We start from the raw sequence: 44,737 nt of genomic DNA, 5'->3' as shown, positions 1-44,737 counted from the left end.
ACTACCTCGTTTCCCAGGCCTCTCGCTCAGCCTTGCGGCTCAGCTCCTCGGCTCCGGGTCGGTGTCCGTGTCGCTCTGACTTGAATAAAGTTACGTGTCCGCGTGCATCATGTCAAATCGCCTGGTCAAGAAGCATTTTCGAGGTTAACGCTTCATTCCGCCGCACCGACTCGGGTCACTTCCCCGCCCAGAGCCTGTAGCTGCTCAACGAATTTGGGGTAACCGCGGTCGATGTGGAAGACGTCGTGCACCTCTGTGGTGCCCTCGGCAACCAGACCGGCGAGTACCAATCCGGCGCCGGCCCGAATGTCGGAGGACCACACCGGCGCGCTCGACAGGCGCGGAATACCGCGCACCACAGCGTGATGCCCGTCGGTGCGCGCGTCGGCGCCCAACCGGATCATCTCCTCCACGAAACGGAAACGCGCTTCGAAGACGTTCTCGGTGATCATCGACGTGCCGTCGGCGATCGCAGCCAGCCCGATCGCCATCGGCTGCAGGTCGGTGGGGAAGCCGGGGAACGGCAGCGTCGAGAAGTTGACCGCGCGCGGCCGCTCAGCCTGCACGACGCGGAAGCCGTCCTGCTCGAACGAGATCCGCGCGCCCGCGGAACGCAGCTTGTCCAGCACCAGCGACAGATGCTTGGGGTTCACGCCCGTCACCCGGACGTCGCCCATGGTCATGGCGGCGGCGATACCCCAGGTGGCGGCGACGATCCGGTCGCCGATCACCCGGTGCGTGGTCGGCGAGAGTCGCTTGACCCCCTGCACGGTGAGCACCGAGGTACCGGCACCGGTGATCCGGGCGCCCATCTGCACCAGCATGTTGCAGAGGTCGACGATGTCGGGTTCGCGTGCGGCGTTGTCGATCACGGTCTCGCCCTCGGCGAGGACCGCGGCCATCAGGATGTTCTCGGTGGCGCCCACCGACGGGAAGTCGAGCCGGATCTTGGCGCCCTGCAGCTCGTCGGCGCGCGCCACGACGCAACCGTGCTCGATCTCGCTGGTCGCGCCGAGCAACCGCAGGCCGGCCTGGTGCATGTCGAGCGGCCGCGAACCGATCGCGTCACCGCCCGGCAGCGCGACCACCGCACGCTTGCAGCGCGCCATCAGCGGGCCGAGCACACACACCGACGCGCGGAACTGCGTCACCGCGGGGAAGTCCGCGTGGTACTTCGGCTCCGCCGGGGTGTTGATGGTGACCGTTCCCGCGTCGATCGCGACGTCGCAGCCGAGGCCGCGCAGCACGTCGCCCATCAGCGGCACGTCGAGAATGTCCGGGCAGTTCGTGATCGTGGTGGTGCCTTCGGCCAGCAGGGCAGCGGCCATCAGCTTGAGGACGCTGTTCTTGGCGCCTCCCACCGCGACTTCACCGACGAGTCGATTCCCGCCGGTAACCAAAAACCGTTCCATGCCGCCTCTCCGCGTATTCGGCGCACTGTTGGGTGCAAGGATAGTTGCGGCACTGGCCCGCCACTCCAGGTATCCAGCTCCGCCACTCCGGGTATTCAGCGCACTGGTGGGTGCCACGGTAGTTCGGTTGCGGGCCGGCGGTCCGACGCCGGGCTGAGTTCTGGGTATACCCGGGGTGTTTACCCATGTATCCGAGACAAGTGTCCTCGTGTCTCGAGCATTATCAGGTGCTCGACCTGGTTCCGCCGGGCTTCCACAGGATATCGCCGCCGGGATTCGCCACGCGGCTCAGGATGAACAGCAGGTCCGAGAGGCGATTCAGATATTTGGCCGGAAGCACATTCGTGTCCTCCGGGTGTGTCTCGATGGCGGCCCAGGCCGCGCGTTCGGCGCGCCGCGCCACCGTGCGTGCCGTGTGCAGCAGCGCCGCCAGCGGCGTGCCGCCCGGCAGGATGAACGAATTCAGTGCCGGCAGTTCGGCATTGAACTCGTCGCACCAGCCCTCCAGCCGATCGATGTAGGGCTGGGTGATGCGCAGCGGCGGGTACTTCGGCTCCGCGACCACCGGGGTGGACAGGTCGGCGCCGGCGTCGAACAGATCGTTCTGTATCTGCAGGAGTACCGCGCGCAACTCCTCGGCGGGCTGCCCGAGCGCGATCGCCACCCCGATGGCGGCGTTCGTCTCGTCGCAGTCGGCGTAGGCGACCAAGCGCGGATCGGTCTTCGCGACCCGCGAGAAATCGCTGAGACCGGTGGTCCCATCGTCGCCGGTTCGCGTGTAGATCCGCGTCAGGTGCACACTCACGAGCCTCAGCCTATCCGTTGTCGCGTGTTATCCGGGCGGGTGCGCCGGCTAGCGCATCCGGCGGGTGCGATCGGAGGGGCGCGACTCCACCCAGGACAGAAATGCGGTGCGCGAGGCGCGATCCAGAGCCAACTCGTAGCTGCCGTCGCGATCGGTCACCGCGATCACCGCGATGTCGTCGGTCATGATGTCGTATTCGTCGCCGACCGGGGCGCGGCGGTCGCCGATCTCGATGCCCTGACGGTGAATCGTGCAGTCGGGCCCGAGTTTCAGACTCGTCAGCTTGAAAAAGACCAATCGGTCCTCGTCGTAGCGGATCAGTCCGTGCCGCCAGCCCTGACCACCGCGCGCAGGCAATACCCGCAGGATCGCGGCGGTTCCGCCGCGCCGCAACATGATCAGGCGATAGGTCGAGGCCAGGGCGAGGAACACGAGCGTCAGCACCAGAATGATCAGGAGAACCATCCCGGTCTGCAATGCAGTTCGTCCCTTCGCTCTGTCGCCGTGTCGTCGACACCCTATTCAATTGGCGGTGCTCGCAAGCCCTCCGAGGATCCGGCTCCGGGCCCATCGCGATCACCGCCGTGCGGTCATTCAACCACGACCTCGAGTTTACAAACGGGCCACCCGTGTATTGAAACGACTGTCGGCGGCGAAGAAGCCTTCGCCGCCGACAGTCTGCTACTCGATTTTCGGTTGTCGCCTACGCGTTCGCGATCTGCTCCACCGCGCGCACCTGGGCCTGCGCCGCCAGCTGGTCCTCTTCGCTGGCCGCGGAGTCGGCCAGCACGCGACGTGCCGCCTCGACATCCACCTCGTCCGCGAACTCCGCGGATTCGGCCAGGACCCGGACCGTGGTAGCGGTCACCGAGAAGAAGCCGCCGTGCACCGCCGCGACGATCCGCTGACCGTCGGTGTCGACAATGGACACGATGCCACCCTCGACCAGCTGGCCGAGCAGCGGCTCGTGGCCCGGCATGATGCCGATCTGGCCCTCGGTCGTCTGCGCGCTGACGAACGTCGCCTGGCCGGACCAGAGCAGGCGTTCGACCGCGACGAGATCAACTGACATTTCCGACATCGGGGACTACTTTCCGGCGATCTTCTTCGCGGCCGCCTCGACGTCGTCGAGGCCACCGCAGGAGTTGAACGCCTGCTCCGGGAAGTGGTCGAACTCGCCCTTGCAGACCCGGTCGAAGTCGTCGATGGTCTGCTCCAGCGGAACCACCGAACCGACCTGGCCGGTGAACTTCTCGGCCACGATGAAGTTCTGGCCGAGGAACTTCTCCAGGCGACGGGCGCGGCCGACGAGGACCTTGTCCTCTTCGGAGAGCTCGTCCATGCCGAGGATGGCGATGATGTCCTGCAGTTCCTTGTACTTCTGCAGGATCCGCTTCACCTCGTTGGCCACGGCGAAGTGCCGCTCGCCGACGATCGAGGCCTCCAGGATGCGGGAGGTCGAGGTCAGCGGGTCGACGGCCGGGTAGATGCCCTTCTGCGAGATCGGGCGGGAGAGCTCGGTCGTCGCGTCGAGGTGGGCGAAGGTGGTCGCCGGGGCCGGGTCGGTGTAGTCGTCGGCGGGCACGTAGATGGCCTGCAGCGAGGTGATCGACCGACCACGGGTCGAGGTGATGCGCTCCTGCAGCTCACCCATCTCGTCGGCCAGCGTGGGCTGGTAACCGACGGCCGAGGGCATACGACCGAGCAGGGTCGAGACCTCGGAACCTGCCTGGGTGAACCGGAAGATGTTGTCGATGAACAGCAGCACGTCCTGGTGCTGCACGTCGCGGAAGTACTCGGCCATGGTGAGGGCCGAGAGGGCGACGCGCATACGGGTGCCCGGCGGCTCGTCCATCTGGCCGAAGACCAGGGCGGTGTCCGGGAGGACGCCCATCTCTTCCATTTCCAGGCGCAGGTCGGTGCCCTCACGGGTGCGCTCGCCGACACCGGCGAACACGGAGGTACCGGAGAACTCCCGCGCGATACGGGTGATCATCTCCTGGATGAGCACGGTCTTGCCGACGCCGGCGCCACCGAACAGGCCGATCTTGCCACCCTTCACGTACGGGGTGAGCAGGTCGATAACCTTGATGCCCGTTTCCAGGATCTCGGTCTTGCCCTCGAGCTGATCGAATGACGGGGGCTTGCGGTGGATGCCCCACTGCTCACCGTCGCGGCCGAGGCCGGGGGTGTCGAGGCAGTCGCCGAGCGCGTTGAAGACGTGGCCCTTGACGACGTCGCCGACCGGCACCGAGATCGGCTTGCCGGTGTCGGTGACCGGGGCGCTACGGACCAGGCCGTCGGTCGGCTGCATCGAGATGCAGCGGACGATGCCGTCGCCGAGGTGCTGGGCGACCTCGAGGGTCAGGGTCTTGGCCACCGAGGTCAGCGTGATCTCGGCGTGCAAGGCGTTGAACAGGTCGGGGATCGAGCCACGCGGGAACTCGACGTCCACGACGGGGCCGATGACTCGGACGACGCGACCTGTGTTTGCGCCGGTCCGACTCGTGTTGTCTTGGGTGACAGCTGCGGTCATTTGGTTTGGATTCTCTCTGTGTCAGATTGCGGCCTTCGGGGGCCCCTGCGTGGTCACGCTCCGCTACCTCCTCCGGGGCCCGTCCCTCAGGCCGCGGCGCTAGTCGCGGTCCGAGCTCGCAGCCAGCGCGTTCACGCCGCCCACGATTTCACTGATTTCCTGGGTGATCTGGGCCTGCCGCACCGAGTTCGCCTGCCGGGAAAGATCAGTGGCCAGTTCGTTGGCGTTGTCGGTGGCTGCCTTCATTGCGGTGCGCCGAGCCGCGGACTCGGATGCCGCTGCCTCGAGCAACGATGAGTAGATACGCGTGTTGATGTACTTCGGCAGCAGGGCCGCCAGCAGCACACTCGCGTCGGGCTCGAATTCGTACTGCGCGTGCACGTCCGCCGTCGGCGAATCGGACACGAAATCCTCACCCATGTCGAAGTTCTCGTCGACGTAGCTCACCTGGATCGGCGCCAGGCGGCGCACCTCCGGGGTCTGCGTCAGCATCGACACGAACCGCGTGTACACGATGTGGAGCTCATCGACGCCCGCGATATCGCCGGTCCCGTTCGGCGCGGGGACCGTGCCGTCGGAGCCGGCCATGAAGGCCTCGACCAGGTGGTTGCAGGCGGCCGAAGCATCGGTGTACTTCGGCTGCTGCGAGAACCCGGTCCACGACGCGACCGGCGTGCGGTTGCGGAAGGTGTAGTACGTGAGGCCCTTGTTGCCCATCACGTAGATCACCGGTTCCTTGCCCTCGCCACGCAGCGTGTGCATCAACTCCTCGGCGCGCTTGAGCACGTTGGAGTTGTAACCACCGGCCATGCCGCTGTCACTGGTGATCACCAGCACGGCGGCCCGGCGCGGGTCGGCGCGCTCGGTCAGCAGCGGGTGGGTGAGGTTCTGCGACGCGCTCGCCAGCTCGCTGAGGACCTTGGTGATCTCCTCGGCGTAGGGCTTCGCGGCCGCGACCCTGGCCTGCGCCTTGGAGATGCGCGAGGTCGCGATCAGCTCCTGGGCCTTGGTGATCTTCTTGATCGAATTCACACCACGAATGCGGGAGCGCAATTCACGCAAGCTTGCCATCAGCGGTTCACACTCCCTTCATTCGCTTGCATTGGGTAACCCTTGGCTCGCATCAGTCTCGAACCTGGGTCACTTCTCGACGTGCTTGCGAGTGACCGAGAGGGTCTCGACCTCTTCGTGCTCGAGGTCGCCCGCCTCGGCCTCGTTCACGACGCGGCTGCCGTCGGAAGCGAGGAAGCCCTGCTTGAACTTGTCGGTCTCGGCCTTGATCTGGTCGGCGGCCTCGTCCGCGAGCACCTTGCCGCCCTCGATGGTCTTGAAGGCATCGGCCGCGGCCCGGTGCAGGTGCTCGAGCACCTCACGGTTGAAGCGACGGATGTCGGCGACCGGAACCGAGTCGTAGTAGCCCGCGTCGACCAGGTAGATCGAGACGATCTGGTCCTCGACCGCGACCGGCGAGTACTGGTCCTGCTTGAGCAGCTCGACCCAGCGGGCGCCACGCTCGAGCTGAGCGAGCGAGGCGGCGTCGAGGTCGGAGGCGAAGGCGGAGAACGCCTCCAGCTCACGGAACTGGGCCATTTCCAGACGCAGCGAACCGGCGACCTTCTTCATGCCCTTGGTCTGCGCGGCGCCACCGACACGGGAGACCGAGGTACCGACGTTGATCGCCGGGCGGACACCCTTGTTGAACAGGTCGGACTCGAGGAAGACCTGGCCGTCGGTGATGGAGATGACGTTGGTCGGGATGAACGCCGAGATGTCGTTGGCCTTGGTCTCGATGATCGGCAGACCGGTCATCGAGCCGGCGCCCATCTCGTCGGACAGCTTGGCGCAACGCTCCAGCAGACGGGAGTGCAGGTAGAAGACGTCACCCGGGTACGCCTCGCGGCCCGGCGGGCGACGCAGCAGCAGCGAGATGGCGCGGTAGGCCTCGGCCTGCTTGGTCAGGTCGTCGAACACGATGAGAACGTGCTTGCCCTGGTACATCCAGTGCTGGCCGATGGCCGAACCGGTGTACGGCGCAAGCCATTTGAAGCCGGCGGAGTCCGAAGCAGGGGCCGCGACGATGGTGGTGTACTCCAGCGCACCGTGCTCTTCCAGCGCGGTCTTGACGCCCGCGATGGTGGAACCCTTCTGACCGATGGCGACGTAGATGCAGCGCACCTGCTTGGCCGGGTCACCGGAATCCCAGTTGGCCTTCTGCGCCAGGATGGCGTCGATGCAGACCGCGGTCTTGCCGGTCTTGCGGTCACCGATGACCAGCTGACGCTGGCCGCGGCCGATCGCGGTGAGGGCGTCGATGGCGGTGATACCGGTCGCCAGCGGCTCCTCGACGGGCTGACGCTCCAGCACGGTCGCGGCCTGCAGCTCGAGCACGCGCTGCTCTTCGGACTCGATCTCACCGAGACCGTCGATCGGGTGACCGAGCGGGTCGACCACGCGGCCGAGGAACTTGTCACCGACGGGCACCGAGAGCACGTCGCCGGTGCGGCGGACCTGCTGGCCCTCTTCGAGGTTGGCGTACTCGCCGAGGATGACCGCACCGATCTCGCGGTCCTCGAGGTTCAGCGCCACGCCCAGCACCCCGCCCGGGAACTCGAGCAGCTCGTTGGCCATCGCCGAGGGCAGACCGCTCACGTGCGCGATGCCGTCTGCGGTGTCGGTGACAACACCGACTTCCTCGATGGAGGTTTCCGGGGTGTAGCTCTGGGTGTAGCTCTCGATCGCGCTACGGATCTCGTCGGAGGAGATCGTCAGCTCCGCCATGTTCTTCCTGCTCTCGCTGTGTCGAATGTCGGGAGGGGGTCGGCAGCCGGCGAAGCCGGCGGGGTGGGTGAACCCGGGCGTGCGTCAGGCCAGGGACCGACGCAGCCGTTCCAGTCGGCCGATGGCGCTGCCGTCGATCACGTCGTCGCCGACGTGTACGACCAGCCCGCTCAGCAGACTCGGGTCGACCTGCACGTGCACCTGAATCGGCTTGCCGTAGATACGGTGCAACGATGCGGCGAGCCGCTCCCGCTGCTGTGCCGAGAGTGCGATGGCCGCGCGGACATGCGCGACGATCTGGTCACGACGAGCCGCTGCCAGGTCGGAAAGCTCGTCGAACGCCGCGGCGCCGACTGCTGCCTTCTGCCTGGCCACCACCTGTTCTGCCAGGGTGAGGGTGATGGTTTCGGTCTTGCCGTTGAGCAGCCGCTCGATCAGTGCCCGCTTGGCCTCGGCCGGCTTCGTCCGATCGGAAAGGGCCTGCTCCAGCTCGGGGTTGTCGCTGACGATCCGGCCGAGCCGGAACAGTTCGTCCTCGACCGCGTCGAGCCGGCCGGTGTCCGCGGCCGACTCGAGCAATGCCTCCTGTCCGAGCAACACCAGGGTGTCGACCAGGTCGGCGGTCCGAGACCAGTCCTGGGCCACGGCGGTGGTCAGCACCGCCTGCGTGGCCGGGCTGACCTTTCCACCGAAGACCCGTTCGCTGAGCTCGGCCCGCGCCGAACCCGGCACCGACACGTCCGCGAGCGCAACACGCAGCGAACGCTGGTCGTCCAGCACGGCGACAACGGCGAACAATTCGGAACCCGTTGTGGCCGCGACACTGTCGCTTCCGGCCAGAGCGGCCCTGAGCGCCTCCCGAGACCGGGCGCAGGCCTCGCGGCTCGCTGCGTACATGCTTCTCACTTTCGCGTCGCTACCTTCCGACCCCGATGCCGGCTTTCGACTCGTCATCGAGTTCGGTCAGGAACCGCTCGATGGACGCAGCCTGCTTAGCTTCGTCCGAAACCGACTGTCCGATAATCTTTTCGGCCAAATCTACGGCGGTCTGGCCGAGTTCGGTGCGCAGTTCGGTCAGGATGTGCTGGCGCTGCGCCTCCAGCTGGTGCTGACCAGCGGCGACGATGCGGTCGCTTTCGGCCTGGGCCTCCGCGCGCATCTGCGCGAGGATCTGCTGGCCCTGGGTGCGCGCTTCCTCGCGGATCCGGGCTGCCTCCAGCCGGGCGTCGGCCAGCTGCTGCTGGTACTGCTGCAGCGTGAGCTGGGCCTCTTCCTGCGCGACCTCGGCGCGCTTGATGCCGCCCTCGATCTTGTCGGCGCGCTCGTCGAGCACCTTCATCAGACGTGGGATCACGTACTTGTAGAAGAGAACCGCGATGATCGCGACGCAGACCACGGACCAGACGATGTCGTATGTCTCGGGGAGAAGAGGATTCACATCCTCTCCGCTTCCCGCTGCGAGAACAGAGAACTCGTTCATCGGAATCAGAAGATGAAGCCGGCGACGAGGCCGATCAGGGCAAGCGCCTCAGTGAACGCGATGCCGAGGAACATGTTGGTCCGGATGGTGCCCTGCAGCTCGGGCTGACGGGCGATACCTTCGATGGCCTTACCGACGACGATGCCGACGCCGATGCCCGGGCCGATGGCCGCCAGACCGTAGCCGATGGCGCCGTAGCCCTTGATCTTCTCAGAGGTGGTTGCGGCTTCCTGGGCCAGGTACGCGAGGCTCATGAGTCTTCCATTCCCTTTCTGTTGCACACCCGCCGGTCGACGAGGTGTAGCAGGTTTAACGTTCGGTCAGGCAGGTCAGTGTGAATCTGCGTGTTGTGCGAGTCCGATGTAAACGGCGGTCAGCAGCGCAAACACATAGGCCTGCAGGAAGATGACCAACAGCTCGAAGAGAGTGAACGCGAATCCCGCGAGGAGCGAGAAGGGCGAGAACACTTTCATCCACGCGACGGCGTCGAACAAGAAGAACCAGGTAGCACTGAAGAACAGCACCAACATGATATGTCCGGCCAGCATGTTCGCCATGAGTCGGACGGTCAGCGTGAACGGACGCAGGATGAAGGTCGAGACGAACTCGATCGGAATCAGCAGTACGTGGAGCGCAGGGGGCACATTCGGTACCACGATGCTGCTACGCAGGTACGTAAAGAATCCGTACTTTTTGATGCCGACGTAGTTGAAGGCGACGTACGCGATGACGGCCAGGACCAGCGGCATGCCGATTCGAGCGTTCGACGAGATGTTCAATCCGGGAATGACACCGGAGAAGTTCAAGAACAGGACCGCGAAGAAGATGGTCGCGATGAGCGGGAAGAACTTACGTCCGGATTCCTTGCCCAAAACTTCGTCGCAAATCTGTTCCTTCACGAAGACCAGACCGGTTTCCGCGACGTTCTGCAGCCCGCGCGGGATGAGGCGCGGATTGCGAAAAGCGAGCATCATCACGACAATCAGGACACCGGTCATCAGAAGCCGGATCGCCATCAAACGATCGAGTTCGAACGGCGTACCCTCGAACAGCAGCGCTGGAGGGAAGAAGTCGGTTAGCGATGGCGCGTGGAACTCGCCCGCCAAAGTGGTGACGCTCAGCGTTCTCTCCCGTGTTCGGGCCGTGGGTTCGGTTGATCCCGCGGTTCGATCGGACATTGACGATCAATTTGGGTCGACTCAGGTCGGCTCGAAATTCGTCAGCAGCTGTGCGGCGGGTTGGGATTCCACCTGGCGTCTGTACGTGTGTCGGCGACATCGTCGACATGCAGAACCGGAACCCCTCGGAGCCCGGCACGGCAGTAAGCATAGCGTCACTCGGGGCGGTCGGGGTGACCACCCTTCGCTTGGCAGCTTGCTTACCAACACTTTACCAAGTTATCTACGACAGCGTGTAGGGGGGTGGCGGTTATTACTCGCCGGTAGCTGTGTCGCTCGGCACATCGGGCACCGTCACATACGGAACCTTCTGTCGCAGAACGCCGTACGTCTCCGCGCCGAGCACGATTACCAGCGCTCCGACAACGGTCAGGAACAGTGCGATCCGGTCATAAAAGGCGAATTGATTCAAGATCGCTATAACGATCAGGGCAACCAGCATTTTGCCGACCCAGCTGGCCAGCATCACCATGCCCGCGGTGGTCGGCGGCAATTTTGCGCCGAACAACACCACAGCGGCCGTGGTCAGGATGAAGCCGCCGCCGATGGCCGCGCCGAGCAGCGCACCCCACAGGCCGGGCACGCCCGCGACCGCCGTGGCGATCGCGACGGCGAGCACGACCAGCACGCCCAGCCCGATCAAGCCGTAGCGCAGCGCCGCTTTCAGCGGGGCGTCCGGACCGGGAACAGGGGTAGGAACAAAGCTCACGCCTGCAAACCTTACCCGGAGGGCGGATGGTGCTCGGTTTGCTCCCCGCGGCGCAGGCCAGGGATCGCGGTCACCACCAGGGCGAACACCAGTCCGCCCGCCATCAGCAGGATCACCAGACGGCGGTCCATCAACGCGGTACCGACGGCGCCGAACGCGAGGATGCCGACCCACAAATAGATGAGCAACACCACGCGGCGATGCGAATGCCCGATCTGCAGCAGCCGGTGGTGCAGGTGCATCTTGTCCGGAGTGGAGAAACTCACACCCGCGCGCACCCGGCGCACGATGGCCAGCACCAGATCCAGCACCGGAATGAACATCACCGCGCCGACCAGCAGCAGCGGCGACAGCAGGCCGACGATGTCGCGCGGACCGAAACCCTGCAGCGGGATGCGCCCGGACGCGCTGGTCGAGACCGCGGCCAGCACCAGCCCGATCAGCATCGAGCCCGAGTCACCCATGAAGATCCGGGCGGGCTGGAAATTGTGCGGCAGGAAACCCAGGCAGGCGCCCGCCAGCGCGGCGGCCAGCAGGGCAGGCGGGTAGGTGTCTACCGAACCGCCTTGCTCGTTCATCAGGCCGAGCGAGAACACGAACACCGCGATTGCGGCGATCAGGCCGAGCCCGGCCGCCAGGCCGTCCAGGCCGTCGACGAAGTTCATCGCGTTCACCAGGGTGACGGTCACCGCGACGGTGACCAGGCCGCCCTGCAACGCGTCCAGAAACACCGTGGTGTTGTTGAACGGGTTGTAGATGCTGTACCAGCTCAGTCCCATCACGGCCATGACACCGGCGGCGGTCACCTGCCCGGCGAACTTGGTGAGCGCGTCCAGGCCCCAGCGGTCGTCTACGATGCCGACCGCGACGATGATCGTCGCGGCCACCAGCACCGCCGCCGGGATGTTCGGGCTGTAGTCGAAACCCCTTCGCAGCGCGGGCAATTGATGCGCGAACAGCATCGCGCCGACCACTCCGACGTAGATGCCGACGCCGCCCATCCGCGGGATCGGCTTGACGTGCACGTCACGTTCCCGCGGCACCGCCACGGCGCCGAAACCGATGGCGAGCGTGCGGATTCCGCCGGTGGCGAGGAAGGTGATCACCGCGGAGATGAGCAGGACGAGCAGCAGCTCCCGCAGCGGGACCACCGCACCGGAACCGGTCATCCGCGGCACCGCCCGAGCATCGGGTCACTCATTCGCGCCGGCGCCTGATCGATCATCGGATGGAGGCGCTGGACAGCGCCTCCGGCGACATGCCGAGGACTTCGGCGATATCGCCGATCGATACGGCACCCTCGCGCAGCACGCGCGGTTGATCGGCGGTCAGGTCGACGATGGTGGAGGCGACAGCGTGCGCGGCGGGCCCGCCGTCGAGGTAGGTGCCGACGAGATCGCCGAGTTGCTCGCGGGCCTCCGCGGCGGTCTTGGCGGGCGGCTGCCCGGACACGTTGGCGCTGGAGACGGCGAGCGGGCCGACCTCGCGCAGCAGGTCGAGGGCGACCGGGTGCAGCGGCATCCGCAGCATCACCGTGCCGCGGGTGTCCCCGAGATCCCAGGAGAGCGAAGGGGCTTGCTGCACAACGAGACTCAGGCCGCCGGGCCAGAACGCCCGGATCAGCTCCCGCGCCTGCGGGCGCACCGAGAAGACCAGGCCGTCGATGGTGTGCCAGGAACCGACCAGGACCGGCACCGGCATGTCTCTGCCGCGGCGCTTGGCCGCGAGCAGCGAACTCACCGCGGTGGCATCGAAGGCGTCCGCGGCCAGACCGTAGAGCGTGTCGGTCGGCAGCACGACCAGCCGGCCGGATTTCAGCGCGCTGGTGGCTGCGGTCAGTCCGGCGGCGCGCAGGTCGGGATCCGCGCAGTCGTAGACGGTACTCACCGGACCATCCTGTCACGCGGGCTCGCCCCGACCACCTTTCAGGGGCGATTTGCGGCGACGAAGCGCGGTTTGCCCGCTAAGTCCGGATGCTCGACGATGTCGGCGAAATCGGCGGCGGCGAGCAACGCGGCCAGGTCGGAACCGTTCGCGTCGTCGTGTTCGATGGCGGTGCTGCCGCCGGGGCGCAGCAGGCGAACGATGGTGGGCAGCATGCCGCGGATGACGTCCAAGCCGTCCGGACCGCCGAACAGGGCCAGGTGTGGGTCGTGGTCGGCCACTTCCGGGTCGAGCTCGGCGCCCTCGGGTATGTAGGGCGGGTTGGACACCACGACATCGACGCGGCCGTCCAGCTCGCGCAGCAGGTCCGGGTCCGTGACGTCGGCGGCGTGCAGGACGATCGGGGTGTCCCCCTCGGCGCCGCGCCGATCGGCGTTGCGCCGGACCCAGCGCAGCGCGGCGGGGTCGAGTTCGACGGCATGAACCACGGCATCGGGCCGGGCATGCGCGATGGCCAACGCGAGCGCGCCGGAACCGGTGCACAGATCGACGACGATCGGCGCGTGATCGTGCGGCAGCGCCGCCAGTTGCGCCAGCGCCCAGGCGAACAGCAGTTCGGTCTCGGGCCGCGGTACGAAGACACCGGGCCCGACGGCCAGGTCGACATCGCCCATCGCCGCGGTTCCGGTCAAGTGTTGCAACGGAATTCGCTCCGCGCGGCGCGCGACCAGCGCGCGATACTCGGCCAACTCCGCCGGGGTGATGAGCGGCGTCATCAGCAACCGGCTGCGCTGCACGCCGAGCACATGCGCGGCAAGGTGTTCCGCGTCGGCTTGCGGGCTGTGCACCCCCGCCGCCCGCAACGCCGCGACGGCATCGTTGATGGCGGGGCGCAACGCCACTCTGGTCGTGGACATCTCGCAGACTCTGCCCGAAAGCTCGTTACTCCGCGGCCATTCGGGCCTCGCGGTCCGCCTTGCCGAGCGCGTCCAACAGTGCGTCCAGGTCGCCGTCCAGCACCGAGTCCAGGTTGTGTGCCTTGAAGCCGATGCGATGGTCGGTGATCCGGTTCTCCGGGAAGTTGTAGGTGCGGATGCGCTCGGAACGGTCGACCGTGCGGATCTGGCTGGCCCGGCCCGCCGCTGCCTCCTGATCGGCCTGCTCCTCGGCGAGCGCCTGCAACCGGGCGGCCAGCACCTGCATGGCGCGAGCCTTGTTCTGCAGCTGCGACCGCTCGTTCTGGCAGGTCACCACGATGCCGGTGGGCAGGTGGGTGAGCCGGACCGCGGAGTCGGTGGTGTTGACGCCCTGGCCGCCCTTGCCGGAGGACCGGTAGACATCGACGCGCAGATCGCTCTCGTCGATCTGCACCTCCTCCACCTCGTCGGGTTCGGGGTAGATGAGCACGCCCGCGGCGGAAGTATGGATCCGGCCCTGCGACTCGGTCACCGGCACCCGCTGCACGCGATGCACGCCGCCTTCGAACTTGAACCGCGACCACACGCCGTCGCGCGCGGCATCGCGGCTCTTGATCGAGAGCGTCGCGTCCTTGTAGCCGCCGAGATCGGACACGGTGACGTCGAGGATCTCGACCTTCCAGCCGTGTCGCTCCGCGTAGCGGACGTACATGCGGGCCAGATCGGAGGCGAACAGCGCCGATTCCTCGCCGCCCTCACCGGATTTCACCTCGAGCACCACATCGTCGCCGTCGTGCGGGTCACGCGGCGCGAGCAGATCGGCCAGAGCCTGCTCCAGCTCGCCGACCTGACGTTCCAGGTCCGGGACCTCGGCGGCGAACGCCGCGTCGTCGGCGGCGAGTTCCTGCGCGGCGGCCAGATCCTCACGCGCGGACTTCAGCTTGGTATAGGTCGCCATGATCGGCGCGAGCTCGGCGAACCGCTTGCCGACCCGGCGCGCGGCGCCCGGATCGTTGTGCAGCGCCGGATCGGACAGCTGCGTTTCCAGGCCGGCGTGTTCGGCCAGAATGTCGTCGATCGCGGACGGTTGCGTCACAGCTTCGCTTCCTTCTCTAGTTTCCCTGTCCCCCTGACAAAGCACCGACGCCCGGCCTGCAGCGCAGGACCGGGCGTCGGCGAGGAAGCTATTTGGCGTCGGAGTCGGCCTTCTTGCCTGCCCGCTTGCCGTAGCGCGCCTCGAAGCGGGCCACGCGGCCACCGGTGTCGAGGATCTTCTGCTTGCCGGTGTAGAACGGGTGGCACTGCGAGCAGACCTCGACGGTGATGTGTCCCGACTCCTTGGTGCTGCGAGTCTGGAAGGTGTTGCCGCAACCACAGACGACCGTGGTGTCGACATACGTCGGGTGGATTCCTGCCTTCATGGGTGTCCTCTCGATATTGGCCGCCGGGTCGCTCACGCGCGGAATCGCGGGAACGTGAACCGGAGCCGACTTAGGCGGGAGGTCTGCTCGAGTGAGCAGACGCAACGACCGTTCAGTATGCCAGAACTGTCGCTACGCTCCCAAAACACCCCGGGCGGGTGGTTTGTTCCCGTCCTAGGTAGACCCCCCGCCGCTGTCGCCCCAGGAAGTTCGGGCACGCGGATCGACGCTGTCTCAGGAACCCTGAAGTCGGGTAGTCCGCTACTCACGAACACGAACAGCGACGTTCATAGAGTTGAGACCCTCGGGCCGGTTCGCGGCGTGAGCACAGCCCTCGAAAGCGTGAAAGCCATCTCGAGTGTCGAGCGCACATCGGCGTGCCGTGACAGAAGGGAGAACTTGTGAACATCCGAGTCGCGTCCGCGATCTTCGGTCTGCTGCTTCTCGCTGTCGCGGTCGGCTGGTGTGCGTTGCCGGACATTCCGACCACCGCCGCCCCGACAACCACCGTCTACGTCGACACTCTGCACACCGCTCCGGAGGGGAGCGCGGTGAGTACCTCGGCGATCATCATCGGCGGATTGGTCAGCGGCGCGGCCATGATCGGGCTGATCTTCTTCAGCCCCAGCACGCCGAAAGGGCCCCGCGGTGGCGAGGCCCTTTCGGCAGTACAACTCAGGAACTCATTCGTCGAGTGCGCCCGGCGCGGTCTTGCTGACCTGCATCAGGAACTCGAGGTTGTTCTTGGACTTCTTCAGACGGTCGATCAGCAGATCGATCGCCTGGTGCGAGTCCAGGCCGGACAGTACGCGGCGCAGCTTGTGCAGCACCGCCGCCTCGTCGGGGCTGAGCAGTAGCTCGTCCTTACGAGTGCCGGAGGGGTTGACGTCCACCGCGGGGAACACGCGCCGTTCCGCGATCTTGCGGTCCAGCTTGAGCTCCGCGTTACCGGTGCCCTTGAACTCCTCGAAGATGACCGTGTCACCGGTGGATCCGGTCTCCACCATCGCGGTCGCGATGATGGTGAGCGAGCCGCCGTTCTCGATGTTTCGCGCCGCGCCGAGGAACCGCTTGGGCGGGTACAGCGCGGTGGAATCGACACCACCGGAAAGGATTCGGCCGGACGCGGGCGAGGAGTTGTTGTACGCGCGGCCGAGTCGAGTGATCGAGTCGAGCAGCACCACAACGTCTTTGCCCATTTCCACCAGTCGCTTGGCGCGCTCGATGGCGAGCTCGGCGACCGAGGTGTGGTCTGACGGCGGCCGGTCGAAGGTCGAGGCGATGACCTCGCCCTTCACCGAACGCTGCATGTCGGTGACCTCTTCGGGACGCTCGTCGACCAACACCACCATGAGGTAGACCTCGGGGTTGTTGATCGCGATGGCATTCGCGATGTCCTGCATGATCGTCGTCTTACCGGCCTTCGGCGGCGAGACGATCAGGGCGCGCTGGCCCTTACCGATCGGCATGATCAGGTCGATGACGCGGGTGGTCAGCTTGTTCGGCTGGGTCTCCAGGCGCAGGCGCTGGTTCGGATACAGCGGGGTGAGCTTGCTGAACTCGGGGCGCCGCTTGGCCGCCTCGACCTCACCACCGTTGACCGTGTCCAGGCGTACCAGCGGATCGAACTTCTGCCGCTGGTTGCTCTGCTCGCCGTCCCGCGGGGCGCGCACCGCACCGGTGATCGCGTCACCGCGGCGCAGGCCGTTCTTGCGGACCAGGTTCATCGAGACGTAGACGTCGTTCGGCCCGGCCAGGTAGCCCGAGGTCCGGACGAAGGCGTAGTTGTCCAGCACGTCGAGGATGCCCGCGACCGGCTGCAACACGTCGTCTTCGCGGATCTCCAGCTCGCGGGCCTCGCCGCCACCGCCACCGGTTTCGCGGTCGCGCCCACGGCGACGCTCACGGAACCGCCGGCCCCGCCGGCCGCGTCCGCCCTCTTCGTCGTCGTCGTTGCGCGCGTTGTTGCGGTCGTTGTTGCGGCCGCCGTTCGCGTTGCCGCCGTTGCCGTTCTGGTTGTTGCGGTCACCGGACTGGTTGCGCTCACCCGACTGGTTGCGCTCACCGGACTGGTTGCGCTCGCGGCGCCGCTCGCCCTGCTCGGAATCCTGCTTCGGCTCGTCACCACGCGCATCGGCCGCGGCCTCGCCACCGCCGGATCGCGCCTGGTCACGGCCGCGCCGCTGCCGACCACGACCACGCTGACCACCCTCGCGGCCCGAGTCGTCGGACTCGTTCGAGGTGGGTTGCGCGTTCTCGGCCGGAGCCTGGTTCGCGGGAGCTTCCTTTTCCTTCGCCGGTGCGGCGGCCTCGGCAGCGGGCGCCTCTTTTTTCACCGGGGCGGTGCCGACATCGAGGGTGCCCTGTTCGGCCCGGGCGGGCGCGGCGGCGGGAGCTTCGGTATTACCGGACGTTTCGGCCTTGGCGGAAACCGCGGACTTGGCCTGTCCCCCTTCGGGCTTTTCACCCTTCGCCGGTTTTCCGGCCTGATTTTCCTTGATGGCGGCGATCAAATCACCTTTGCGCATTCCGGAGGTGCCTCGGATACCGAGCTCCCCCGCGAGCGCGCGCAACTGCGGCAACAACATTCCAGTCAGCCCCGATCGTGCGACGTCGGTTTGTTCGCTCATCTTCGAAATCTGTCCGGAGTCACTTTCGCGGTCGCCCGAGGCTGGGTTGGATTCCACCCCTGGTGTCGCGAGCAGGTCCGTATCTGTCACGGAAATCCTTTCCTTCCCTCGATTGCCGTGTGCTGTTTCGAGGGTTCGTCCCGCAGTCCGGGCATTCTGCCGGACTCGGATGCGTCCGTCCGCTTCGCCACCGGTGGTGAGAGGTGGGAGAGATCATTCCAGTTGCGCAGCTACGCAGCACCCCCATGGCCTGGAGGCTCGAGCCTGGAGCCTGCTGGAGCGATTGCCCTGATGAAGCACCGGCGTCTGATGCGCACGATGTACGGACTCGCTCAGGATAGCTGCACACTGCGAATATCGGCAAGGCAGACGCGCCGTCAGTCGATCCGGACTCCGTCGGCCAGTCCCGGCTCGACCACCCGCAGGCCGTCCAGGGCCGCGAGTTCGCGGAGTTCGGCAGGGAATTCACTGGTCCCGAGGGCCAGGACGGTCGGTCCGGCACCGGACACGGTGGCCGCGATACCGGCCGCTCGCAGCCGGGAAATCCAGGTGGTGGTCAGCGGTAATGCGGGCGCACGCTGGGCCTGGTGCAGCCGGTCGGCCGTCGCAGGCATCAGCAGGTCGGGGCGCTGGGTGAGCGCCACCACGGCCAGGGCGGCCCGGCTGACGTTGAACGCGGCATCGCCGTGCGGCACCACCTCGGGCAACAAGCCCCTGGTGTGCGCGGTCGCCGAGCGTTCCTCGGGGATGAGCACGACCGGACGCAGCGCGGGGTGCGCGTCCAGCCGAACGGCGCGGTACACCCGGCCGTGATGTTCGGCCACCGGCACGCCGTCCCGGCCGATATCGGCCGCACGGTCGGTCTCGGTCCAGGACACCACGATGCCGCCGAGGACACTGGCCGCCGCGTTGTCCGGATGTCCCTCGAATTCCGATGCGAGCTGCACCAATTGGTCGTCCGAGGTGGCCAGCGCCGAATCGAACTCCGCCGCGATGGCGCACCCCGCGGCCAGCCCGCCGACCACCGCGGAGGCGGACGAGCCGAGCCCGCGCGAATGCGGAATCACGTTGCGGCACACCACATCGAGGCCGTCGGCCCAGACGCCCGCGGCCTCCAGGCCGCGTTCGATCGCCCGCACCACGAGATGCGAAGGGCCCCACGGCACATCGTCGGCGCCCTCACCCTCGACCCGGATGCTGAGCCCCGAATCGGTAGTGCGCACGTCGATCTCGTCGAACATGCCGAGCGCCATCCCGAGCGAGTCGAATCCGGGACCGAGGTTCGCGGTGGACGCGGGCACCCGCGCGGTCACCGAAATACCCGCGGGCAGCGTCCGGCTCATCGCCGAACCGCGTCGCCGCTCGGCCAGCTGACTATCCTTCGAATTCAATTCAGGCCAGCTCTAGCTCGGCGGCGACCGCGACCGGGTCCACCGGAATCGCCTGCACCTGCGGCATTCCCAGCAGGGCGGTGTCGGGATCCTTGAGTCCGTTACCGGTCACGGTGCACACGACGGTGAGGCCGGAATCCAGCCAACCCTCGGTGCGCGCGGCGAGCAGACCCGCGACGCTGGCGGCCGACGCGGGCTCGACGAACACGCCCTCGGACGCCGCGACCAGTCGGTACGCCGCGAGGATCTCCTCGTCGGTGGCGGCACGGAAGGCCCCACCGGACTCCTCCTTGGCCGCGACCGCGGCGTTCCAGGACGCCGGCGCGCCGATCCGGATGGCTGTCGCGATGGTCTCCGGGTCGCTCACCGGGGCGCCGTGCACCAGCGGTGCGGCCCCCGCGGCCTGCACGCCGAGCATGCGCGGCAGCTGCGTGGTGATGCCGTCGGCGTAGTACTCGCGATAGCCGCGCCAGTAGGCGGTGATATTGCCCGCATTTCCGACCGGCAGCGCGTGCACGTCGGGCGCGCGTCCCAGCACATCGCAGATCTCGAACGAGGCGGTCTTCTGCCCCTCGATGCGTGCCGGGTTCACCGAGTTCACCAGGCCGATGCTCGGGAAATCGGAGGTCACCTTGCGCGCCAGCTCGAGGCAGTCGTCGAAGTTGCCGTCCACCTGGATGATCTTCGCGCCCAGCATGACCGCCTGGGCCAGCTTGCCCATCGCGATCTTGCCCTGCGGGATGAGCACCGCGCAGGTCATGTCCGCGCGGGTGGCGTAGGCCGCGGCAGATGCCGAGGTGTTGCCGGTGGAGGCGCAGAGCACCGCCTTCTGGCCCTGGTACTTCGCGTCGGTGATCGCCACGGTCATGCCGCGGTCCTTGAACGAGCCGGTCGGGTTCAGCCCTTCGACCTTGAGATATACCTCACACCCGGTCAGCTCGGACAGGTGCGGGGCGGGCACCAGCGGCGTACCGCCCTCGAGCAGGGTCACCGGCTCCCAGTCCCGCGCACCGGCGATCCGGTCGCGATAGGCCGCGATCAAACCCGGCCAGCGCGAGTGCACTCCGGCCTGCGGTGCCACACCTGTACTTACCCACCCCGCGGTCTGCCGACCCCTGGAGGTATTCATTCTTCGGTGCCTTCCAATCTGAGAACGCTGGTGATGGATGTGACGGATTCCATCTCCGCCAGGGCGGCGACGGTGTCCGCGAGCGCCGATTCCAGCGCGTGGTGGGTGACCACGACCAGGCGGGCTCCCGTGCCGTGCCCCTCTTGGCGGACGGTCGAGATGCTCACCCCGTGCTTGGCGAATTCGCCCGCCACCGCGGCCAGGACCCCGGGACGGTCTTCCACCTGCAGGTTCACGTGGTAGCGGGTGGGTGTATCGCCGATCGGTGCGATCGGTAGCTCAGCATAAACCGATTCGCCCGGTGCACGGCCACCGTAGAACTTGTTGCGCGCGGCCATCACCAGATCTCCCAGCACGGCGGAGGCCGTGGGCGCGCCGCCCGCACCCTGGCCGTAGAACATCAACCTGCCCGCGTTCTCCGCCTCGACGACCACCGCATTGAAGGCCCCGCTCACGGCTGCTAACGGATGTTTGCGCGGAACCAGCGCCGGGTAGACGCGCACGGAGACCCGCTCCTTGCCGCCCTCCTCGGGGCTCGGCTCGCCCGGACCGGCGGCGACGCGCTCGCAGATGGCGAGCAGCTTCACCGTGCAGTTCAGCGCGGACGCGGTCTCCAGATCCTCGGAACTGATCTTGGAGATGCCCTCGCGGTACACGTCGGCGGCGGTGACCCGGGTGTGGAAGGCGAGCGAGGCGAGGATCGCGGCCTTGGCCGCGGCGTCGAAGCCCTCCACGTCGGCGGTCGGGTCCGCCTCCGCGTAACCGAGGCGGGTGGCCTCGGCCAGCGTGTCGGTGTAATCCGCGCCGGTCTCGTCCATCGCGGAGAGGATGAAGTTGGTGGTGCCGTTGACGATGCCGACGACCCGGTTCACCCGGTCACCGGCCAGCGACTGGATGAGCGGGCGGACCACCGGAATGGCGCCCGCGACCGCGGCCTCGAAATACAGGTCGGCGCGGTTGCGCTCGGCGGCGGCGGCGAGTTCGCCGGTGTAGTCGGCCAGCAGCGCCTTGTTCGCGGTCACCACGGATTTGCCCGCGTTCAAGGCCGCCAGGATCAGCCGGCGCGGCGGGTCGATACCGCCGATGACCTCGACGACCAGGTCGACGTCGTCGCGCGCGACGAGCGCGTCGGCGTCGGTGGTCAACAGAGTCGCCGGGATGCCGCGATCGGTCGCCAGATCACGGACCGCGACGCCGCGCAGCACGACGGGCGCGCCGACCCGGGAACGCAGATCCTCGGAATGCTCCCGCAGAATCCGCACCACCTCGGTGCCGACATTGCCCATGCCGAGCACCGCGACACCGATGGGCTGGTCTCTGCCCCACACCAATTGAGCCGAATTCGGCCCGCCCGCCGCCCGGCCACCGCCGCTGATCGAATCGCCTTGCGATACTGCGTTCATCACACCTCCAAGCTGAGCAAGTCCGCCACCGTTTCCCGGCGCAGAATGAGTCGCGGTTGTCCGTCACGCACCGCGACCACGGCGGGCCGGGTCAGCTGGTTGTATCGGCTGGACATCGAATAGCAGTACGCACCCGTCGCGGCGACGGCGACCAGATCGCCGGGGCCCACATCCTCCGGCATCCAGGTATCCCGGATGACGATATCGCCACTCTCACAATGCTTTCCGACCACGCGCGCGACCACCGCCGCGGCTTCGGAAGTGCGCGAGACCAGGCGGCAGTCGTAATCCGCCTGGTACAGCGCGGGGCGGATGTTGTCGCTCATGCCGCCGTCGACGCTGATGTAGCGCCGACGCAGGCCACCGTCGAGCGACACGTCCTTGGTGGTGCCGACCTCGTACAGCGTGACGGTGCCCGGCCCGGCGATGGCCCGACCCGGTTCCACCGCGATCTTCGGCTCCGGCAGACCGATACTCGCGGCCTCGGCGGCGACCAGGTCGCGCACCTTCGCGGCGAAATCGTCCAGCGGCGGCGGATCGTCGTTCGGCAGGTACGAAATACCAAGGCCGCCACCGAGATCCAGCGTAGAAATCTGCGCGGTCCGTTCCACGCCGAACTTCTCGATGGCGTCGTGCAGCAGGCGCAGCATGCGGCGCGCGGCGATCTCGAAACCGTCGATCTCGAAGATCTGCGATCCGATATGGCTGTGCAGGCCGACCAGGCGCAGGTTGTCCGCCTCGAAGACGCGCGCCAGCGCCTCCATCGCGTCGCCCCCGGCGATCGAGAAGCCGAACTTCTGATCCTCGTGCGCGGTCGAAATGTATTCGTGGGTATGGGCTTCCACGCCGACGGTGACCCGGACGAGCACGTCCTGCACCACGCCGGCGCGGCCCGCGATCGCCTCGAGGCGTTCGATCTCGATCAGCGAGTCCACCACCACGTGGCCGACCCCGGCGGTCACCGCGGCCTCCAGTTCGGTGGCCGATTTGTTGTTGCCGTGCAAGGCGATTCGCTCAGCCGGGAACCCTGCGTGCAAGGCGATCGCGAGTTCGCCGCCGGAACACACGTCCAGCGAGAGACCCTCGTCCCGAATCCAACGCGCGATCTCACCGCAGAGGAAAGCCTTGGAGGCGTAATGCACCCGGGCATTCGGGCCGAAAGCGCGCACCATATCGCGGCAGCGCGAACGGAAATCGTCCTCGTCGACCACGAACAGCGGCGTGCCGAACTCGGCGGCCAATTCGTGCACCGGCACCCCGGCCAGTCGCACCACACCGTCGGAATCACGGCTCGCGTTGCGCGGCCACACATTCGCGGGCAGATCGATCATCTGCTGCGGATCGCGCGGCCGCTCCGGCAAACTCGGTGCGTGCGGAATCTCAGCATGCCGGGGCCCGGCCGGATGCGCGCTCATATTTTGCCCTTCCTAGCGCTCGTCAAGGCCATCTGCCCCTTTACAACTCTGCCCACCCTTGCAAATGTTTTTCGGGTGGCGGCGTACTCGCGTAACCCGTTCACATCCGCTCCGGTGCGCTCACGCCCAGCAGCGCCAGGCCGTTCGCCAGCACCTGGCGGGTCGCGTTGACCAGCACCAGGCGGGCGGCGTTGGTCGGGCTCACCGGCTCGTCGCCGAGCGGGAGCACGCGCAGGTTCTTGTTGGTCTGGAAGCGGTGGTAGGTACCGGCCAGCTCCTCCAGATAGCGGGCGACCCGGTGCGGCTCGCGCAGGCTCGCCGCGCTGCTCACCACGCGTGGGTATTCGCCGAGGGTGCGAATGAGTTCGCCCTCTTCGTCCGCGGTCAGCAACGCGAGATCCGCGGTGACCTTGCCGTAGTCGAATTCGGCGGCATTGCGCGCGATGGAGGCGGTCCGCGCGTGCGCGTATTGCACGTAGTAGACCGGGTTTTCGCTGCTCTGGCTGGTCCAGAGGGTCAGGTCGATATCGATGCTGGAATTCACCGAGGAACGTACAAGGACATACCGCGCCGCGTCGACCCCGATCGCCTCGACCAGATCTTCCAGCGTGACCACGGTGCCCGCGCGCTTGCTCATCTTCACCGCGACACCGTCTTTGAGCAGATTCACCATCTGCCCGATCAGCACCTCGACGGTCGCCGGGTCATCACCGAAGGCGGCCGCGGCGGCCTTCAACCGTCCGATATATCCGTGGTGGTCGGCGCCGAGCATATAAATGCACAGATCGAATCCGCGCGACCGTTTGTTCTGGAAGTACGCGATATCACCCGCGATATAGGCCGGATTACCGTCGCTCTTGATGACGACGCGATCCTGATCGTCGCCGTATTCCGTACTCGCGATCCACCAGGCGCCGTCCTTCTCGTACAGGTCGCCGGAATTCTTCAGCGTCGCGACGGCCTGCTCGACCGCGCCGGAGGCGAACAGCGAACTCTCGTTGAAGTACACGTCGAAGTCGGTGCCGAACTCGTGCAGCGACTGCCTGATCTGCGCGAACATCAACTCGACGCCCTCGGCGCGGAACAGTTCGAGCCGCTCGGCCTCGGGCAGCGCGACGGCGTCCGGGTGCGCGGCGACGATCGTGCCCGCGATCTCGCCGATGTAGGCGCCCGCGTAACCGTCCGCCGGGGTCGGCTCGCCGGTGGCCGCCGCGACCAGCGACCGGGCGAACCGGTCGATCTGCGCGCCGTGATCGTTGAAGTAGTACTCGCGCACCACCTCCGCGCCCTGCGCCGCCAGGATCCGGCCGAGCGCGTCGCCGACCGACGCCCACCGGGTGCCGCCGAGATGCACGGGCCCGGTCGGGTTGGCCGAGACGAACTCGAGGTTGATCCGGGTGCCCTGCAACGTCTGGGCGGTGCCGTACGCCGCGCCCGCGGCCAGCACCTGCTCGACGATCGCGCCCTGCGCCGACGCGGCCAGCCGGATGTTGAGGAAGCCGGGCCCGGCGACCTCGGCCACCTCGACACCGTCCGTGGCGGTCAACGCCTCGGCCAGCCAGGTCGCCAGATCTCGCGGATTCGTGCCCGCCTTCTTTGCCACCTTCATCGCCACATTCGTGGCATAGTCACCGTGTTCCGGGTTGCGGGGACGCTCGACAGTGACCTCGTCGGGCAGGACCGCGGGATCGAGCCCACGTTCGACGAGCACCTTCGCCGCGGTGGTGCGAAGGAGATCTGCAAGGTCAGCTGGAGTCACGAGTCTCTATCCTATGGTCTTGGCGGGTGTGCACCTCGAGTGGGCATCGCGCCGGAACCGTCCGCAACCTGTAGCAGCACGCGGATCCGTCACGTCGAGAGAGCACAACGAGCGATGCCGAGCAGTCCCAGCGCCAAATCGGCCAAGGCCACCAAAGCCGGCGCGAAGTTGTCGGCCTCCCGTAAAGGGGGCGGCCGGGGTCAACTTCCCAAGAACAATCGTCAGATTCCCTGGTTGGCCATCGGCGCGGCCGTAGTCATCATCGCATTGATCGGTGCCCTCGCCTACAGCCTGGTACCCAAGTACCAGGAGAAGGCCGCACTGGACAAGTACACGCCCAGCGCCGACCGGAAGGACCCGTCCGAGTCGATCTCCGGCGTGGTCAAGAAGGAGTACCCGGCCGGACTGCACATCGGCCCGACCCAGCGCGTCGCCTACGACCAGAGCCCCGCGTTCGGCGGACCGCACGACGCGTCCTGGGCGACCTGCACCGGCATCGTGTACGACAAGCCGATCCGGATGGAGAACGCCGTGCACTCGCTCGAGCACGGCGCGGTCTGGATCACCTACAACCCCGACAAGGTGGACGCAGCAGGTCGTGACCTGCTGGCGAGCAAGGTCAAGGGCAAGCCGTACTCGCTCATGTCGCCGTATCCCGGTCTGGACACCCCGATCTCGTTGCAGTCCTGGGGCCATCAGCTGAAGCTGGACAAGGCCGACGATCAGCGTGTCGGCCAGTTCATCACCGCCCTGCGGCTCAACGCCTACACCTATCCCGAGGTCGGCGCGGACTGCTCCACCATCGCCTTCGACACCGATAATCCGCCGCCGTTCGACCCGACCCCGCCCGGACCGGACGCGGTGCCGATGGACGGTAAGGGGCTGCAGCCGGATCCGTCCGAGATGCCCGGCGGCATCCCCGGCGTGCCCGGTCTGCCGGGCGTGCCCGGGCTGCCCGGTGCGCCGCTGCCCGGCCAGCCCGGCCGGCCGCAGCCCGCGCCGGTCCCCGGACAGCAGGCGCCGGTGCAACAGTGACGCCCACCGAGTTGGAGCGCGGCGCCGAACCTGCCGCGTCCGGCCTCGGCGGCCAGTTCCAGCGGCAGCGGACCGCGCTGCTGGTGCTCGGCGTCATCGGCGCGATCGTGCTCGGCGTCGCCATCGGCGCGCTCGTCCGGCTGCCGTTCACCGGCTCGTCCGAGCCGGACCCGGGTGCGGTCGACGTCGGTTTCAGCCAGGACATGTCAGCCCATCACGCGCAAGCCGTCGAGATGGCCGGCGTCGTGCTGGTCAAGTCGACCGACACCGACGTGCGCCGCCTCGCCTACGACATCATGACCACCCAGCAGAGCCAGGTGGGCCGAATGCAGGGCTGGCTGCAGCTGTGGGGCAAGCCCGCGCAGAGCGTCGACGGGTACATGGGCTGGATGAGCGGGCAGCCCGGCGGCCACGGCCACTCCGGCGGCGCCACGACCATGTCCGGTCCGATGGCGGCCATGCCCGGCATGGCCACGCCCGCGGACCTCGCCGCCCTGCGCCAGGCCACCGGCACCGAACTCGACACCCTGTTCCTGCAACTCATGCTGCGCCATCACCAGGGTGGCCTGTCGATGATCCAGTACGCCGCCGAGCACGCCGACACCACCGCGGTGCACACCCTCGCCGACACCATGGACAAAACCCAGCGCGGCGAAGCCCAGCTCATCACCACCATGCTGACGGCTCGCGGCGCCCAACCCCTCCCCCTGAACTGACCCCAACCGCCGCCTCCGCCACGCTTTTTGGCGCACGGCCCCCGATGCGATACGCTTTCCCCGCCCGATCGGCGGCCCCCAAGCCCCGCTCGGCCCTATCCCGCCCTCGTAGCTCAGGGGATAGAGCGTCTGCCTCCGGAGCAGAAGGCCGCAGGTTCGAATCCTGCCGAGGGCACCACGTTAAAGGCCCCCGATCGTTGCGGTCGGGGGCCTTTCACGTGCGCGAAGTTCAGTCGGGCGGGCCGAGTACCAACGCTGAGTTGTTGCCGCCCATGCCGAGGGCGATCTTCATGGTGAGGCCGTTGCCGGCGTGGTCGATGACGCCGTCGACTAATCGGGGGTGAGCGGCGGCGACGATCGGGGCCGAGACCATGAGGCCGTGTTCGTAGCCCAGGATGGTGGCGGCCACCTCGACTCCGCCGGAGGCGGCTTGGCAGTGGCCGGTCAGCGGTTTGGTGGCCAGCACCTGTGGGCGGTCATCGAAAATGGTTGCCAGTAAAGCGGTTTCGGCCACATCGCATTGCTGGGTGCCGGAGCCGTGGCTGTTGAGGTAGGCCACCTGCGCGGGGTCCACCCGCGCGGCCGTCAGCGCCTGCCGCACGCACGCGAAGATCTGCTCGTGCGAGGGCTCCACGGAGATCACGTGGAAGCCGTCGTTGGTCATGGCGCCACCCAGCACCGCCGCGTACGGCCGGTCGGCCGCGCCGGTCACCACGAACGCCGTGGCGGCCTCGCCGAAGCCGAAACCGCGGCTGCCCTCCTGGAACGGGCGGCAGGCCATGAGCGGGTCCTCGTCGGTGACCGCTGCGCCCAAGGTCACGAAGGGCTGGACGATGTCCGGGATCGCGCTCAGGTCGCTCGCGACCACCACCACGTCGTCGACGAAGCCGTGCGCCAGCCACATCTGGGCGGTCATGAGCGCGGCGTTCGCCGAGGAGCAGGCGGCGGTGACGTTCATCGCCGGACCGTGAAAACCGTGCTCGCTCATCAGGTTGGAGTTCGGCGTGGAGGGCAGCAGCCGTAAGAAGTCCCGCGAACGGCGCTTGCCGTGGTCGTGGACGTAGAAATCGTGCCACTCGTCGGTGTCGCCGAGCACGATCGCGTGCAACAGCCCTACCGTGGCGCCCGGTCGCCAGCCCCGCGCGCGGGCATCGGCCACCGCCTCGCGGACCGACTCCTGCACCGATCGCACGTACACCGAGCCCAGCTCCGGGTCGCCGCCGTCCGGTATCCGGGCCACCCATCCGTCAGTGTCCCGATCCGGGCCGAACCCCGGCTGGGGCCGAGCCGCGTGTTTACCGCTCAGCAGGCCCTGCCAGAGCGCCTCGCGCCCCCAGCCATATCCGGTGACCGTGCCCAGCCCCGCAATGACCACACGATCTCGAGCTGCGTTCTTGCCTGGCATTTCACATCGTTCCTTCGCGAGCCGGTATTCGTCATGATCACCGCACCGAGGCCGCCGATGGGTGGAACTATGATCTATTCAACACGGCCCGGCAGGCATGGTAACCAAGCGCCTGATTTTGTTTGCTCGATGGCGCACATTCGCAGGTCGGCCACCTGTACACCCGCACTTTCAACACTCCTGGCCCAGACAGACGCACTTGCTATGATCGAGGCAGCGTCGGCCGGAGAGCGATTCCCGAGCCCGGAAGCAGATCCCCCGTTGGAACGGGGCCGCGCTCCCGGCTGCCCCGGTGTCTTCTGGAGTCCACTTGATGGATCAGGTCAGCCGCATCGGCCGAGCAGAACTCGACGGCACCACCCCGGCTACGCCCGCGCTCCTGCACTTCTTCGATCACATCGTGCTCGGCAGCAACAATGAGGCCGTATGGCGTTGTGAGACAACGCATCTCTTGGATCAGCACGGGCAGCCCTCGTTCGCGGTGCGCCTCGATATCGACCCGCACGCCGGGAACGTCCTGGGCCGCGTCCCGGGCGGCGGCGCCCGGAATCACCTGGTCGAACTCGACGACCGGTCCGTGCCCGCACTGGAAGCAGCCGCCCGGCGGCTGCTGAACGGCGGCACCGAAAGCCGCGCACATTACGGGACGGTGCTGCGTGAGTTGCCGCTGAGCCACCGCTCGAATTCGATCGGTGCGAGCTTGCTGATCAATTGCCTACCGGTCACCTGGGCGGAAAAGGGATGCGCGTTCCAACGGGTCGCCGACACCACCGGTGCGAACGGAGTTTTCTTCGGCGCGATCACTCTCGCGGCCCCCGCGACAATCCTCGATCTGACCCTCGCCGCGTATTTCCCGGCGCTCCCGCTGTTCGACGAAGCGCGTGGCACGGAGGACGGGCTGCGTTATGCCCTGGGCCGCTCGTGGTCGGAGGTGTCGATCACCCGGGTCGGGCAGACCGTGTTCTGGACCGCGCGGCGGCCACGCCGCCTCGGGTGAGTCGCCGCGCTCAGCTCACGGCACCGTCCTCGACCGGCCGGAGCACGATCGCGGCGGGTTGCACGGGCTTGGACTGCACGCTCGGCAGGGGCCAGGCGGTGGCCTCGTACCGGCGGTCGTTGATCGTCACGGTGGCCTCGACGCTGGTCTGCGACCCCGAAACGATCCGGGCGATCTGCAGGTCTTCCAGCAGTTCGACGATGTTGCTGTCGCGCAGTTCCTCGCGCAGCACCCCTTCGGTGTGCAGCGTGATCCGGCGTTCGGCGTCGACCAGGATCAGCGTGTGCCGAGTGAACTGGACGATGTGCCGCAGCGTCGCGACGACTGGCTCGGGGCGACGGACCAGTTGCAAGCTCATGCCGTAGACGGATCGTTCGGTGGGCCCGATACCGGGGTGCGCGGCGCTCCAGAAATGCACCCAGCCGGGGGCGCCGGGCGGGTGGATCGACCAGATCGCCTCGGCGGCAAGCCCTTTGGTGCCGGTCGCCGCGTCCCAGTACAGCGCCAGGAAGCGCGGTACGTCGTCGGCGTTGGCGAAGCGGAGCAGATCGCGGATGGGGCGCGGTTCGCCGGCCTGCCGATCGGTGCCGAGCATTGCCAGATCGTCGCCGGCGCTGCTGGTGGTGACGGCGTCCAGATCCAGGATCCAGCTGTTGTAGACCGGGCGCGGCAGGACCGGGCCCGGCGCGAGCCACAGCACCAAGCCGACCGGCATGCCATCGGGCGCCTTCACCCAGTGCGCACGCAATGCCATCTTGGCGTCGTCGGCGGTGCGGTCGTCGTACGGTCCGTCGAAGAGGTCGGCGACCATATCGGCCCACAGCCGCTCGCCTTCGACGTCGAATCCGAGCATGCTCGCACAGCGCGTCAGCACCCGCGCCACCCGCTCGCCGGCGGCCGAGTGCACCATGATGTCGCTGCGGCTCAGTCGCGAATCCGCCCCGTCGCGCGCGATCCGCGCTTCCCGCCGCAGTCGAGTCGTGAGGACATCGACCCCCACCCACGCCCCTGGTACCCGCATGCCCAGAGCCTAGCGAGATCGACAACCGCGATGCCGCATACGCACCCGACCGCGCGCGATTCCCGGCAGTGGCGGCGAGGTCAGCAAACCTTGCGCAGGTGGAAATCGCGATCGTCGGGGGTGGCGAGCAGCGCTTCCATGGTGGCGCGGTCGAACGGCAGCAGATCGATGTGGCCGCCTTCGGTGAAGTACCAGGAATTGCACCCGGTGTTCCAGACCGTGGGCTCCAACGCCTTGCCGACCTCGGCCTCGAATCGGGCGGTGGCGGCTTCGGTCACCTCGACGGTGTCGAATTCGCCTGTCCGCCAACGGTTGATCCACGCGACGATATACCGGGCGGTGACCTCGGCGGCGTGATGCAGTGGAATGGAGCCGGTCGGCGAGTTCGGTCCGAGCACCGTGAACAGGTTGGGAAAGCCCGGGACGGCGGTCATCCGGTAGGCCCGCGGACCCTTCACCCACGCATCGTCGATCGCGATCCCGTCGCGGCCGGCCAGGTTCATCGGTCGCATGTAGTTGTGCGCCTGGAAGCCGGTGGCCAGCACGATCATGTCGAACTCGTGCTCGGTGCCGTCGGAGGTGCGAATGCCGGTGGGGGTCACGGCCGTGATCGCGTCGGTGACCAGTTCGGTGTTGCGGGCGTGCAGCGCGCGGTAGTAGCTGCCGGACAACACTTGTCGCTTGCAGAGCGGCTGATAGTCCGGGGTGAGCTGCGCACGCAGGCGCGGATCGCGCACCTGGACGCGCAGGCTCAATCGCGCGTACTCCTGTACCGCTCGGCGCCGCCAGCTCGGCCGCGTGACGACGTCGGTGAACAGCTTCGCGCCGGTCATGCCCGCGCGGTACAGCGCGCGATTGACCTGCGGGAGCCGGTCCAGCACCGCGCCGACGACGGCGGGTTGCGGCAGCCGCATCGGCGCCCAGATGACCCACTGCGGACTGCGGACGAAATGGGCCAGTCGGCGCGCCTTCGGCTGCAGCGCCGAAACCACCTGCACGCCGGTCGATCCGGTGCCGATGACGGCGATGCGCTTGCCGTCGGTGGGCACCGAGTCGTCCCAGCGTGCCGTGTGCAGCACGGCACCGGTGAACTCGGCCAGGCCGGGCAGCTCGGGGGTGGCCGGATGGTGCAGCACGCCGGTCGCGGCGATCACGAAATCGGCCTCGTAGCTGTTGCCGTCGCCGGTCTCGACCCGCCAACCCGATCCGGTGAAGGTCGCCGCCGTGACCTCGGCATTCGTGCGTACGTGCGGTCGAAGACCGAACCGGTCTACGACGTCGGCGAGATAGCGCTGGATTTCCGGGCCGGGCGCGAAGACCTGCGACCAGTCCGGTTTCGGGGCGAACCCGAACTGATACAGCTGTGACGGGACGTCGCAGGTCAGCCCGGGATAGTGGTTCCAATGCCACACGCCGCCGACGTCGGACCCCTTCTCCAGAATCACGAAATCGTCGATCCCGTTGCGCTGCAAAGTGACCGCGCTGGCAATGCCGGAGACGCCGGCGCCGATGATCACGACCCGCGGTTCGCGCGGCGCGGTCACCGCTGCCCCACTGTCGCCTGCCGAACGCTCACGCACTTGCCCAACTCCTTTGTCGGATACCTTCGGTATTCGAATACTGACGGTATTGTGAATCCGGCAGCCTGTCAACGGAGTGGCGAACGGCAGGTCTAGCTCGCTGCGGGGACGGGGCGCCGACTCCTGCGGTACCACCACATGACGAGAGGGGCGGCCAGGAAAGGAAGGACGACGAAGGCCAGACCCTGCACCGACAGGTCGGGGTCGTGCAGTTCGAGGTAGTTCCACTTGCTCGCGAGGAACTGGGTGGTCACCTGGAACGCGGCGTGGAAGCCCATGCAGGCCATGATGTTTCCGGTCACCGACCGCAGCACACCGAGCACCAGGGAAAAGGCGAAGAAGAGCACGGCTCGCCCCACCGAGCCCGCGGCGCCGATCAGCACACCCCACGCCGTGAACAGCATCGCCTGCCCGACGACCGCGCTCGCCGTGGACCAACGTTCGTTCAGATTGGCGAAGAAGTACCCGCGAAAGATGAGTTCTTCCGGAACGGCCTCGTACAGGAGCACCAGCACGAGCAGACCGAACAGCGCCAGTACGGTGCGCGGAAAAGACTCCCGCACAGTGATATCCGCCCAGCCGAGCCACAACATCGCGGCCATCGCCGACCAGGCCGGAATTCCCCAGCACGCGACACCGACGAGAAACGCGCGCCCACCGCGGCCGACCGAGGAGAATCCCAATTCGGCAAAGGGCCTGCGATCGAGAAACTTTCGAGCGAGCAGAATCAACGGCACGGTGAACACCGTCGCGCCCACTGCGCGCACGATGTGCGCCGAACGGGTGTATTCCCCAGCAGGAGGCACCAGGTGGTACAGCACCAACCACCACACCGTCACTGCGACGAAAACGATCCCCGCTCTGGCGACCAAAGCAGGGCGCGCCCGCAATTCTGCACCGGAAATGCCCACCCCGCGACCGTATCCCGCATTACGAGCACAGCGCGTCCTACGAAAGTGGGAGTCGCCGCGAACTCGATCGCGGGACGAATTTCCTCAGGCGCAGCTGAATTGGAAAGGCGCGGTCTGGGTGACGCCCGGTAAAACGATCATCTGGACGTAATCCACGCCGCGGACCGAACAGCCGGACGGCGGCGCGGTGACCCGCACCTGGTAGCAACCGGGCGTCAAGTCGACGCGCACGGTCCCGTCGGGCCCGGTGGTCAGCGCAGTGGGGGCGGGCGCGGCACCGCAGGGCGCGATACCGACCTCGGCCCCTGCGACGGCGAGTTGATCGGCCCCGGTCGTCGCCCGGACCTGCACCACACCCTGCCCTGGATCGGCGCCCGCGAGGCCGGCGGCGGCCAGCAGGCCGACCCCGGCGCCTGCACCGATGAAGAGCACCCTGCGCATCCGAATCTCCCTCTGCACGAACGAAGATGAGCGTTGGTCCCCCGTGCGATCAATATAGGCGGGGCGCCGGCGGACCGGAACGCACTCCCTTGATGGGTAACCCCGCGCGGGACGCTCTAATCGGAACCACGCGGTCCCGTGATCGATGACACATCAGCGACTCGACCGGCGACATGCCCGGACCCCCGTTCGATACACCGGCCGACGTCTCTTTTGACGCGCCCGAACGTCCGGTTGCCGTAACCTTCCAGGAACCAGGGGGGGCCGACGGAGGACGAGCCGATGACTTATCCGAATCCGCACCAGCCCGACCAGCCCACCGGCTACCCGCCCCCGCACTATCCGCAGGCCGCGACTCCTGCACCGGTGCCGCCCGGCGCACGGCAGCCCTCCCGGAAAAGCAAGGTCGGCCTCGTCATCGGGTTGATCGCGGTGGTGTTGCTGGCCCTCGGCGGCGTGGTGGTGATCGGGGCGGTGCTGACGGCACAGGGCAAGGGACCGTTCGCCTCCGACGCGCAACGGATCGAGTCGGCCGTCCACGACTTCTACGACACGCTGGAGAAGAAGGGGTTCTCGGCGGCCGCGGCCAAAGCGTGTGCGGCCGACCGCGCCGAGTTCGACGCGCTGCCCGCCGAACAGAAACAAGAATTCGACACCGCCGCGGTATCGGTCAGCATCGATAAGATCGATGACATCAAGATCGATGGCGAGCTGGCGACCGCACGGATCACCGGCAAGCTCACCCTGGAGCTGCCCGGCGAGGAGCCGGACACCGATACCAGCACCACCGAGCACCTGAAGAAGGAAGACGGCAAGTGGAAGGTCTGCTCCGCGGGTTCCGGCCGGAACTGACGAGTCGCGGCCCCGCATGACGTGCTGCGGGCCGTCCCGGCGCACCCTGCTCGGCGCGCTGGGCCTGGCGGCGCTGCTACCGGTGGTCGGCGCTGCGCGGCCGGGATCGGCTCGGGCCCAATCGAATCCGGTTCTCGCCACCGATCTGGAGGTGGTCACGATCACCGATCGGACGGTGATCGTGACCTGGACGACGCTGTCACCGGACGCCGCGGGGCGGCTCGTCCCGGTCGCCGCGGACGCGGAAGTACGTCTCGCACCGGCAGATTCGCCGCGCGCACCGGTTACGGTGTGGTCCGACCCGGAGCCGACACCCTTCCACTACGCCGAAGTGGACGGACTGGAACCCGGCCGCGCGTACCGATTCGAGGCGTGGTCCAACGGTGTTCGCGCGATTCCGGCGCTCTCGCTGACCACACTGAGTCCTGGCGCCCCGGAGATCACCGGCGAGTTCACCACATTGACGCCGCCGCCCGGACGCCCGCTGCGAACCGTGGCCCTGGCCAACGACATCCATTACGGCGAGGAGGTCAGCGGCCTGCTCGTCGCGAATCTGCCGCCCGGCTTCCGCCAGGACGTGCCGCCGTATCCCGAGGCGATGCTGGCCGCGCTGCTCGACGACCTGCGCAGGCCCGACCGGGGCGCGGCGCACCTGCTGATCGCGGGCGACCTCACCGACGAAGCGTCCCTTGCGGATTCGCGCGCGGTCCGCGCGCAGCTCGACGACTGGGGCGCGCTGGGCACCGACTACATGGTGGTCCGCGGCAACCACGACCGACCGCACACCGGGCCGGACTATGCGGGCTGCGCCCCGGCGCCGGCCGAGCACCACGACTGCTGGGCCGAGGCGTTCACGGCGCGCCAGCAACTCGTGGAGCACGAGATCGGCGGACTGCGCGTGCTCGGCCTGGACACCAGCGAGCTCGACGGCTCCGGCGGCACCATCGACCGACCGCAGTTCGACCTGCTCAGCGAGCGGCTGCGGGCCGACCCGGACCGGCCGACGCTGGTGTTCAGCCACCATCCGGTCACCCGAGAGTCCGGCTACACCAATCTCGCGGGGCCGGGATTCGTCTTGAACGGCCGCGACAGCGCCGAACTGCAAGCGAGCTACGAGCGCGCTCCGGGCGTCTTCCTGCACCACAGCGGACACACCCACCGCAATCGCCGGACCCGCCCGGATACCGGATGCGCCGTCGAATTCCTGGAAGTGGCTGCGGTCAAGGAATATCCGGGCGGCTACAGCCTGCTGCGCCTGTACGAGGGCGGCTACATGGTGAACTTCTACAAGACGCGGACCGCGGCCGCGCGCCGCTGGAGCGCGACCACCCGGGGCGAATACTTCGGCCTGCTCCCGGATTACACCCTCGGCACCACCGCCGACCGCAATCACGTTGTGCTGCGCGATTTCTCGGGCCTCGGCTGATTCGCCGGAATGGCCCGCCGAGTCCGCGCCGACCGGCACTGAGCGCCGGGCACTGAGTAACCAGCGCCGTGCGCTGGGTAACGAGCGCTGGACGCTGAGCAATCAGCGCTGGGCGCTGAGCACGGCCCGAGCTGCTCGGCGCGGCGGTGGCGTACACCGCGCCGAGCGCCGCTCGATCGACGACCTCGAGCCCTGCTTGGAGCGAGCGGCGGGAATTGAACCCGCGTAAACGGCTTTGCAGACCGTTGCCTCAACCACTCAGCCACGCCCGCCTCGTGATTGATAGTGCCGGGCGCGGGTCGCCGGCCACACCCTTGCGCTCAGTCTGATTCGAAGAACAAAGGTCTGATTCGAACGCACTGTGATCCACAGTGCCCGTGGATGTCCCCGATCAGCACCCGGCCCCATGGAATGATCAGGGCATGTCTCGGCCACGTCCCCTGCCGCTCGACCCGATCGAGGAGGCCCATCGCCAATGGGTCGACCACGGCTGGGGGGATGTCGCCGACGGTATGGCCGCGGTGACCTCACTGGTTCGAGCCCAGCAAATCGTGATGGCGCGAGTGGACGAGGCGCTGAAACCAACCGGTTTGACCTTCTCCCGCTACGAATTGCTCATGCTGCTGAGCTTCAGCAAGACCGGCGCGCTGCCGATGGCGAAGGCCAGCGCCCGCCTGCAGGTACACCCCACCAGCGTCACCAACACCGTCGATCGCTTGGAGGCGGCGCAGTTGGTCGAGCGGGTGCCGCACCCCACCGACCGGCGTGCCACGCTTATCGAGATCACCGCCGCCGGAAGGGAATTGGTCGCCCAGGCGACCGAGGAACTGAACACCAGAGTCTTCGCGCTGCCCGGCTTGGCACCCGATCGGCTGCACACCCTGCTCCAGCTGCTCGCGGAATTCCGACACGCCGCGGGCGACTTCGACACCGGCGCGGCGCAGGCACACTGGTCTGCGACTGGACCGGAATAGCCGGGCAGAACTGGACGGTCCAGTACACCCCGCAATTGGCGGTGCAGTAACGGTCCGGCATCCAACTAGCGAATTTCTCGCCCTGTCGCCTTGGCAGCAGCGCGGAAAGGGTCCACCATGTAAATCATGGTGCTGGTCTTGGGGGTATCGGCGGGCGCTGGTGGCGCACGCGCGATGCTGACGCATTCCGATCAGCCACACCTGCCGCCCATCGATCGTTGCCAGGTGCTGCGCCGCCCGGGCGGCGGCATCGACGAGCCGGTGCTCGAGGCCATCCGGCAGATGCGCGGCGCCGCCGATCGGCGCGACGAGCTGGTCACCGGCACGGCCGTGACCTGCCGCTGCACCTTGCACTCCGAGGCCATCCGGGCCAGCGCGGGCCGCAGCGGGCTCACCATCGTCGACGAACCGCTGGCCCAGCTGCGCTATCTCCGGTTCACCGGCCAACTGCCCGACAGCGGCTCGGTACTGCTCTACGACCTCGGCAGTTCCGGTCTCACCATCACCCACGCCGATTGCCGCACCGACACCATCCTGGCGGGCAAGCGCAGCACCGTACTCGGCGGTGACGGCTACGACGCGCTGCTGCGCTGGCAACTCGCCCGCGGCGGCGTGCTCACCGACAAGCTCACCAGTCGCAGGCATCGGGAGGCGTTGAGCAGCGAGCGGGTGGTCACCGCGATCGACCCGATCTCCGGTGGCCGCGAGGTGGTGACCCGCAGCGACCTGGCGGAGCTGTGCTCGGCGAGTATCCACCACTCGGCGTCGTTCGTGCGGCAGCTGATCGAGGAGAGCGGGGTCCAGCCCGAGGCGCTGGTGCTGCTCGGCGGCTGCACCCGCAACCCGAACATCCGCGACGAGCTGGCCGAGCTGATCGACCTGCCGATCATCTACGACCCCGAACCGGATTACGTCTCGGCGCGCGGCGCGGTGCTGCTGGCGGCCGAACGCCACGGTGGCGAGGTGCGGATGGCGCGGGCGCGGACGGGCGCGGCCCTGTCCGCGTCGCTGGTGCACGGCCCGGTCGACCGCCGCAAGCTCATCGCCGCCGTCGCGGTCACCGCGGCGCTCGGCGCGACCATCGCGGGAATCCTTGCTATGGACAGGAGTTCGACCGAACCGAGCGACGGCAATACGCCGACACCCGCGGAGATCATCGGTCCGTCGCCGTCCAACTTCGGCTGACCGCGGAACCCGACGACAAGGCCGTTCCGAAACCCGCTAAGTGGACAGGCATTCTGTCCGGACCACGGTCCGCCCACCCGGAGCGCGGGCGGGCGGACGACCGATCAGCGGTTGGTGAACTTCGCGGGACGCTTCTCGACGAAGGCGCTCATGCCTTCCTTCTGATCGTCGATGGCGAACAGCGAATGGAAGACGCGGCGCTCGAAGCGCAGCCCCTCCGCGAGGGTGGTTTCGAAGGAGCGGTTGACCGCCTCCTTCGCAATCATGGTGACCGGCAACGACATCGAGGCGATCGTCTCGGCGACCTCGAGCGCGGTGTCCAGCAGATCGGCGGCGGGCACGATGCGCGAAACCAGGCCGGCGCGCTCGGCCTCTTCTGCGTCCATATTGCGGCCGGTGAGCACCAGATCCATCGCCTTGGCCTTGCCGACCGCGCGGGTCAGCCGCTGCGAGCCGCCGATACCGGGGATGACACCGAGTTTGATCTCCGGCTGCCCGAACTTGGCGGTATCGGCCGCGATCAGGATGTCGCAGATCATCGCCAGCTCACAGCCGCCGCCGAGGGCGTACCCGGCGACCGCGGCGATGGTCGGCTTGCGGAATTCCGCGAGCCGGTCCCAGCGGGCGAAGTAGTCGTTGAGGAACATGTCCATGTACGACTTGGGCTGCATCTCCTTGATATCGGCGCCCGCCGCGAAGGCGCGCTCCGATCCGGTGATGACGACGGCCCCGATCTCCTCGTCGCGCTCCAGTTCGTCCAGCGCGGCGATGACATCGTCGAGGACTTGCGCGTTCAACGCGTTGAGCGCCTTCGGCCGGTTCAACGTGATCCAGCCGACCCGCCCCTTGCGCTCCAGCAGAATCGTCTCGAAATCGCTCACTAGGCACCTTCTCGCTCAGAACGGCTACGAATATCGGTGACGATAGCGGAGAAGTCCAGGTCGCCCGACGACTGGTTGAACCGCTCGTAGATCTCGGCGGCGAGCAGGCCGAGCCGGCCATCGATGCCGTTCTCGCGCAGCGCGTTCGCGGCGAGGCCGAGGTCCTTGTTCATCAGCGCGGTGGCGAAGCCGGGCCGGTAGTCGTTGTTGGCCGGGCTGGTCGGCACCGGGCCGGGGACCGGGCAGTAGGAGGTCAGGGCCCAGCTCTGGCCGGATGCGGTGGAGACGACGTCGAAGAAGGACTGGTGGGTCAGGCCCAACTGCTCACCGAGCACCAGGGCCTCGGACAGGCCGATCATCGAGATGCCGAGCAGCATGTTGTTGCAGATCTTGGCGGCCTGCCCGACCCCGGAACCGCCGCAGTGCACGACCTTGCCGCCCATCACCTCGAGCACCGGCAACGCGGTGGCGAAATCGTCGGCGGCGCCGCCCACCATGAAGGTGAGGGTGCCCGCGGCCGCACCGGCGACGCCGCCGGAGACCGGGGCATCCAGCGCCCGGTGCCCCGCGCCGATGGCGAGGACGGCCGCGGATTTCGCGTCGGCCACATCGATCGTCGAACAGTCGATGAACAGGGTGCCCGGCTTCGCGGCCGGCAGGATCTCGGCGTACACGTCGAGCACCAGCCGTCCGTTCGGCAGCATGGTGATCACCACGCCCGCCTCCGCCGCCTCGACGGCGGTGGCGACGACGGTCGCGCCGTCCTTCGCGGCCTGCTCCCGCGCGGCGGGTACCGGGTCGTAGGCCACTACCTCGTAGCCGGCTTTCACCAGGTTCGCCGCCATCGGCGCACCCATGTGGCCGAGCCCGAGGAATCCGATCTTTTCAGTCATTGCTCACCAAACCCAGTTCCTGATCGCCCAATTCGGCGAAGTATGCGTCGACCTGCGCGGTGCTGACGTCGGCGAGAGTCGCCGGCGACCACTGCGGGGCACGGTCCTTGTCGATCACTTGCGCGCGGATGCCCTCCACCAGGTCGTGCGAGGCCAGGGCCGCGATGGAGACCCGATACTCCTCGTTCAGCACCACCTCCAGGCTCGGCGCGGAACCCGCCGACCGCAACGACCGTAACGCGACCTTCAGCGCGACAGGCGATTTCGTGAGAATGTCGGCCGCCGCCCGGCCCGCTTCCGGCGCCTCGTGCGCCTGCAGCCGGGCGACGATCTCCTCGACGGTGTCCGCGCCGTAGCAGGCATCGATCCATCCGCGCTGGGCGAGCAGGCCGGATTCCGGTGCGCCCGTGGCGAATTTGGCGATCGCGACCTCGACCGCCTCGGTGCGCAACGTCTCCAGCAGCGCGGGCAGGTGTTCGGTGGCGACGAAGTAGTCGGCGAAACCCGCCGCGATCGCGTCGCCCGCGTCCATCCGCGCGGTAGTCAGCGCAACGTGCGTGCCGATCTCGCCGGGGCTGCGCGCGAGCAGGTAGGTACCGCCGACATCGGGCACGAAGCCGATGCCCACCTCGGGCATGCCGATCTTGGACCGCTCGGTGACGATGCGGTGGCTGCCGTGGCCCGACAGCCCGACCCCGCCGCCCATCACGATGCCGTCCATCACCACCACATAGGGCTTCGGATACCGGCCGATCAGCGCGTTGAGCAGGTATTCGTCCCGCCAGAAGCGCCCGGTCGGGGAATCGGGGCCGACCGCACCGCCGGTGGCGTCGGTGTGGATCGCGACGATATCGCCGCCCGCGCACAGACCGCGCTCCCCCGCCCCGGTGAGCACGACGGTCCGAACGGCGTCGTCGTCCGCCCAGGCGCGCAACGCCTCGGTGATCGCCAGTGTCATCGAATGATTCAGCGCGTTGATGGCTCTGGGCCGGTTCAGGGTGATCAGTCCCAGGCCGTCCTGCTGCTCGATGCGGACCTCGGGCTCAGCCGCGTCGGTCATGCCGCTCCTTCCACCGCACGGGCGACGACCACCCGCATGATCTCGTTGGTCCCTTCCAGGATCTGGTGTACCCGCAGATCCCGGACGATCTTCTCCACACCGTATTCGGCCAGGTAGCCGTAGCCGCCGTGCAGTTGCAGCGCCTTGTTGGCCACCTCGAAACCGGCGTCGGTGGCGAACCGCTTCGCCATGGCGCACAGCTCGACCTTGTCCGGCGCGTCCGCGTCGAGCGCGGCCGCCGCCCGCCACAGCAGGGTGCGGGCCGCCTCCAATTCGGTACGCATATCGGCGAGTTGGAACCGGAGCGCGTCGTTCTTCAGCAGCGGTTTGCCGAACGCGTGCCGCTCGGCCAGATACGGCACCGTCTTGTCCAGTGCCGCTTGGGCGCCGCCGACCGAGCAGGCGGCGATGTTCAGTCGCCCGCCGTTGAGGCCGTTCATGGCGATCCGGAAGCCGTCGCCCTCGGCGCCGAGCAGGTTCGCCGCGGGCACCCTGGCGTCCTCGAAGATCACCTGACGGGTGGGCTGAGCGTTCCAGCCCATCTTCTTCTCGTTGGCGCCGAAGGAAACTCCGGGCGTATCGGCGGGCACGATGAACGCCGAGATACCGCGTGCCCCGGCGGCACCGGTCCGCGCCATCACCACGTAGACGTCCGTGGCGCCCGCGCCGGAGATGAATTGCTTTGCGCCGTTGAAGATGTAGTCGTCGCCGTCGCGAACGGCCTTGGTGCTCAAGGCCGCCGCGTCCGAGCCGACGCCCGGTTCGGTCAGCGCATAACTGGCCAGCAGCTCCATCGAGGTCAACCGCGGCAGCCACCGATCACGCTGTGCGGCATCGCCGTAGCTGTCGATCATCCAGGTCGCCATGTTGTGGATGGAAATATAGGCGGCGATGGCCGGGCACCCCGTCGCGAGCTGCTCGAAGATCCGCACGGCGTCGAGCCTGCGCAGGCCCGAACCGCCGACGTCCTCTCGCACGTAGATTCCGCCCAGGCCGAGCGGGCCCGCCTTGCGCAGCACATCGATCGGAAAGTGCTTCTGCTCATCCCATTCCAGCGTGTTCGGCGCGAGGAACTCGTCGGCGAAGCCGCGCGCGGTCTCGCGGATCGCCTTCTCGTCGTCGTCGAGGATGAACATGTCAGTCCATCGTGGGGATCACGAAGGCGTTGCTCTCCTTCAAACCCGAAGGCCAGCGCTGCGTGACGGTCTTGGTCTTGGTGTAGAAGCGGATCGAGTCCGGGCCGTGCTGGTTCAGGTCGCCGAAGCCGGAACGCTTCCAACCGCCGAAGGTGTAGTACGCGATCGGCACCGGGATCGGCACGTTGATGCCGACCATGCCGACCTGCACGCGGGCGGCGAAATCGCGGGCGGTGTCGCCGTCGCGGGTGAAAATCGCGACGCCGTTGCCGTATTCGTGCTCGTTGGCCAGCCGCAGGCCCTCTTCGTAGTCCTTGGCGCGCACCACGCTCAGCACCGGACCGAAGATCTCTTCTTTGTAGATCCGCATCTCCGGCGTCACGTTGTCGAACAGCGTCGCGCCGACGAAGTAGCCGTCCTCGGCGCCGGGAACGGTCACGCCGCGCCCGTCGACCACCAGCTCGGCCCCCTCATCGATGCCGATCTGGACGTAGTTGTGTACCCGGTCCACGCCGTCCTTGCCGACCAGCGGGCCGTAGTCGGCGCCCGGATCATCGGAACGCCCGATGTTGAGCTTGTGCACCCGCTCGGTCAGCTTGGCGAGCAGGCGATCCGCGGTCTCCTGCCCGACCGGCACCGCGACCGAGATGGCCATGCAGCGCTCGCCCGCGGAACCGTAACCGGCGCCGATCAATTGGTCCGCGACGTCGTCGAGATCGGCGTCCGGCATGACGATCGCGTGGTTCTTCGCGCCGCCGAAGCACTGGGCGCGCTTGCCGTTCGCGGTCGCGGTCTCGTAGATGTACTGGGCGATCGGCGTGGAGCCGACGAAGCCCACGGCCTTGATCCGCGGATCGTGCAGCAGCGCGTCGACCGCCTCCTTGTCGCCGTTGACGACATTGAACACACCCGCGGGCAAACCCGCCTCGAGGAACAGCTCGGCCAGCCGCAGCGGCACCGAGGGATCGCGCTCGGAAGGCTTGAGCACGAACGCGTTGCCGGTGGCCAGCGCCGGGCCCGCCTTCCACAGCGGGATCATCGCCGGGAAGTTGAACGGGGTGATGCCCGCGACGACGCCGAGCGGCTGGCGCATCGAGTAGACGTCGATGCCGGTGCCCGCGCTCTCGGTGTACTCGCCCTTGAGCAGGTGCGGGATGCCGGTCGCGAACTCGATGACCTCGAGACCGCGCTGGATGTCGCCCTTCGCGTCGGCGATGGTCTTGCCGTGCTCGGCGGAGAGCAGCGCGGCCAGGTTGTCCATGTCGTCCTGCACCAGGGTCAGGAACTTCATCAGCACCCTGGCCCGCTTCTGCGGATTGAACGCGGCCCACACCCGTTGCGCCGCTTCGGCGTTCGCGACGACCGCGGCGACCTCGTCCTTGCTCGCCAGCGGCACCCTGGCCTGCACCTGACCGAGGTTCGGGTCGTAGACATCGCCGAACCTGCCGGAGGTGCCCGCTACGTGTTGCCCGCCGATGAAGTGAGTGAGTTCGCGAACCATGCCAGTCCTGTCCTGGTAGCCGACCATGACACCGCGCGTGCGGTATGCGGTCATCCTATAGTTGGACGTCCATGCTTTTGCGGAGTGTGATGAACCCCACCCGGGACGAGCGCTCGCTCAGGACGCGGGCGGCTCGGATTTCGGGCTGCGGACGAGCAGGAACGCGCCGCCGCCGAGGACCAGGGCGCCGATCGCCAGCACGGTCACCGCGACAGCCAGCGGGTTGTCGGTCAGTTCGGTGACCGCCTGACCCGCCGCGAGGGCGACCGCGAGCGCACCGCCGACCACGAGCACCGTCGAGCGCCGCTGCGCGAACATCCCGAAACAGACGCCGGCCACCAGCACACTCAGCAGGAACGCCCACGGCCTGCCGTCCGCCTCGACGACCACCGCGCCGAGCAACGCGATCGCCACCGCGATCACGTAACCGAGCCAGGTTTCGACGAAGGCGCCGAACCCGGTGAGCGCGAACCAGATTCCCGCCACGGCGAGCAAGCCGAATCCGACCCAGGTATCGGTGGCGCCCGCCAGATCACCTAGCAGGCCGGGCACCACCGCCGCACTGCACACCCCGCAGGCGAGCATGCCGAGCACCGCCGGGACGGCGATATAGCCGAGCGCCGCGGTCAGCAGAGCGGCGAGCACGGCCCAAGTTCCGGCATCGGCAGAGCTGTGGTCCAGGGCGGTCCCGACCATCCCGGCCACCGACCCGGCGGCGAGCGCGAGCAAGGCCGACGCGAGTCGGGTCCGCGAGCCGGTTTCGGCCCGGCCGAACATCTGCGCGGGGCCGCCGACCACGGCCACGGCGCCGAGCACCAGCCCGAGCGACACCGCGAAGAGCACCGCGACCTGCCCGGCCCGCGCGAGATCGTCCCAGGACGACCCGATCACCAGCGCGATCCCGCCGAACACCAGTCCGGCGCCGATATACGCGGCGATCTCGGCCACCACCTTGCCCGGCGGACGCTGTTCCCGCGCCGCCAGCGCGTCCACGACCGCGGCGTACTGCGCTTCGGTCAGCACGCCGTCTGTGACCAGCCTCCGCAAGGCCGTCTGCCGGGCTCTCGCCATCCGCACATTATGTCCGGATTCCGCGGGGCGGAGGCCGGATCACGGCACAGCGGTGCTACCTCAGGATTCGGGACCGAGTTCCACGACGGTGCCGGGATGCGCCAACGATGCGACGGTGATCCGGCCGCCCTTGGCCTGGTCGATGATCTGGCCCTGCCACGCGACGAAGCAGGAGGCGATCTCGCTGTTGTATACCCGGTTGAGGATCGGGGTCAGCACCTTGGCCAGCTCGCCCTCCGCGGCGATCAGCTGTCCGCGATACGGCCCGTAGTAGGGCAGGATCGCTTGCAGGACAACGGCTTCTACGCCTTGCACCTGAGTGATGATCGGGTCGATCACCGGTTGGTACTGCGCGATCACCGGCGCGACCTCGGCCAGCACCGGACCGGCCAGCTGCAGGATGGGCTGATAGACCGAGCCGAGCGCGAACGCCTCCGAGGAGAACGGACCGGCCAGCGGCGCGAGCCCGATCAGTGAGGCGAGCCCGCCCTGCTGTTTCGGTGCGGGCCAGCCGAGTGGGCACGGCGGCTGGGTCGCGACCGGCGCGGACGCGAACGGATCGGCGGCGCCGAGCGGCGCCGAGCTGTTCGGCGCGCTGCCCGAGCCGAGGGGCACCGAACTATTCCGGGGCCGCACCGGCATTGGGGGCCCCCGGCACCCGGGTTGATTGCGACCGCGGCCGGTACACCACCAGAACCCAGCGGGACCGAGGCAGCGGGGCCCGCCGCGGGCGGCGCTGCCGGACCCGGGGCTCCTGGGGCCGGAGTCCCCGCCGCAGGTGCCGGCGCGGGCGTCACCGGTGCCG

At 67.8% G+C, this 44,737-nt stretch carries 42 protein-coding genes and 2 tRNA genes; 8 read left to right on the top strand and 36 right to left on the bottom strand.

What is annotated here, in order from left to right; genetic code table 11:
- Positions 1 to 152: 152 nt before the first annotated feature.
- From murA to argS, 23 genes are all read right to left on the bottom strand, one after another.
- Positions 153 to 1,412 (bottom strand): UDP-N-acetylglucosamine 1-carboxyvinyltransferase, encoded by a 1,260-nt coding sequence (gene murA, locus NBRGI_RS39955; RefSeq protein WP_029903034.1) that lies wholly within the window; start codon positions 1,410 to 1,412, stop codon positions 153 to 155.
- A gap of 223 nt (positions 1,413 to 1,635) precedes the next feature.
- Positions 1,636 to 2,217, bottom strand: coding sequence for a cob(I)yrinic acid a,c-diamide adenosyltransferase (locus NBRGI_RS39950; protein ID WP_029903032.1), 582 nt, complete (start codon positions 2,215 to 2,217; stop codon positions 1,636 to 1,638).
- A 48-nt stretch (positions 2,218 to 2,265) separates the two neighbouring features.
- On the bottom strand, positions 2,266 to 2,682 hold the full coding sequence (locus tag NBRGI_RS39945; RefSeq protein ID WP_014982074.1) for a DUF2550 domain-containing protein: 417 nt from the start codon (positions 2,680 to 2,682) through the stop codon (positions 2,266 to 2,268).
- Between the two features lie 238 nt (positions 2,683 to 2,920).
- Positions 2,921 to 3,298 (bottom strand): F0F1 ATP synthase subunit epsilon, encoded by a 378-nt coding sequence (locus tag NBRGI_RS39940; protein WP_029903031.1) that lies wholly within the window; start codon positions 3,296 to 3,298, stop codon positions 2,921 to 2,923.
- Positions 3,299 to 3,304: 6 nt separating this feature from the next.
- Positions 3,305 to 4,753, bottom strand: a complete 1,449-nt coding sequence (gene atpD, locus NBRGI_RS39935) for a F0F1 ATP synthase subunit beta (protein WP_014982072.1) — start codon at positions 4,751 to 4,753, stop codon at positions 3,305 to 3,307.
- Positions 4,754 to 4,852: 99 nt separating this feature from the next.
- The gene (locus NBRGI_RS39930) at positions 4,853 to 5,824 is read right to left on the bottom strand and encodes a F0F1 ATP synthase subunit gamma (protein WP_029903029.1); all 972 of its coding nucleotides are present in this window, start codon (positions 5,822 to 5,824) and stop codon (positions 4,853 to 4,855) included.
- Between the two features lie 69 nt (positions 5,825 to 5,893).
- Complete coding sequence (gene atpA, locus NBRGI_RS39925; RefSeq protein WP_029903027.1) at positions 5,894 to 7,531, bottom strand: F0F1 ATP synthase subunit alpha; 1,638 nt, start codon at positions 7,529 to 7,531, stop codon at positions 5,894 to 5,896.
- 84 nt (positions 7,532 to 7,615) lie between these two features.
- On the bottom strand, positions 7,616 to 8,428 hold the full coding sequence (locus NBRGI_RS39920) for a F0F1 ATP synthase subunit delta (protein WP_029903025.1): 813 nt from the start codon (positions 8,426 to 8,428) through the stop codon (positions 7,616 to 7,618).
- A 19-nt stretch (positions 8,429 to 8,447) separates the two neighbouring features.
- Positions 8,448 to 9,011: a F0F1 ATP synthase subunit B gene (locus NBRGI_RS39915; RefSeq protein WP_029903023.1), complete on the bottom strand. Its 564-nt coding sequence runs from the start codon at positions 9,009 to 9,011 to the stop codon at positions 8,448 to 8,450.
- Between the two features lie 5 nt (positions 9,012 to 9,016).
- Positions 9,017 to 9,265 carry an ATP synthase F0 subunit C gene (locus tag NBRGI_RS39910; RefSeq protein WP_014982067.1) on the bottom strand — a complete coding sequence of 83 codons (249 nt, stop codon included), beginning with the start codon at positions 9,263 to 9,265 and terminating at the stop codon, positions 9,017 to 9,019.
- A 75-nt stretch (positions 9,266 to 9,340) separates the two neighbouring features.
- Entirely contained in the window at positions 9,341 to 10,189 is an 849-nt protein-coding gene (atpB, locus tag NBRGI_RS39905; RefSeq protein WP_171904504.1) for a F0F1 ATP synthase subunit A, read from the bottom strand.
- Between the two features lie 253 nt (positions 10,190 to 10,442).
- Positions 10,443 to 10,898: a hypothetical protein gene (locus NBRGI_RS39900; protein WP_014982065.1), complete on the bottom strand. Its 456-nt coding sequence runs from the start codon at positions 10,896 to 10,898 to the stop codon at positions 10,443 to 10,445.
- Positions 10,899 to 10,909: 11 nt separating this feature from the next.
- On the bottom strand, positions 10,910 to 12,067 hold the full coding sequence (locus tag NBRGI_RS39895) for a glycosyltransferase family 4 protein (RefSeq protein ID WP_051728398.1): 1,158 nt from the start codon (positions 12,065 to 12,067) through the stop codon (positions 10,910 to 10,912).
- A 52-nt stretch (positions 12,068 to 12,119) separates the two neighbouring features.
- A complete protein-coding gene (locus NBRGI_RS39890; protein ID WP_029903018.1) occupies positions 12,120 to 12,785 on the bottom strand; it encodes an L-threonylcarbamoyladenylate synthase in 666 nt (221 codons plus the stop codon).
- Between the two features lie 38 nt (positions 12,786 to 12,823).
- Positions 12,824 to 13,699, bottom strand: a complete 876-nt coding sequence (gene prmC, locus NBRGI_RS39885) for a peptide chain release factor N(5)-glutamine methyltransferase (protein WP_029903016.1) — start codon at positions 13,697 to 13,699, stop codon at positions 12,824 to 12,826.
- 25 nt (positions 13,700 to 13,724) lie between these two features.
- A complete protein-coding gene (prfA, locus tag NBRGI_RS39880) occupies positions 13,725 to 14,795 on the bottom strand; it encodes a peptide chain release factor 1 (protein WP_014982061.1) in 1,071 nt (356 codons plus the stop codon).
- A gap of 88 nt (positions 14,796 to 14,883) precedes the next feature.
- On the bottom strand, positions 14,884 to 15,120 hold the full coding sequence (rpmE, locus tag NBRGI_RS39875; protein WP_014982060.1) for a 50S ribosomal protein L31: 237 nt from the start codon (positions 15,118 to 15,120) through the stop codon (positions 14,884 to 14,886).
- 683 nt (positions 15,121 to 15,803) lie between these two features.
- Positions 15,804 to 17,840 carry a transcription termination factor Rho gene (rho, locus tag NBRGI_RS39865; protein WP_036562564.1) on the bottom strand — a complete coding sequence of 679 codons (2,037 nt, stop codon included), beginning with the start codon at positions 17,838 to 17,840 and terminating at the stop codon, positions 15,804 to 15,806.
- Positions 17,841 to 18,127: 287 nt separating this feature from the next.
- Entirely contained in the window at positions 18,128 to 19,093 is a 966-nt protein-coding gene (gene thrB / locus NBRGI_RS39860; protein ID WP_029903012.1) for a homoserine kinase, read from the bottom strand.
- A gap of 49 nt (positions 19,094 to 19,142) precedes the next feature.
- On the bottom strand, positions 19,143 to 20,204 hold the full coding sequence (gene thrC, locus NBRGI_RS39855) for a threonine synthase (protein WP_036562570.1): 1,062 nt from the start codon (positions 20,202 to 20,204) through the stop codon (positions 19,143 to 19,145).
- Positions 20,205 to 20,266: 62 nt separating this feature from the next.
- Positions 20,267 to 21,673 (bottom strand): homoserine dehydrogenase, encoded by a 1,407-nt coding sequence (locus NBRGI_RS39850; protein ID WP_268808470.1) that lies wholly within the window; start codon positions 21,671 to 21,673, stop codon positions 20,267 to 20,269.
- On the bottom strand, positions 21,673 to 23,088 hold the full coding sequence (gene lysA / locus NBRGI_RS39845; protein ID WP_029903005.1) for a diaminopimelate decarboxylase: 1,416 nt from the start codon (positions 23,086 to 23,088) through the stop codon (positions 21,673 to 21,675). Before lysA ends, NBRGI_RS39850 begins: the two co-directional genes overlap by 1 nt.
- A gap of 100 nt (positions 23,089 to 23,188) precedes the next feature.
- Complete coding sequence (argS, locus tag NBRGI_RS39840) at positions 23,189 to 24,847, bottom strand: arginine--tRNA ligase (RefSeq protein ID WP_029903003.1); 1,659 nt, start codon at positions 24,845 to 24,847, stop codon at positions 23,189 to 23,191.
- 114 nt (positions 24,848 to 24,961) lie between these two features.
- Here argS and NBRGI_RS39835 point away from each other — a divergent pair, with 114 nt between their 5' ends.
- The 3 genes from NBRGI_RS39835 (at position 24,962) to NBRGI_RS39825 (ending at position 26,776) form a co-directional block, all read left to right on the top strand.
- Positions 24,962 to 25,882 (top strand): DUF3105 domain-containing protein, encoded by a 921-nt coding sequence (locus tag NBRGI_RS39835; protein WP_029903001.1) that lies wholly within the window; start codon positions 24,962 to 24,964, stop codon positions 25,880 to 25,882.
- Between the two features lie 11 nt (positions 25,883 to 25,893).
- Positions 25,894 to 26,598, top strand: a complete 705-nt coding sequence (locus NBRGI_RS39830; protein ID WP_036562569.1) for a DUF305 domain-containing protein — start codon at positions 25,894 to 25,896, stop codon at positions 26,596 to 26,598.
- Positions 26,599 to 26,700: 102 nt separating this feature from the next.
- Positions 26,701 to 26,776 (top strand) — tRNA-Arg (locus tag NBRGI_RS39825).
- A gap of 51 nt (positions 26,777 to 26,827) precedes the next feature.
- Here the strand turns inward: NBRGI_RS39825 and NBRGI_RS39820 are convergent.
- Positions 26,828 to 28,003, bottom strand: coding sequence for a beta-ketoacyl synthase N-terminal-like domain-containing protein (locus tag NBRGI_RS39820; RefSeq protein WP_029902997.1), 1,176 nt, complete (start codon positions 28,001 to 28,003; stop codon positions 26,828 to 26,830).
- A 313-nt stretch (positions 28,004 to 28,316) separates the two neighbouring features.
- On the opposite strand from NBRGI_RS39820, the gene NBRGI_RS39810 reads away from it, so the two are divergent.
- Complete coding sequence (locus NBRGI_RS39810) at positions 28,317 to 29,000, top strand: hypothetical protein (protein WP_051728397.1); 684 nt, start codon at positions 28,317 to 28,319, stop codon at positions 28,998 to 29,000.
- Between the two features lie 10 nt (positions 29,001 to 29,010).
- Here the strand turns inward: NBRGI_RS39810 and NBRGI_RS39805 are convergent, their stop codons facing one another.
- From NBRGI_RS39805 to NBRGI_RS39790, 4 genes are all read right to left on the bottom strand, one after another.
- Positions 29,011 to 30,021 (bottom strand): hypothetical protein, encoded by a 1,011-nt coding sequence (locus tag NBRGI_RS39805; protein WP_029902992.1) that lies wholly within the window; start codon positions 30,019 to 30,021, stop codon positions 29,011 to 29,013.
- Between the two features lie 80 nt (positions 30,022 to 30,101).
- Positions 30,102 to 31,601 (bottom strand): flavin-containing monooxygenase, encoded by a 1,500-nt coding sequence (locus NBRGI_RS39800; RefSeq protein ID WP_370627917.1) that lies wholly within the window; start codon positions 31,599 to 31,601, stop codon positions 30,102 to 30,104.
- 92 nt (positions 31,602 to 31,693) lie between these two features.
- Complete coding sequence (locus NBRGI_RS39795; RefSeq protein ID WP_235211269.1) at positions 31,694 to 32,512, bottom strand: CPBP family intramembrane glutamic endopeptidase; 819 nt, start codon at positions 32,510 to 32,512, stop codon at positions 31,694 to 31,696.
- A gap of 84 nt (positions 32,513 to 32,596) precedes the next feature.
- Positions 32,597 to 32,953 (bottom strand): prealbumin-like fold domain-containing protein, encoded by a 357-nt coding sequence (locus tag NBRGI_RS39790; RefSeq protein ID WP_029902986.1) that lies wholly within the window; start codon positions 32,951 to 32,953, stop codon positions 32,597 to 32,599.
- A 282-nt stretch (positions 32,954 to 33,235) separates the two neighbouring features.
- Between NBRGI_RS39790 and NBRGI_RS39785 the strand changes: the two genes are divergently transcribed.
- Positions 33,236 to 33,805: an Rv0361 family membrane protein gene (locus NBRGI_RS39785; protein ID WP_051728395.1), complete on the top strand. Its 570-nt coding sequence runs from the start codon at positions 33,236 to 33,238 to the stop codon at positions 33,803 to 33,805.
- Positions 33,806 to 33,821: 16 nt separating this feature from the next.
- The gene (locus NBRGI_RS39780; RefSeq protein ID WP_029902981.1) at positions 33,822 to 35,231 is read left to right on the top strand and encodes a metallophosphoesterase; all 1,410 of its coding nucleotides are present in this window, start codon (positions 33,822 to 33,824) and stop codon (positions 35,229 to 35,231) included.
- A 197-nt stretch (positions 35,232 to 35,428) separates the two neighbouring features.
- On the opposite strand, the gene NBRGI_RS39775 is transcribed toward NBRGI_RS39780, so the two are convergent.
- A tRNA-Cys gene (locus NBRGI_RS39775) sits at positions 35,429 to 35,503 on the bottom strand.
- Positions 35,504 to 35,653: 150 nt separating this feature from the next.
- Here NBRGI_RS39775 and NBRGI_RS39770 point away from each other — a divergent pair.
- Positions 35,654 to 36,205, top strand: a complete 552-nt coding sequence (locus tag NBRGI_RS39770; protein ID WP_029902979.1) for a MarR family winged helix-turn-helix transcriptional regulator — start codon at positions 35,654 to 35,656, stop codon at positions 36,203 to 36,205.
- A 126-nt stretch (positions 36,206 to 36,331) separates the two neighbouring features.
- The gene (locus NBRGI_RS39765) at positions 36,332 to 37,390 is read left to right on the top strand and encodes an Hsp70 family protein (protein ID WP_029902977.1); all 1,059 of its coding nucleotides are present in this window, start codon (positions 36,332 to 36,334) and stop codon (positions 37,388 to 37,390) included.
- Positions 37,391 to 37,494: 104 nt separating this feature from the next.
- Here NBRGI_RS39765 and NBRGI_RS39760 read toward each other — a convergent pair whose 3' ends face one another.
- From NBRGI_RS39760 to NBRGI_RS48390, 7 genes are all read right to left on the bottom strand, one after another.
- Positions 37,495 to 38,271 carry an enoyl-CoA hydratase gene (locus NBRGI_RS39760; RefSeq protein WP_029902976.1) on the bottom strand — a complete coding sequence of 259 codons (777 nt, stop codon included), beginning with the start codon at positions 38,269 to 38,271 and terminating at the stop codon, positions 37,495 to 37,497.
- Positions 38,271 to 39,164, bottom strand: coding sequence for a 3-hydroxyisobutyrate dehydrogenase (gene mmsB / locus NBRGI_RS39755; protein ID WP_029902974.1), 894 nt, complete (start codon positions 39,162 to 39,164; stop codon positions 38,271 to 38,273). The genes NBRGI_RS39760 and mmsB overlap by 1 nt, the downstream gene beginning before the upstream one ends.
- Positions 39,157 to 40,224, bottom strand: coding sequence for an enoyl-CoA hydratase/isomerase family protein (locus NBRGI_RS39750; RefSeq protein WP_029902971.1), 1,068 nt, complete (start codon positions 40,222 to 40,224; stop codon positions 39,157 to 39,159). The genes mmsB and NBRGI_RS39750 overlap by 8 nt, the downstream gene beginning before the upstream one ends.
- Complete coding sequence (locus tag NBRGI_RS39745) at positions 40,221 to 41,360, bottom strand: acyl-CoA dehydrogenase family protein (protein ID WP_029902969.1); 1,140 nt, start codon at positions 41,358 to 41,360, stop codon at positions 40,221 to 40,223. Before NBRGI_RS39745 ends, NBRGI_RS39750 begins: the two co-directional genes overlap by 4 nt.
- A 1-nt stretch (position 41,361) precedes the next feature.
- Complete coding sequence (locus NBRGI_RS39740) at positions 41,362 to 42,861, bottom strand: CoA-acylating methylmalonate-semialdehyde dehydrogenase (RefSeq protein ID WP_029902967.1); 1,500 nt, start codon at positions 42,859 to 42,861, stop codon at positions 41,362 to 41,364.
- A gap of 117 nt (positions 42,862 to 42,978) precedes the next feature.
- Complete coding sequence (locus NBRGI_RS39735; RefSeq protein WP_029902965.1) at positions 42,979 to 43,932, bottom strand: DUF2157 domain-containing protein; 954 nt, start codon at positions 43,930 to 43,932, stop codon at positions 42,979 to 42,981.
- 60 nt (positions 43,933 to 43,992) lie between these two features.
- Positions 43,993 to 44,547, bottom strand: coding sequence for a hypothetical protein (locus tag NBRGI_RS48390; protein ID WP_158440013.1), 555 nt, complete (start codon positions 44,545 to 44,547; stop codon positions 43,993 to 43,995).
- Positions 44,548 to 44,737: the final 190 nt, after the last annotated feature.

It is taken from the genome of Nocardia brasiliensis IFM 10847 (genome assembly GCF_000710915.1).
Classification (GTDB): domain Bacteria; phylum Actinomycetota; class Actinomycetes; order Mycobacteriales; family Mycobacteriaceae; genus Nocardia; species Nocardia brasiliensis_A.
The sequence above is the reverse complement of the archived record's forward strand: the minus strand, read 5'-3'. Positions and strand labels throughout refer to the sequence as shown.

Excerpts from the sequence above, each read along its gene's own strand:
- NBRGI_RS39770 (WP_029902979.1), top strand. The coding sequence starts at position 35,654 with ATGTCTCGGCCACGTCCCCTGCCGCTCGACCCGATCGAGGAGGCCCAT.
- NBRGI_RS39790 (WP_029902986.1), bottom strand. The coding sequence starts at position 32,953 with ATGCGCAGGGTGCTCTTCATCGGTGCAGGCGCCGGGGTCGGCCTGCTG.
- atpB (WP_171904504.1), bottom strand. The coding sequence starts at position 10,189 with ATGTCCGATCGAACCGCGGGATCAACCGAACCCACGGCCCGAACACGG.
- mmsB (WP_029902974.1), bottom strand. The coding sequence starts at position 39,164 with ATGACTGAAAAGATCGGATTCCTCGGGCTCGGCCACATGGGTGCGCCG.
- NBRGI_RS39740 (WP_029902967.1), bottom strand. The coding sequence starts at position 42,861 with ATGGTTCGCGAACTCACTCACTTCATCGGCGGGCAACACGTAGCGGGC.
- NBRGI_RS39940 (WP_029903031.1), bottom strand. The coding sequence starts at position 3,298 with ATGTCGGAAATGTCAGTTGATCTCGTCGCGGTCGAACGCCTGCTCTGG.
- NBRGI_RS39930 (WP_029903029.1), bottom strand. The coding sequence starts at position 5,824 with ATGGCAAGCTTGCGTGAATTGCGCTCCCGCATTCGTGGTGTGAATTCG.
- NBRGI_RS39945 (WP_014982074.1), bottom strand. The coding sequence starts at position 2,682 with ATGGTTCTCCTGATCATTCTGGTGCTGACGCTCGTGTTCCTCGCCCTG.
- atpA (WP_029903027.1), bottom strand. The coding sequence starts at position 7,531 with ATGGCGGAGCTGACGATCTCCTCCGACGAGATCCGTAGCGCGATCGAG.
- thrB (WP_029903012.1), bottom strand. The coding sequence starts at position 19,093 with ATGAGCCGGACGCTGCCCGCGGGTATTTCGGTGACCGCGCGGGTGCCC.
- NBRGI_RS39820 (WP_029902997.1), bottom strand. The coding sequence starts at position 28,003 with ATGCCAGGCAAGAACGCAGCTCGAGATCGTGTGGTCATTGCGGGGCTG.
- NBRGI_RS39915 (WP_029903023.1), bottom strand. The coding sequence starts at position 9,011 with ATGAACGAGTTCTCTGTTCTCGCAGCGGGAAGCGGAGAGGATGTGAAT.
- NBRGI_RS39745 (WP_029902969.1), bottom strand. The coding sequence starts at position 41,360 with ATGTTCATCCTCGACGACGACGAGAAGGCGATCCGCGAGACCGCGCGC.
- NBRGI_RS39785 (WP_051728395.1), top strand. The coding sequence starts at position 33,236 with ATGACTTATCCGAATCCGCACCAGCCCGACCAGCCCACCGGCTACCCG.
- prmC (WP_029903016.1), bottom strand. The coding sequence starts at position 13,699 with ATGTCCACGACCAGAGTGGCGTTGCGCCCCGCCATCAACGATGCCGTC.
- NBRGI_RS39735 (WP_029902965.1), bottom strand. The coding sequence starts at position 43,932 with ATGGCGAGAGCCCGGCAGACGGCCTTGCGGAGGCTGGTCACAGACGGC.
- NBRGI_RS39920 (WP_029903025.1), bottom strand. The coding sequence starts at position 8,428 with ATGTACGCAGCGAGCCGCGAGGCCTGCGCCCGGTCTCGGGAGGCGCTC.
- NBRGI_RS39895 (WP_051728398.1), bottom strand. The coding sequence starts at position 12,067 with ATGACCGGTTCCGGTGCGGTGGTCCCGCTGCGGGAGCTGCTGCTCGTC.
- rpmE (WP_014982060.1), bottom strand. The coding sequence starts at position 15,120 with ATGAAGGCAGGAATCCACCCGACGTATGTCGACACCACGGTCGTCTGT.
- NBRGI_RS39765 (WP_029902977.1), top strand. The coding sequence starts at position 36,332 with ATGGTGCTGGTCTTGGGGGTATCGGCGGGCGCTGGTGGCGCACGCGCG.
- NBRGI_RS39805 (WP_029902992.1), bottom strand. The coding sequence starts at position 30,021 with ATGCGGGTACCAGGGGCGTGGGTGGGGGTCGATGTCCTCACGACTCGA.
- NBRGI_RS39780 (WP_029902981.1), top strand. The coding sequence starts at position 33,822 with ATGACGTGCTGCGGGCCGTCCCGGCGCACCCTGCTCGGCGCGCTGGGC.
- atpD (WP_014982072.1), bottom strand. The coding sequence starts at position 4,753 with ATGACCGCAGCTGTCACCCAAGACAACACGAGTCGGACCGGCGCAAAC.
- NBRGI_RS39750 (WP_029902971.1), bottom strand. The coding sequence starts at position 40,224 with ATGACCGACGCGGCTGAGCCCGAGGTCCGCATCGAGCAGCAGGACGGC.
- NBRGI_RS39910 (WP_014982067.1), bottom strand. The coding sequence starts at position 9,265 with ATGAGCCTCGCGTACCTGGCCCAGGAAGCCGCAACCACCTCTGAGAAG.
- NBRGI_RS39810 (WP_051728397.1), top strand. The coding sequence starts at position 28,317 with ATGGATCAGGTCAGCCGCATCGGCCGAGCAGAACTCGACGGCACCACC.
- murA (WP_029903034.1), bottom strand. The coding sequence starts at position 1,412 with ATGGAACGGTTTTTGGTTACCGGCGGGAATCGACTCGTCGGTGAAGTC.
- NBRGI_RS39835 (WP_029903001.1), top strand. The coding sequence starts at position 24,962 with ATGCCGAGCAGTCCCAGCGCCAAATCGGCCAAGGCCACCAAAGCCGGC.
- lysA (WP_029903005.1), bottom strand. The coding sequence starts at position 23,088 with ATGAGCGCGCATCCGGCCGGGCCCCGGCATGCTGAGATTCCGCACGCA.
- NBRGI_RS39850 (WP_268808470.1), bottom strand. The coding sequence starts at position 21,673 with ATGAACGCAGTATCGCAAGGCGATTCGATCAGCGGCGGTGGCCGGGCG.